General features: G+C 67.5%; 50 protein-coding genes (1 of these 50 only partly in view). 35 read left to right on the forward strand and 15 right to left on the reverse strand.

Going from position 1 to position 57,671, the window contains the following annotated elements; genetic code table 11:
* The first annotated feature begins 63 nt into the window (after positions 1 to 63).
* Positions 64 to 1,896, forward strand: coding sequence for a translational GTPase TypA (gene typA / locus O5O43_RS13415; RefSeq protein WP_271084396.1), 1,833 nt, complete (start codon positions 64 to 66; stop codon positions 1,894 to 1,896).
* 282 nt (positions 1,897 to 2,178) lie between these two features.
* Here the strand turns inward: typA and O5O43_RS13420 are convergent, their stop codons facing one another.
* Positions 2,179 to 2,919 (reverse strand): HesA/MoeB/ThiF family protein, encoded by a 741-nt coding sequence (locus O5O43_RS13420; protein WP_271084397.1) that lies wholly within the window; start codon positions 2,917 to 2,919, stop codon positions 2,179 to 2,181.
* Between the two features lie 31 nt (positions 2,920 to 2,950).
* Positions 2,951 to 3,502 (reverse strand): BLUF domain-containing protein, encoded by a 552-nt coding sequence (locus tag O5O43_RS13425; protein WP_271084398.1) that lies wholly within the window; start codon positions 3,500 to 3,502, stop codon positions 2,951 to 2,953.
* On the opposite strand from O5O43_RS13425, the gene hslV reads away from it, so the two are divergent.
* The 6 genes from hslV to ahcY all read left to right on the forward strand — a co-directional run bounded on the left by hslV (position 3,494) and on the right by ahcY (position 10,258).
* Positions 3,494 to 4,048, forward strand: a complete 555-nt coding sequence (hslV, locus tag O5O43_RS13430; RefSeq protein ID WP_271084399.1) for an ATP-dependent protease subunit HslV — start codon at positions 3,494 to 3,496, stop codon at positions 4,046 to 4,048. The genes O5O43_RS13425 and hslV overlap by 9 nt on opposite strands.
* 194 nt (positions 4,049 to 4,242) lie before the next feature.
* Positions 4,243 to 5,106 (forward strand): DUF4440 domain-containing protein, encoded by an 864-nt coding sequence (locus O5O43_RS13435; protein WP_271084400.1) that lies wholly within the window; start codon positions 4,243 to 4,245, stop codon positions 5,104 to 5,106.
* 233 nt (positions 5,107 to 5,339) lie between these two features.
* A complete protein-coding gene (gene hslU, locus O5O43_RS13440; RefSeq protein WP_271084401.1) occupies positions 5,340 to 6,644 on the forward strand; it encodes an ATP-dependent protease ATPase subunit HslU in 1,305 nt (434 codons plus the stop codon).
* Between the two features lie 75 nt (positions 6,645 to 6,719).
* A complete protein-coding gene (gene rlmN, locus O5O43_RS13445) occupies positions 6,720 to 7,877 on the forward strand; it encodes a 23S rRNA (adenine(2503)-C(2))-methyltransferase RlmN (protein ID WP_271084402.1) in 1,158 nt (385 codons plus the stop codon).
* A gap of 209 nt (positions 7,878 to 8,086) precedes the next feature.
* Positions 8,087 to 8,776 carry a hypothetical protein gene (locus tag O5O43_RS13450; protein ID WP_271084403.1) on the forward strand — a complete coding sequence of 230 codons (690 nt, stop codon included), beginning with the start codon at positions 8,087 to 8,089 and terminating at the stop codon, positions 8,774 to 8,776.
* Positions 8,777 to 8,866: 90 nt separating this feature from the next.
* The gene (gene ahcY / locus O5O43_RS13455) at positions 8,867 to 10,258 is read left to right on the forward strand and encodes an adenosylhomocysteinase (RefSeq protein ID WP_271084404.1); all 1,392 of its coding nucleotides are present in this window, start codon (positions 8,867 to 8,869) and stop codon (positions 10,256 to 10,258) included.
* Positions 10,259 to 10,360: 102 nt separating this feature from the next.
* On the opposite strand, the gene O5O43_RS13460 is transcribed toward ahcY, so the two are convergent.
* Positions 10,361 to 11,485, reverse strand: coding sequence for a hypothetical protein (locus O5O43_RS13460; protein ID WP_271084405.1), 1,125 nt, complete (start codon positions 11,483 to 11,485; stop codon positions 10,361 to 10,363).
* Positions 11,486 to 11,604: 119 nt separating this feature from the next.
* Between O5O43_RS13460 and O5O43_RS13465 the strand changes: the two genes are divergently transcribed.
* From O5O43_RS13465 to O5O43_RS13480, 4 genes are all read left to right on the forward strand, one after another.
* Positions 11,605 to 11,808 carry a twin transmembrane helix small protein gene (locus O5O43_RS13465; RefSeq protein ID WP_271084406.1) on the forward strand — a complete coding sequence of 68 codons (204 nt, stop codon included), beginning with the start codon at positions 11,605 to 11,607 and terminating at the stop codon, positions 11,806 to 11,808.
* Between the two features lie 4 nt (positions 11,809 to 11,812).
* A complete protein-coding gene (locus O5O43_RS13470; RefSeq protein WP_271084407.1) occupies positions 11,813 to 12,385 on the forward strand; it encodes a cob(I)yrinic acid a,c-diamide adenosyltransferase in 573 nt (190 codons plus the stop codon).
* A gap of 73 nt (positions 12,386 to 12,458) precedes the next feature.
* Positions 12,459 to 13,961, forward strand: coding sequence for a CoA-acylating methylmalonate-semialdehyde dehydrogenase (locus O5O43_RS13475; protein ID WP_271084408.1), 1,503 nt, complete (start codon positions 12,459 to 12,461; stop codon positions 13,959 to 13,961).
* Between the two features lie 100 nt (positions 13,962 to 14,061).
* Positions 14,062 to 14,970, forward strand: coding sequence for a hypothetical protein (locus O5O43_RS13480; protein ID WP_271084409.1), 909 nt, complete (start codon positions 14,062 to 14,064; stop codon positions 14,968 to 14,970).
* Positions 14,971 to 14,988: 18 nt separating this feature from the next.
* Here O5O43_RS13480 and O5O43_RS13485 read toward each other — a convergent pair whose 3' ends face one another.
* Together O5O43_RS13485 and secA are read right to left on the reverse strand one after the other, a co-directional pair.
* A complete protein-coding gene (locus O5O43_RS13485; protein ID WP_271084410.1) occupies positions 14,989 to 16,155 on the reverse strand; it encodes an aminotransferase class V-fold PLP-dependent enzyme in 1,167 nt (388 codons plus the stop codon).
* Between the two features lie 137 nt (positions 16,156 to 16,292).
* On the reverse strand, positions 16,293 to 19,148 hold the full coding sequence (gene secA, locus O5O43_RS13490; RefSeq protein ID WP_271084411.1) for a preprotein translocase subunit SecA: 2,856 nt from the start codon (positions 19,146 to 19,148) through the stop codon (positions 16,293 to 16,295).
* Between the two features lie 231 nt (positions 19,149 to 19,379).
* Between secA and O5O43_RS13495 the strand changes: the two genes are divergently transcribed.
* From O5O43_RS13495 to O5O43_RS13540, 10 genes are all read left to right on the forward strand, one after another.
* Entirely contained in the window at positions 19,380 to 20,387 is a 1,008-nt protein-coding gene (locus O5O43_RS13495; RefSeq protein WP_271084412.1) for a peptidylprolyl isomerase, read from the forward strand.
* Positions 20,384 to 21,781, forward strand: a complete 1,398-nt coding sequence (gene argJ, locus O5O43_RS13500; RefSeq protein WP_271084413.1) for a bifunctional glutamate N-acetyltransferase/amino-acid acetyltransferase ArgJ — start codon at positions 20,384 to 20,386, stop codon at positions 21,779 to 21,781. Before O5O43_RS13495 ends, argJ begins: the two co-directional genes overlap by 4 nt.
* Before the next feature lie 4 nt (positions 21,782 to 21,785).
* Entirely contained in the window at positions 21,786 to 22,085 is a 300-nt protein-coding gene (locus O5O43_RS13505) for a hypothetical protein (RefSeq protein WP_271084414.1), read from the forward strand.
* A gap of 77 nt (positions 22,086 to 22,162) precedes the next feature.
* On the forward strand, positions 22,163 to 23,497 hold the full coding sequence (locus O5O43_RS13510; protein WP_271084415.1) for an amidohydrolase family protein: 1,335 nt from the start codon (positions 22,163 to 22,165) through the stop codon (positions 23,495 to 23,497).
* Between the two features lie 43 nt (positions 23,498 to 23,540).
* On the forward strand, positions 23,541 to 24,533 hold the full coding sequence (gene bioB, locus O5O43_RS13515) for a biotin synthase BioB (RefSeq protein ID WP_271086439.1): 993 nt from the start codon (positions 23,541 to 23,543) through the stop codon (positions 24,531 to 24,533).
* 35 nt (positions 24,534 to 24,568) lie between these two features.
* Entirely contained in the window at positions 24,569 to 24,958 is a 390-nt protein-coding gene (locus O5O43_RS13520) for a Tat pathway signal protein (protein WP_271084416.1), read from the forward strand.
* A 36-nt stretch (positions 24,959 to 24,994) separates the two neighbouring features.
* Complete coding sequence (locus O5O43_RS13525; protein ID WP_271084417.1) at positions 24,995 to 25,630, forward strand: DUF4893 domain-containing protein; 636 nt, start codon at positions 24,995 to 24,997, stop codon at positions 25,628 to 25,630.
* A gap of 2 nt (positions 25,631 to 25,632) precedes the next feature.
* Entirely contained in the window at positions 25,633 to 26,829 is a 1,197-nt protein-coding gene (locus tag O5O43_RS13530) for an NAD(P)/FAD-dependent oxidoreductase (protein WP_271084418.1), read from the forward strand.
* A gap of 72 nt (positions 26,830 to 26,901) precedes the next feature.
* Positions 26,902 to 27,444 (forward strand): hypothetical protein, encoded by a 543-nt coding sequence (locus O5O43_RS13535; protein WP_271084419.1) that lies wholly within the window; start codon positions 26,902 to 26,904, stop codon positions 27,442 to 27,444.
* On the forward strand, positions 27,441 to 28,028 hold the full coding sequence (locus O5O43_RS13540) for an OmpA family protein (RefSeq protein WP_271084420.1): 588 nt from the start codon (positions 27,441 to 27,443) through the stop codon (positions 28,026 to 28,028). The genes O5O43_RS13535 and O5O43_RS13540 overlap by 4 nt, the downstream gene beginning before the upstream one ends.
* On the opposite strand, the gene O5O43_RS13545 is transcribed toward O5O43_RS13540, so the two are convergent.
* Complete coding sequence (locus O5O43_RS13545; protein ID WP_271084421.1) at positions 28,025 to 29,635, reverse strand: serine hydrolase; 1,611 nt, start codon at positions 29,633 to 29,635, stop codon at positions 28,025 to 28,027. The two genes, O5O43_RS13540 and O5O43_RS13545, sit on opposite strands and share 4 nt — an antisense overlap.
* 167 nt (positions 29,636 to 29,802) lie before the next feature.
* Here O5O43_RS13545 and clpB point away from each other — a divergent pair, with 167 nt between their 5' ends.
* A complete protein-coding gene (gene clpB, locus O5O43_RS13550; RefSeq protein WP_271084422.1) occupies positions 29,803 to 32,388 on the forward strand; it encodes an ATP-dependent chaperone ClpB in 2,586 nt (861 codons plus the stop codon).
* Positions 32,389 to 32,487: 99 nt separating this feature from the next.
* Positions 32,488 to 33,432, forward strand: a complete 945-nt coding sequence (locus O5O43_RS13555; protein WP_271084424.1) for a hypothetical protein — start codon at positions 32,488 to 32,490, stop codon at positions 33,430 to 33,432.
* A 12-nt stretch (positions 33,433 to 33,444) separates the two neighbouring features.
* On the opposite strand, the gene O5O43_RS13560 is transcribed toward O5O43_RS13555, so the two are convergent.
* The 3 genes from O5O43_RS13560 to dapF form a co-directional block, all read right to left on the reverse strand.
* Positions 33,445 to 33,801, reverse strand: a complete 357-nt coding sequence (locus O5O43_RS13560; RefSeq protein WP_271084425.1) for a hypothetical protein — start codon at positions 33,799 to 33,801, stop codon at positions 33,445 to 33,447.
* Positions 33,802 to 33,815: 14 nt separating this feature from the next.
* Positions 33,816 to 36,179: an NADP-dependent malic enzyme gene (locus tag O5O43_RS13565; RefSeq protein ID WP_271084426.1), complete on the reverse strand. Its 2,364-nt coding sequence runs from the start codon at positions 36,177 to 36,179 to the stop codon at positions 33,816 to 33,818.
* An 80-nt stretch (positions 36,180 to 36,259) separates the two neighbouring features.
* Positions 36,260 to 37,093, reverse strand: a complete 834-nt coding sequence (gene dapF, locus O5O43_RS13570) for a diaminopimelate epimerase (RefSeq protein ID WP_271084427.1) — start codon at positions 37,091 to 37,093, stop codon at positions 36,260 to 36,262.
* A gap of 122 nt (positions 37,094 to 37,215) precedes the next feature.
* Here dapF and O5O43_RS13575 point away from each other — a divergent pair, with 122 nt between their 5' ends.
* The 6 genes from O5O43_RS13575 to O5O43_RS13600 all read left to right on the forward strand — a co-directional run bounded on the left by O5O43_RS13575 (position 37,216) and on the right by O5O43_RS13600 (position 44,703).
* Positions 37,216 to 37,617 carry a host attachment protein gene (locus tag O5O43_RS13575; RefSeq protein ID WP_271084428.1) on the forward strand — a complete coding sequence of 134 codons (402 nt, stop codon included), beginning with the start codon at positions 37,216 to 37,218 and terminating at the stop codon, positions 37,615 to 37,617.
* Positions 37,618 to 37,679: 62 nt separating this feature from the next.
* A complete protein-coding gene (locus O5O43_RS13580; RefSeq protein WP_271084429.1) occupies positions 37,680 to 38,468 on the forward strand; it encodes a potassium channel family protein in 789 nt (262 codons plus the stop codon).
* A gap of 104 nt (positions 38,469 to 38,572) precedes the next feature.
* Positions 38,573 to 40,753 (forward strand): prolyl oligopeptidase family serine peptidase, encoded by a 2,181-nt coding sequence (locus O5O43_RS13585; protein ID WP_271084430.1) that lies wholly within the window; start codon positions 38,573 to 38,575, stop codon positions 40,751 to 40,753.
* 65 nt (positions 40,754 to 40,818) lie between these two features.
* Positions 40,819 to 42,975 (forward strand): prolyl oligopeptidase family serine peptidase, encoded by a 2,157-nt coding sequence (locus O5O43_RS13590; RefSeq protein WP_271084431.1) that lies wholly within the window; start codon positions 40,819 to 40,821, stop codon positions 42,973 to 42,975.
* A 162-nt stretch (positions 42,976 to 43,137) separates the two neighbouring features.
* Positions 43,138 to 43,884 carry a DUF1223 domain-containing protein gene (locus tag O5O43_RS13595; RefSeq protein ID WP_271084432.1) on the forward strand — a complete coding sequence of 249 codons (747 nt, stop codon included), beginning with the start codon at positions 43,138 to 43,140 and terminating at the stop codon, positions 43,882 to 43,884.
* 129 nt (positions 43,885 to 44,013) lie between these two features.
* Positions 44,014 to 44,703, forward strand: a complete 690-nt coding sequence (locus tag O5O43_RS13600) for a hypothetical protein (RefSeq protein ID WP_271084433.1) — start codon at positions 44,014 to 44,016, stop codon at positions 44,701 to 44,703.
* 54 nt (positions 44,704 to 44,757) lie between these two features.
* Here the strand turns inward: O5O43_RS13600 and O5O43_RS13605 are convergent, their stop codons facing one another.
* Entirely contained in the window at positions 44,758 to 45,834 is a 1,077-nt protein-coding gene (locus O5O43_RS13605) for a phosphotransferase family protein (protein WP_271084434.1), read from the reverse strand.
* Positions 45,831 to 47,324, reverse strand: coding sequence for a glycerol kinase GlpK (glpK, locus tag O5O43_RS13610; RefSeq protein WP_271084435.1), 1,494 nt, complete (start codon positions 47,322 to 47,324; stop codon positions 45,831 to 45,833). Before glpK ends, O5O43_RS13605 begins: the two co-directional genes overlap by 4 nt.
* 61 nt (positions 47,325 to 47,385) lie before the next feature.
* On the opposite strand from glpK, the gene O5O43_RS13615 reads away from it, so the two are divergent.
* Genes O5O43_RS13615 through O5O43_RS13625 form a run of 3 tightly spaced genes read left to right on the forward strand, consistent with a single transcriptional unit; the run spans position 47,386 to position 50,559 of the window.
* A complete protein-coding gene (locus tag O5O43_RS13615) occupies positions 47,386 to 48,390 on the forward strand; it encodes a threonine/serine dehydratase (protein WP_271084436.1) in 1,005 nt (334 codons plus the stop codon).
* Positions 48,387 to 48,842 carry a MaoC family dehydratase gene (locus O5O43_RS13620; protein ID WP_271084437.1) on the forward strand — a complete coding sequence of 152 codons (456 nt, stop codon included), beginning with the start codon at positions 48,387 to 48,389 and terminating at the stop codon, positions 48,840 to 48,842. The genes O5O43_RS13615 and O5O43_RS13620 overlap by 4 nt, the downstream gene beginning before the upstream one ends.
* A 58-nt stretch (positions 48,843 to 48,900) precedes the next feature.
* A complete protein-coding gene (locus O5O43_RS13625) occupies positions 48,901 to 50,559 on the forward strand; it encodes an MHYT domain-containing protein (RefSeq protein ID WP_271084438.1) in 1,659 nt (552 codons plus the stop codon).
* Here O5O43_RS13625 and O5O43_RS13630 read toward each other — a convergent pair.
* The 3 genes from O5O43_RS13630 to O5O43_RS13640 are packed head-to-tail and all read right to left on the reverse strand — an operon-like array spanning position 50,552 to position 53,236.
* Entirely contained in the window at positions 50,552 to 51,136 is a 585-nt protein-coding gene (locus O5O43_RS13630) for a GNAT family protein (protein WP_271084439.1), read from the reverse strand. The genes O5O43_RS13625 and O5O43_RS13630 overlap by 8 nt on opposite strands.
* Complete coding sequence (locus O5O43_RS13635) at positions 51,133 to 52,071, reverse strand: Gfo/Idh/MocA family oxidoreductase (RefSeq protein ID WP_271084440.1); 939 nt, start codon at positions 52,069 to 52,071, stop codon at positions 51,133 to 51,135. The genes O5O43_RS13630 and O5O43_RS13635 overlap by 4 nt, the downstream gene beginning before the upstream one ends.
* A 4-nt stretch (positions 52,072 to 52,075) precedes the next feature.
* Complete coding sequence (locus O5O43_RS13640) at positions 52,076 to 53,236, reverse strand: DegT/DnrJ/EryC1/StrS aminotransferase family protein (protein WP_271084441.1); 1,161 nt, start codon at positions 53,234 to 53,236, stop codon at positions 52,076 to 52,078.
* 176 nt (positions 53,237 to 53,412) lie between these two features.
* Here O5O43_RS13640 and O5O43_RS13645 point away from each other — a divergent pair, with 176 nt between their 5' ends.
* The gene (locus tag O5O43_RS13645; protein ID WP_271084442.1) at positions 53,413 to 53,934 is read left to right on the forward strand and encodes an HAD family hydrolase; all 522 of its coding nucleotides are present in this window, start codon (positions 53,413 to 53,415) and stop codon (positions 53,932 to 53,934) included.
* Positions 53,935 to 54,004: 70 nt separating this feature from the next.
* Entirely contained in the window at positions 54,005 to 54,877 is an 873-nt protein-coding gene (locus O5O43_RS13650; RefSeq protein ID WP_271084443.1) for an alpha/beta hydrolase, read from the forward strand.
* 148 nt (positions 54,878 to 55,025) lie between these two features.
* On the opposite strand, the gene O5O43_RS13655 is transcribed toward O5O43_RS13650, so the two are convergent.
* Positions 55,026 to 57,080, reverse strand: coding sequence for an NAD(+) synthase (locus tag O5O43_RS13655; protein ID WP_271084444.1), 2,055 nt, complete (start codon positions 57,078 to 57,080; stop codon positions 55,026 to 55,028).
* 120 nt (positions 57,081 to 57,200) lie between these two features.
* On the opposite strand from O5O43_RS13655, the gene ftsY reads away from it, so the two are divergent.
* On the forward strand, positions 57,201 to 57,671 hold the 5' end (the start) of the coding sequence (ftsY, locus tag O5O43_RS13660) for a signal recognition particle-docking protein FtsY (RefSeq protein WP_271084445.1). Its footprint extends 483 nt past the window's final position; the window shows 471 of its 954 coding nt (coding positions 1-471); its start codon is at positions 57,201 to 57,203; its stop codon lies off the right edge, out of view.

A 57,671-nucleotide genomic window follows, 5' to 3' on the forward strand; every position in this document is an offset into this window, starting at 1 on the left:
GACGCCATTCCCAGAGCGGCCCCCGAAACCCTGTCGGCCGCCTTTTCGCATTGAACGATCGATATGAACCTTCGCAACGTCGCCATCATCGCCCACGTTGACCACGGCAAGACGACCCTGGTCGACCAACTCCTGGCCCAGTCGGGCGTGTTCCGAGCCAACGAGGCGACGACCGAGCGCGCCATGGACTCCAACGATCAGGAGAAAGAGCGCGGCATCACCATCCTGGCCAAGTGCACCTCCGTGCTCTGGAACGGCAAAGCCGGCGAGACCCGCATCAACATCATCGACACCCCGGGCCACGCCGACTTCGGCGGCGAGGTCGAGCGAATCCTGGGCATGGTGGACGGCTGCGTCATCCTGGTGGACGCCGAAGAGGGCGTCATGCCCCAGACCAAGTTCGTGCTGACCAAGGCTCTGAAGATGGGCCTGCGTCCGATCCTGTGCATCAACAAGGTCGACCGCGCCCACGCCGACCCGGACCGCGTGCACAACGAGACCTTCGACCTGTTCGCCGCCATCGGCGCGACCGACGAGCAGCTGGACTTCCCGCATATCTACGCATCGGGCCGCAACGGCTGGGCGACGCTGGACCTGGACGTCCCGAACGACAACCTGGCCCCCCTGTTCGACCTGATCGTCGACCACGTGCCGCCGCCGGCCGTTCAGGCGAACAAGGACAAGCCGTTCCGCATGCTGAGCGTGCTGATCGAGAGCGATCCGTTCCTGGGCCGCATCCTGACCGGCCGCATCGAGAGCGGAAAGGCCGTTCCGGGCATGGCGATCCACGCCTTGGACCGCGAGGGCAAGGAAATCGAGCGCGGCCGGATCACCAAGGTCCTGGCCTTCCGCGGCCTGAAGCGCCAGCCGCTGGACGAGGGGTCGGAAGCGGGAGACATCGTCGCCATCGCCGGCATGTCCAAGGCGACCGTGGCCGACACCCTGTGCGCCATGGAAGTCACCGAGGCGCTGCCCGCCCAGCCGATCGACCCGCCGACCATCTCGATGACTGTCTCGGTCAACGACAGCCCGCTGGCCGGTCGCGAAGGCGACAAGGTCCAATCGCGCGTCATCCGCGACCGCCTGCTGAAGGAGGCCGAGGCCAACGTCGCCATCCGCGTCACCACGACCGAAGGCGGCGACGCCTACGAGGTCGCCGGACGGGGCGAACTGCAGCTGGGCGTTCTGATCGAGAACATGCGTCGAGAGGGCTTCGAAGTCTCGATCTCGCGTCCGCGCGTGGTGTTCCAGACCGGCGAGAACGGCGAGAAGATGGAGCCGATCGAGGACGTCATGATCGACGTCGACGACGAGTTCTCGGGCATCGTCATCGAGAAGCTGTCGGCCCGGAAGGCCGAGATGACCGACATGGGCCCGTCGGGCGCCGGCAAGACCCGCATCCAGCTGAAATGCCCGTCGCGGTCGCTGATCGGCTACCAGGGCGAGTTCCTGACCGATACGCGCGGCTCGGGCGTGCTGAACCGCGTGTTCAGCCACTACGAACCCTACAAGGGCGACATCCCCGGCCGTCTGAAGGGCGTGCTGATCTCCAACTCGGACGGCGAGACGGCGGCGTTCGCCCTGTGGAACCTGGAAGACCGCGGCGTCATGTTCGTCGGCTCCGGCGAGAAGACCTACGAGGGCATGATCATCGGCGAGAACGCCCGCTGGGACGACCTCGATGTCAACCCGATCAAGGGCAAGCAGCTGACCAACGTCCGCGCCTCCGGCAAGGACGAGGCCGTCCGCCTGACGCCGCCGCGGCAGATGTCGCTGGAACAGGCCATCGCCTACATCGCCGACGACGAACTGGTGGAAGTGACGCCGAAGTCGATCCGCCTGCGCAAGCAGATCCTGAACCCGTCGTTCCGCAAGAAGCGCACGCGTCCGGACTGAGGCGCGACCGCGCCTTCGGATTTGGAGACTAGAAAGGGGTGCACGATCGGATCGTGCGCCCCTATTCTTTTCGTCCGTTCGCCCTGACGAAAGGACCATGACGAACCGGACGAAACGGACAGATGCGCTGGCGGTCGCCCTCACCGCGAACCGTGACCGGGAAGCATAGGGCGCCGGCGAACCAAGGCGCGAAAATCAACGCCTCACTTACGCCTGCCTGACGAGAGCGGGATCAGACTGTCGAACAGAAAATATGTTCGACGTGATTTGCTCTCTTGTCCGTCAGTGGCGGCCGCACACGGGGCAGGCCGGATCGGCCGTGACGGCGACGACCCGGCTGGTCGCGTCGAGGCCGTTGTAAAGCATCAGTCGCCCGGTCAGGGGTTCGCCCGCCCCGGCGATCAGCTTGATCGCCTCCAGCGCCGCCATGGAGCCGATCACCCCCGCCAGAGCACCGACCACGCCGACGCGCGCGCAGGTCTCGGCGTCGGGCGGGACATCGGGGACGAGGCATTGGTAGCAGGGTCGCCCGGCGAAGACCCCGACCTGGCCGGTCCAACGACCGAGGGCGCCTGAGACCAGCGGGACGCCCGCCGAGACGCAGGCGGCGTTGACGATGTGGCGGGTCTGGAAGTCGTCCGTGCCGTCCAGCACGACATCGGCGCCGGCGATGACCGAGGCGGCGTTGTCCGTCGTCAGGAGGGGGTTCAGCGCCTCGACCTGCACATGAGGATTGATCGCCTTCAGGCGGTCGAACGCGGCCTCGACCTTCGGTCGATGGACGTCGGCGGAAGCGAACAGTATCTGGCGCTGAAGGTTGGACAGGGAGACGACGTCGCCATCGATGATCCTGAGCGTCCCGATCCCCGCCGCGGCCAGATAGAGGGCTGCAGGAGACCCGACCCCGCCCGCACCCACGATGACGGCGGTCGCGGCCTTCAGCCTCTGCTGGCCCGGGCCCCCGACCTCGGAAAGGACCAGGTGGCGGGCGTAGCGTTCAACCTCGTCTGGGGAAAAGCTCATCCGCCCCAGATAGGGGCGGTCAAGCCCTGCGTCACGCTGCGTATTTGAGCTCGACGATGCGCTCGGCGTGGTTGGCGGTGACCTCGGCCAGATCGGCCAGGTGAACAGCGGCCAACATGCCGCGCGGGTCATCGCAGAGCAGCATGGGCTCCGAGAACGACCGCTGGTCGATCGGCTTGTCGACCAGAACCCTGATGTTTCTCAGGCGACGATCTTCCGACAGGCGACGCAGCAGACGATCAAGATCCGCGCGACGCCCCTCCAGGCCGTGCAGACACCAGCCATCCAGGAACATCACCGCGCTAGTGATGTCGTCACGGCGATTGTTGCGCTCGGACACACCCAGAATCTGCGCGATCGAAAGGGTCGAAACGCCGGTCGAGCCAACAGTCTCTGCGGCGATGATGACGCGGTATAGCAAAGTTTTGTCTCGATTTTCGAAGAGCAAGGGTCCAACCTTGTCCATGTAACGGGTTACATGGGTGGGAATATGGCTACGCTCGGACGCTGTTTTTGCAAAGCTTTCGAGACACCGGCGCTTGCCTCGCCGCATTTCGGTCGCCATCTGCGCGGGATGACCCAAACCCAGAGCTCATTCCCCGACTGGCACGGCACCACCATTCTGGCGGTGCGCAAGGATGGCCGCACCGTGATCGCCGGCGACGGCCAGGTCTCCATGGGGCCGACCATCGTCAAGGGCGCGGCGCGCAAGGTGCGGACGCTGGCGGGGGGCAAGGTGCTGGCCGGCTTCGCGGGAGCGACGGCCGACGCCTTCACCCTGATCGAGCGGCTGGAGGCCAAGCTGGAGCAGTATCCGGACCAGCTGGCGCGCGCCTGCGTCGACCTGGCCAAGGACTGGCGGACGGACCGCTATCTGCGGCGGCTGGAGGCCATGCTGCTGGTGGCCGACAAGGACGCCATCTTCACCGTCACGGGCGTCGGGGACGTGCTGGAGCCGGAATATGGGGTCGCGGCCGTGGGATCGGGCGGCAACTATGCGCTGGCCGCCGCCCGCGCCCTGATCGACAACACGGAGCTGGATGCGGAGACCGTCGCACGACGGGCCATGGCCATCGCGGCGGACATATGCGTCTACACCAACGGCAATCTGACGGTGGAGCGGCTCTAGCCGACAGCGCGCGACGTCCTGGCTCAGCGAGCCGCCGCGCGGCGAACGCCAGCCCACGAAGAGAAAACGCGGCGCTTTGCGCCGAGCGGCCCAAAAATGTCCAGTCAGGAACCGTCAGGCGAGAGGCACGGACCTTTTCCAGATTTAACGGGACTTCGCCGTCGATCCCGGCATGACTGGGGTCTGGAGTTCCCATGCCTCGCCTGCTGATCCTCGCCGCCCTGTTTCTGACCTTCGCCCGTCCGGCGTCGGCTCAGCCCGCCGACGCCTCGCAGGTGGTGGCGGCGGAGCGCGCCTTCGCGGCGGACGGTCTGACCATGGGCGTCGATCGATCGTTCCTGAAGTGGTCGACCGAGGACGCGGTGATGATCGCGGGCGGGGCCCCGAGGCTGGCGCACGACATTCTCGACCCGCACGCCGGCTTCGATCCGGCCGCGCCGTCGCTGGTCTGGTGGCCGAACTGGGCCGGGATCGCCAAGTCGGGCGACCTGGGCTTCACCACCGGCGGGGTCGAAGTGGGAGGCCGGCGCACGGGCCACTATTTCACGATCTGGGAGCGGCAGCCGGACGGCGGCTGGAAATGGGTCTATGACGGCGGGGTCGGGGCGACGGCGGCGAACGTGCCCGGGCCCGAGACCGAGCCGGCCCTGTTGCCGACCTCCATCCTCGACTCGCGCAGCTCCGACGCCGCCATGTCCGAGGTGCGGACGGTGGAGGCGGTGCTGGCCGCCGGCGCCCTGAGAGATCAGAAGCAGGCGCATCTGGCGCTGCTGGCGCCCGACGGCCGAGTCTATGTCGCCCCCCTCCCGCCCGCTATCGGGCGCGACGCCTTCGCCGCCGCGCTGGACGCCTGGCCGCACCGGCTGGAACTGAGCGCGCCGTTCGGCGGCGGATCGTCGGCGGCCGGCGACATGGTCTGGACCTACGGCCGCGCCCTGTGGACCGGCGACGACGCCCAGCGCGCCGGCCACTATGTCCACCTGTGGCAGAAGCGGTCGATGGGCTGGGTGCTGGTCTTCGCCCAGATCATCGACGACCCGACGCCCACGGGCGGTTGATGCTGGGAACCCTCGAAGGTTCATCACGACGAGCACAGCACGGCCACAGAGGACACGACGAGATCACTCCTGGCCCCCGCAGGCATGGACTGCGATCGGTAGAGTCCGCGGACGGCTGTCGCCGTCAACTTTTCTGACCCGTCGTGTTCGCCGTGAAGCGCCGTGATCGCGGTGATGAACCAGACTTCCGTGGCGCACTCCCAAAACCCGCACGGACGCCCTATCTCGTCCGCATGACCGACCTGTCTCCCCGTGAAATCGTTTCCGAACTCGACCGCTTCATCGTGGGCCAGCACGACGCCAAGCGCGCCGTCGCCGTGGCCCTGAGGAACCGCTGGCGTAGGAAGCGCGTGCCCGACGACCTGCGCGACGAGGTCACGCCCAAGAACATCCTGATGATCGGCCCGACCGGCGTTGGCAAGACCGAGATCGCCCGGCGTCTGGCCAAGCTGTCCGGTTCGCCCTTCCTGAAGGTCGAGGCGACCAAATTCACCGAGGTCGGCTACGTCGGCCGCGACGTCGATCAGATCATGCGCGATCTGGTCGAGGCGGCGCTGGTCATGGTCCGCGATACCCGTCGCGCCGGCGTCCGCGCCAAGGCCGAGGCGGCGGCGGAGGAACGCATCCTCGACGCACTCGTCGGGCCGGGCTCTCAGCCGGCGACCCGCGAAGCGTTTCGCAAAAAGCTTCGCGCCGGCGAGATGGACGACAAGGAGATCGAGATCCAGTTGGCCGACACCGCCTCGCCGATCCAGGGGCTCGACATGGGCGGGGCGGGCGGCAACGTCGGGCTGCTGAACCTGTCGGACATGCTGGGCAAGCTGGGCGGAGGGCGCACCAAGTCGGTCAAGACGACCGTCAAGGACGCGCTGACCCCGCTGCTGGCTGAGGAGAGCGACAAGCTGCTGGATCAGGACAGCCTGACCCGCGAGGCACTGACGCTGGCGGAGAACGAGGGCATCGTCTTCATCGACGAGATCGACAAGGTCGCCGGGCGTCAGGATCGCGGCGGCGCCGACGTGTCGCGCGAAGGGGTGCAGCGCGACCTCCTGCCCCTGATCGAGGGCACGACGGTCTCGACCAAATACGGGCCGGTGAAGTCGGACCATGTCCTGTTCATCGCCTCGGGCGCCTTTCATGTGTCGAAGCCCTCCGATCTGCTGCCCGAGCTTCAGGGTCGCCTGCCGATCCGGGTCGAGCTGAAGGCCCTGACCCGCGACGACTTCGTGCGCATCCTGACCGAGCCCGAGGCCAATCTGATCCGTCAGAACCAGGCATTGCTGGCGACGGAGGATGTGGCCCTGACCTTCACCCCGGACGCGGTCGAGGCCCTGGCGGACGCGGCGGTGGCGGCGAATGGTCAGGTGGAGAACATCGGGGCGCGGCGTCTGGTGACCGTGATCGAACGGGTGCTGGAGGAGACGTCATTCAAGGCCTCGGACCTCTCGGGCCAGACCTTGACCTTCGACGGCGATGCGGTGCGCGAAAAGGTCGGCGACCTGGCGAAGAACGCGGACCTCAGCCGGTACATTCTCTGACCGATTGGCGTCGGCCTTAAATCCATCCCGATCCGTGCTATAAGGCGCGCTCCCCTTCACTCAGGATCACCGCCCGTGAGCGTTACGCTCGACCTGTCGCGCACCTCTGCCCCGGCCCCCAAGGCACCCGTCAACCTCTCCGGTCTGACGCGCGCGGGCCTGCGTCAGGCGCTGATCGACGCAGACATCTGCCCGCCCGAGAAGGCGAAGATGCGCGCCTCCCAGGTGTGGAGCTGGATGCACCACTACGGCGTGACCGACTTCGCAGCGATGAGCAATATTGGCCGGGCGACGCAGGAGGCGATGGCCGCCGCCTTCACCCTCGCCCGCCCCGAGATCGTCGAGCGCCAGGTGTCGAAGGACGGCACCCGCAAATGGCTGATCCGCACCGCGCCGGGAATCGAGATCGAGGCCGTCTACATCCCCGACGTGGGGCGGGCCGGGGCGCTGTGCGTGTCGTCTCAGGTGGGCTGCACGCTCAACTGCACCTTCTGCCACACGGGTACGCAAAAGCTGGTCCGCAACCTGACCGCCGCCGAGATCGTGGCCCAGGTCCAGGTCGCCCGCGACGACCTGGAGGAATGGCCGTCGCCCAAGGAAGACCGCCGCCTGTCGAACATCGTCTTCATGGGCATGGGCGAGCCGCTCTACAATCTTGATGCCGTGTCCGACGCCATCGACATCATCTCGGACAACGAAGGCATCGCCCTGTCGCGCCGCCGGATCACCGTCTCGACCAGTGGCGTCGTGCCCCAGCTCCAGGCGCTTGGCGAACGTACTCAAGCCATGCTGGCGATCAGCCTGCATGCCACCAACGACCCGCTGCGCGACGTGCTGGTGCCGCTGAACAAGAAGTACAATCTCGAAGCCCTGATGGACGGCATCCGCGCCTATCCAGGCATCTCCAACGCGCGCCGGGTGACGTTCGAATATGTGATGCTGAAGGGCGTCAACGACAGCCCCGACGAGGCCCGCGCGCTTCTGAAGCTGATCGAGGGCATCCCGGCCAAGGTCAACCTGATCCCATTCAACCCCTGGCCCGGCACGGACTATCAGTGCTCGGACTGGAAGACGATCGAGCGGTTCGCCGCCATCCTGAACAAGGCCGGCTATGCCTCGCCCATCCGCACCCCGCGCGGCCGGGACATCCTGGCGGCGTGCGGCCAGTTGAAGTCCGAGAGCGAGAAGGTCCGGGCGAGCGCGCTCAGGAAGGCCGAGCAAGCGGCGGCTTAAATCCGCAAAGACGGCAGATTTCGAGGGCCGACTGGACGGCTATCTTCGACGGCCGTGAACCGCCAACCGCGCCAATTGCTTCGGTAAATACCGCCGACATCGCCAACTCATCCCATCGGCCGATATCGGGATGCGGTTCGTCCCGCCATCCACGCGCGCCGAGGACCACGGTGTGGACTCGCCCCGGAAAGACGGTTCATCTTCGAACCATGACCGCGCCGATGACATTTCCGACCTTCATCCAGGCGGTCGCGACCGAGGCCCGACGGATTCCCCGCAATGGGCTGCTTTGCATGGCCGCAGGGTCGGCGGCGTCCATCGGGTGCGAGCTGGTTCTCTGGTCCCACAGGCCCGGCCTGCAGACGACGGACTTCGGTCTGTACGGCGGCCTGGCTCTGGTTTGGGTCGGCCTGTCCTATCTCGTGCCGATGCTCATGCTGGGGCGACGGGCGTCGGCCGGCGGCTTTTTCAAGTTCGTCGCGACCTCTCTCGCCCTGCTTCTGCCCATGCTGGCTGCGATCGCCCTGCTGGTAATGGCGCTCAAGATGGGGTCGGCGTTCGGGCTGCTGGGCTTGGTCCTGCTGCTCTCTGCGGTCGTCCTCCTGCCCATGCTCGCGGGGTGGCCGCTGCTACAGGCGAACAGCGCCGGTTTCGTCAGCCCCTATTGGGCCTTCAAGGCGACCCGAGGCATGCGCTGGTCGCTGGTTGGCCTCTCGTTCGCCGTCGGCGGGATGGGAAAAACCCTTCCCGGAGCCGGAACGGCCGATGATCTCTGGGCGGCCCTGGCGCTGGCGGCCCTCGGCGCGGCCGTCAGTTTTCTCGTAGCGATGATCGGTTTCGGGATGGCGGTCGTCGCCTACAAGCAAATGGCTGCCGCCTTCCCCGATCCGATCATATAAGGACATCCTTATATGATTGTTGCCCTGCGTCCGTTCGCAGGCTATAGGCGCGCGCAATCCCTCGACCCCGAGCGCGCCCAAGGAGCCTCCATGACCGACTATATCGTCCGCGACATCTCGCTCGCCCCCTTCGGCAACAAGGAAATCGCCATCGCCGAAACGGAAATGCCGGGCCTGATGGCGCTGCGCGACGAGTTCGGCCCGCAACAGATCCTCAAGGGCGCCCGCATCGCCGGCTCGCTGCACATGACGATCCAGACGGCCGTGCTGATCCAGACGCTGGAAGCTCTGGGCGCCGACGTCCGTTGGGCCTCGTGCAACATCTTCTCGACCCAGGACCACGCCGCGGCCGCCATCGCCGCCAACGGCACGCCCGTCTTCGCCACCAAGGGCGAGACGCTGGAAGAATACTGGGACTACGCCCACAAGATCTTCGAATGGTCGGACGGCGGTTACCCCAACCTGATCCTCGACGACGGCGGCGACGCGACCCTGTTGTGCGTGCTTGGCCCGAAGGCTGAAAAAGACCTGTCGCTGATCTCGAACCCGCAGAATGAAGAAGAGGAAGCCCTCTTCAAGGTCATGAAGCGCTACATCGCCGAGAAGCCCGGCTTCTACTCGGCCATCCGCGACGCCATCGGCGGCGTGTCGGAAGAAACCACCACGGGCGTCCACCGCCTGTACGAAATGGCCAAGAAGGGCGACCTGCCGTTCCCCGCCATCAACGTCAACGACAGCGTCACCAAGTCCAAGTTCGACAACCTGTACGGCTGCCGTGAATCGCTGGTCGACGCGATCCGTCGCGGCACCGACGTCATGCTGTCGGGCAAGGTCGCCGTGGTCTGCGGCTACGGCGACGTGGGGAAGGGCTCGGCCGCCTCGCTGCGCCAGGGCGGCGCCCGCGTGAAGGTCACCGAAGTCGATCCGATCTGCGCTTTGCAGGCCGCGATGGAAGGCTATGAGGTCGTCACCGTCGAGGACGTCGCCGGCGAGGCCGACATCTTCGTCACCGCCACGGGCAACTTGGACGTCCTGACCGTCGAGCACATGCGCGCGATGAAGAACAACGCCATCGTCTGCAACATCGGCCACTTCGATTCCGAGATTCAGGTCGCCGGCCTGAAGAACTTCAAGTGGGACGAGATCAAGCCGCAGGTCCACCACGTCGAGTTCCCGGACGGCAAGAAGATCATCCTGCTGTCGGAAGGCCGTCTGGTGAACCTGGGCAACGCCACGGGCCACCCCTCGTTCGTGATGTCGGCGTCCTTCACCAACCAGACGCTGGCCCAGATCGAACTGTGGACCAACATCAAGGCCTACGAGAACCAGGTCTACACCCTGCCCAAGCACCTCGATGAGAAGGTCGCCATGCTTCACCTGGCCAAGCTGGGCGCCAAGCTGACCGTGCTCAACAAGGAACAGGCCGATTACATCGGCGTCCCGACCGCCGGCCCGTTCAAGCCGGATCATTACCGGTACTAGGAGGCGCTCACGCTCGGGTCGCGGAGCCTCGCTGCTTGAGCGCCGGGTGTTTGAAATGAGTGAGCGGCGCGCCGGTCTCCGGTGCGCCGCTTTTCGTTTGCGTCAGGCCGCCAGCGCCAGGACGTCCGGGCGTTCGCGGCCCGACAAACTGGTCTCGAAGTCGGCGAGCAGGTCGAGCAATTCCTCCGCGCCCGGCGCGGACTTGTCGCCGCCCATGCGGTAACGCCAGAAGCTGACGATGTGCTGGATGGCGCCCAGCCGCTCGCCCAGACGGGCGAACAGGATCGGGGCGTCGCGCAGGAAGTCGCGGAAGGCGGTCGGCCGTCCCTCGCGCGTCAGCCCACGGAAGGCGTCGTCATAGACCCGCAGCATGTCGGCCGTGGCCTCGCAGGTCAGGACGATGCGACGACGCACCTGTTCCTTGGCCCGGTCGATGGCGACGTGCTGGTCGGCGTCGACCCGCCCCCAGGGCTTGACCCGGCGGACGCTGTCCACGACCCAGCCGATGTCGCCCGTGATCGCCTGAAGCGCCCATTTGTAATAGAGGAAGCCCTTCCAGCAGAAGATTCCTTCCTCGTACTCGTCGGGGCGCAGCATCAGGGTCTGCCCCAGCGCGCTCATGTCGTCACCGGCCGTGTTGGACATGATCTTGGCCGTCAGACGCGCGACCGGATTTTCCGCCGCGAGGTCGATGTCCGGTCCAATGGACAGATCGACCAGGGGTGTGATCTCGTCGGCCACGAACTCCCCCATCCGCATCAGGTCGGCCTCGGAGACGTTGAAATAGCAGCCATCGGGCTGGTGGCCGTTGCGGCGCAGCTGTTCGCGCAACAGGAAGGGGTCCAGGCTCGGCAGCTCGTCGATCAGCGACAGGGTGCGCCGGTCCGGGTGATGCGGCCCGATGCCCAGCGACTGTTCCAGCATCTGGTCGAAGCCGACCTGATCGATGAAGACATAGCGGCCGCCGACACGCAGGTCCGCGCCGTCGATCGGCAGAACGATCTTGGTCGCCACGTAGCGGCGCACGCGGAACTCGTCGACCTCGTTGCGCCGCAGCCGGTGCTTGATGATCAACGAGCTATTCAGGGTCGGATTCTCGAACAGCGGCGCGTCTCGCCAGCCGTCCGTACGCCCGTGCTCGTGGGCCACCCGCAGCAGGTTGAGCACCCGCGCGGTCGACGCGGAGGTCCTCAGATTGTCCAGATTGCGGATCGCGCGGTCGGTCATTCGAACTCCTGCCGCCGGTGTCATCGCACGGCAAAGGTTAGGATCGCGCGCAGCGGCACGGTTACCAGGTGGTTGAGGGTTGGCTGGCGCGGGGCTGCGACGACGCCTAGATTGACGCCATGAACGTCTTCGACATCCTCGTCCTGATCGCCATCGGCGCGGTCGCCGTCACCCTCGGCTTCGGCATCTATTCGCTGTATCGCGGCGGCGACTATGCCCGTTCCAACTCCAACAAGCTGATGCGGCTCCGGGTCGTGCTGCAGGCGACGGCGATCGTGTTGCTGATGGCCGGCCTGTGGTGGAAATCCACGCACGGAGCCTGAGCCCGTGGTCGTCCTCAACAAGATCTACACCCGCACCGGCGACGGCGGCGACACGGGGCTGGCGTCGGGGGCGCGCGTTTCCAAGACCGATCCGCGCGTGGAGGCCTACGGGACCGTCGACGAGCTGAACGCCGTCATCGGCGTCGCCCGCTTGCACGCGGGCCAGAACGATCGCATCGACGCCATGCTGAGCCGGATCCAGAACGAACTGTTCGACCTGGGTGCCGACCTGGCGACACCGCTCGATCCGCCGCCGAAATGGGAGGCGTTGCGCATCGTCCAGTCGCAGATCGACCGGCTGGAGGCCGAAATCGACTGGATGAACGAGAGCCTGAAGGCGCTGGACAGCTTCATCCTGCCCGGTGGTTCGCCGCTGTCGGCGCACCTGCATCTGGCGCGGACGGTGGCGCGCCGGGCCGAGAGGGACGCGATCCGGCTGATGGAGACGGGGACGCCGGTGACGGTCGAGGCGATCCGCTATCTGAACCGCCTGTCCGACCATCTGTTCGTCGCCGCCCGCCGGGCAAACGCCAACGGAGCCTCGGACGTGAAGTGGGTTCCGGGGGCGACGCGCTGACACTGGCGCGGGCCGCTGCGCGCGGCTAAACCGCCGCGCACAAGAACAGTCTGATTTCCGAGGAAACGCCGCCATGCGCGACATCAACCACTTCATCGACGGCGCGTCCTTCACGGGGACCTCGGGCCGGTTCGCCGACGTGTTCAACCCGAACACCGGCGAGGTCCAGGCGCGCGTCCAACTGGCCTCGGTCGAGGAGATGGATCGCGCGGTCCAGTCGGCCCAGAACGCCTTCGAGGGCTGGTCCTCGACCAACCCGCAGCGCCGCGCCCGCGTGATGTTCGAGTTCAAACGCCTGGTCGAGGCGAACATGAACGAGCTGGCCGAGTTGCTGTCGTCGGAACACGGCAAGGTCATCGCCGACTCGAAAGGCGACATCCAGCGCGGTCTGGAGGTCATCGAGTTCGCCTGCGGCATCCCGCACGCGCTGAAGGGCGAGTATACCTGGGGCGCCGGCCCCGGCATCGACGTCTATTCGATGCGCCAGCCGCTGGGCGTGGTCGCAGGGATAACCCCGTTCAACTTCCCCGCCATGATCCCGATGTGGATGTTCGGCGTGGCCGTCGCCGTCGGCAACACCTTCATCCTCAAGCCGTCGGAGCGGGACCCGTCGGTTCCGGTGCGTCTGGCCGAGCTGATGATGGAGGCGGGGGCGCCCGCCGGCGTGCTGAACGTCGTCCACGGCGACAAGGCGGCGGTCGACGCCATCCTGACCCATCCGCTGATCCATGCGGTCAGCTTCGTCGGCTCGTCCGACATCGCCCACTATGTCTACCAGACGGGCGCGGCCAACCATAAGCGGGTCCAGGCCATGGGCGGGGCCAAGAACCACGGCATCGTCCTGCCCGACGCCGACATGGATCAGGTCATCAAGGATCTGGCGGGCGCGGCCTACGGCTCGGCAGGGGAGCGCTGCATGGCCCTGCCCGTCGTGGTGCCGGTCGGAAAGAAGACCGCCGACGAACTGCGCGAACGGATGGTGGCCGAGATCGACACCCTGCGCGTCGGCGTCTCCACCGACGCGGGCGCCCACTACGGCCCCGTCGTCACGGCCCAGCACAAGGCCCGCGTCGAGGGCTGGATCGATCAGGGCGTCAAGGACGGCGCCGAACTGGTCGTCGACGGTCGCGGCTTCACCCTGCAGGGCCACGAGAAGGGCTATTTCGTCGGCCCGTCGCTGTTCGACCACGTCACGCCGGACATGGAGAGCTACAAGGAAGAGATCTTCGGCCCCGTGCTGCAGATCGTCCGCGCCGCCTCGTTCGAAGAGGCCCTGTCTCTGCCGTCGAAGCACCAGTACGGCAACGGCGTCGCCATCTTCACCCAGAACGGCCGCGCGGCCCGCGACTTCGCCGCCCGCGTCAACGTCGGCATGGTCGGCATCAATGTGCCGATCCCGGTGCCGGTCGCCTATCACACCTTCGGCGGCTGGAAGCGCTCGGCCTTCGGCGACACCAATCAGCACGGCATGGAGGGCGTGAAGTTCTGGACCAAGGTCAAGACGGTCACTGCACGCTGGCCGGACAGCGATTTGGAGCACGCCGACAGCTCCTTCGTCATCCCGACCATGGGGTGAGGCCCGGCCGGTCGGGTTCGCCCAACCGGTGTTCGAGGCGACGCATTTCGGTGTTAAGCGTTACACTGGCCGATATGCTGAAGCTGGAGCGCCTCCCCGCATGCGTCGCTTTCTGATCTGGTCCGCCCTGGCGGTCGTCATCGGCCTGGCCCTGGCCGGGACCGGCTACTGGGCCTACTGGAATTTCTACGCCCGGTTCCAGCCGGTCACGATCTCGCGGAATCAGGCCGAGATCCAGCGTCTGCTGGACGAGGCGTCGTGGGTGTCAGGCGGCGGCGGCGGCGAGCCGCTCTACGTCATCGGTTATCGCGACAGCGCCTCGACCCAGCGCTATGAGCGCGAGGAGGCCGAGAAGCTGCGCGCCGGGGGTGTGGAACTCCGGTCCATCGTCTTCGCCCGCGCCGACCGCGAAGGTCAGGTCCAGTCGACCCCGGCCGAGCGGGCCACAGTCGCCGAGCTGTGGCTGAGCCGCGACTGGAGCCTCTATCAGCGCTGGACCGCGACGCCGTCGAGGAACTGGACGGCGGCCGGCATTCCCGCCGCCGACGGCAACCTGGCCCGGTCGGCCGTAGTCGAAGCGAGCCGTCAATTCACGACACGGCTGAACGACCTGCTGCGCGATGCGGGCGCGCCGATCGGCTATCCGCTGGTGATATGGCGCGACCGGGACGGGTTCATGAAGGTCTGCGCCTGCGCCGACAGCCGGTCCTGGGCCTTCATCCGCGACGACTTCTCGGCCCCGGATACAGTGGCCCCGTCCAGTGTCGGAGAGGCCGGTCCGGCCATTCCGCCCACGGCCCCGATCCCCGGCGACGGCACGCCCGAAAGCCTGCCCTATCCGAACCTGGGCCCGATCCCGCCCGCCGGACAGGCCGTGCCGCCGGCGCAGCCCGGAACGATGCCGGCGCCGTCCGGCGCGACCCAGCCGCGTCCGACCACGCCGCGCACGCCGAGCCGACCGACTGCGCCGCCCCAGCCCACGCAGCAGGAAGACACGACCTTCTTCTGAAACCGTCAGGCCGCTCGGTCAGAACAGCCGCTTGCAGACGGCGATCAGCCGTTCGACGTCCTCATCGGACTGATAGAGGCCGAAGCCGAAGCGCAGGGTGTCGTCGCGCACGTCGGTGACAATCTGCGCGTCCAGGAGCCGCGCCTTCCAGTGCTGGGCGTCGGCGTGTCGCAGAGCGAGGAAGCGGGCATGCGGACCCTCGGCGTCGCCGATCGGGTTCAGCACCTCGGCGGCGTTCAAGGCGCCGCAATCCCCGGCCGCCAAGGCCTGTTCGAACCGGGTCCTCAGTCGATCCGCATGAGCCGAGACGTCGGCCGTCGTCAGCCCCTCTTCATCCAGCATCCGGCGCACGGCGTTGAAGCGGTAGAGGCCGGATGAATCGAACGTCGCGCCCCAGAACCGGCCGCCGTCCTCGCGATACTGAACCCCGTCCGGCGGGCCCGTCAGATTGCCGAACTCGGCGAACCAGCCGGTGACGACCGGACGCTCGCAGAAGCCCGGCGGGGCGTGGAGGAAGCAGGCGCCCTCGCCCGTCATCGCGTATTTGTAGCCGCCCGCCATATAGAAGATCCGGTCCGCCACGCCCGACAGGTCGGTCGGGGTGGCCATAAAGCCGTGATAGCCGTCGACGACCACCCACGGCCCCTCCGGCTTGGCCAGCGCCGCCAGATCGTCGATGCAGTCGATCGCCTGGCCTGTCTTGAAGAAGACCTGGCTGACCAGAACGAGGTCATGGCCGCCCGCCTTCCCGGCCGCCGTGAAACGGGCGTCGAAGGTCTCGAACGGCTCCAGCGGCACACGGGTGACGACGATCTCGCCGCTTTCTTCCCAGCGGTCGGCCTGACGGCGGAAGGAGTGGAACTCGCCGTCCGTGGTCAGGATGCGGACGGGCTTGGTCTCCCAGCCCGAGACGAGGCGGATCAGGAAGTCGTGGGTGTTGGGCGCGAAGACGACCGTGTCCGGGTCCGGCAGGCCCAGTTCCCTGGCGACATGCTTCTGCGCCTCGGGGATGACCTCGCCGAAGACCAGATCCCATTTCCGGTCGGCGAAATGGTTCGCCTCGACCCAGGCCCGCACCTGGCCGTCGAACGAGGCGTCTGGCCACAGATGATGGCTGTGCGCCGCGAAATGCAGCCGCTCGGGATCGAGTTCGAGCGCGCGGGAGAAAAGGGGTTTGAAACTCATCGCCTCTCTTCCCCCATCACCCCGCCCCGCTCAAGCGGTCACAGACGCGCTCATGCAGAGAGGCGCCGCGCGCCGAGCGTTCGCGCGCCACGAAAGAGCGCAAGCAGTGAGCGACCGCGTCGCGAGCGGTAGCGCTCTTAAACCAGCGCCCCGTGGCAGTGCTTGAACTTGCGGCCCGAGTTGCAGGGGCAGTCGGCGTTGCGGGGCGTGCGCTCCCATCCTGCCGGCAGCAGGTCGACGGGCAGGCGCGAACGGTCGTCGCCGGTCACCTGGCCCTCGGGGTTCTGCGACATCGGATCGGCCATCTCGTTGACGCCGGTGCCGGGGTTCAGGTGGATTTCCTGGAACTCGGGCATGTCCATCGGCGGCGGCGCCTCGAAGCGGAACTCCACCGTCATCAGCCAGCGCGTCACATTGTGGCGCAGCTCGTGCAGCAGGGTTTCGAACAGGGAGAAGGCCTCGGTCTTGTACTCGTTCAGCGGATCGCGCTGGCCGTAGCCGCGCAGACCGATGACGCCGCGCAGATGGTCGAGGTGCACCAAGTGCTCGCGCCACTGCATGTCGATCATCTGCATCAGGAACTGCTTTTCCAGTCCCCGGGTCTGGGTCTCGCCAAGCTGCTCCAGACGGTCGGCGGCGCGGGCGTCGGCGGCGGCCTGGATCCGCTCCTCGACCTCCTCGTTCGACACGCCCTCCTCGGCGGCCCAGTCATGCAGCGGCAGGTCGAGACCGAGGGTGGATTTCACCTTCTCGTCCAGGCCGTCGATGTCCCACTGTTCGGCATAGGCCTTGGGCGGCATGAAGCGGTCGACCAGGTCGGTGACCACGTCGCGCCGGAACTCGCCGACCAGTTCGGACAGGTCGTCGGAATCCATGAACTCCTGGCGCTGTTCGAAGACCGCCTTGCGCTGGTCGTTCACGACGTCGTCGTACTTCAGCAGGTTCTTGCGGATGTCGTAGTTGCGGGTCTCGACGCGCTTCTGGGCGGTCTCGACGGCGCGGTTCAGCCACGGGTGCGAGATGGCCTCGCCCTCCGCCACGCCGAAGCTACGCATGATGGCGTCCAGACGATCGCCGGCGAAGATGCGCAGCAGATCGTCCTCGCAGGACAGATAGAATTTCGACGTGCCGGGGTCGCCTTGGCGGCCCGTCCGGCCGCGCAACTGGTTGTCGATGCGGCGGCTTTCGTGACGCTCGGTGCCCAGGACGAAGAGACCGCCGGCGGCCAGAGCGATGGCCTTCTTTTCGGCGATGTCAGCCTTGAACTCGGCTTCCTTGGCGGCTTCGTCCTCGGGCGTGACAGCGACGGCCATGTTGCGCTGCTCCAGGCGCCACTTGTCCATCCGCATCTCGAGGTTGCCGCCCAGCTGGATGTCGGTGCCGCGGCCGGCCATGTTGGTGGCGATGGTCACCGCGCCGGGCAGGCCGGCGTCGGCCACGATGAAGGCCTCCTGCTCGTGCTGGCGGGCGTTCAGGACGTTGTGCGGGATGCCCTTGAACTTGGTCTCGTACTTGATGTCGTAGGCGGCGTCGCCGAGCTTCTGGGCTTCCTTGTCCTTGCCCTCGAACTCCTTCTTGAGGGTCCGCGAGACCTCGACCTTGTGCTCGTAGTTGTTCAGCAGGTCCGACAGCTGCTCGGACTTCTCGATGGAGACGGTGCCGACCAGGATCGGCTGTCCGCGCTCGCGGCAGTCGGCGATCTGCTTGGCGATGGCCAGGTTCTTCTCGGCGTAGGTCCGGTAGACCTCGTCGTCATAATCGATGCGCTGGACCGGGCGGTTGGTCGGCACTTCCAGGACGTCCATCTTGTAGATGTCGAGGAATTCCTGGGCCTCGGTCGCGGCCGTGCCGGTCATGCCGGACAGCTTCTCGTAGAGGCGGAAATAATTCTGGATCGTCACCGAGGCCAGGGTCTGGTTCTCAGGCTGGATCTTGACGTTCTCCTTGGCCTCGATGGCCTGGTGGAGACCCTCGGACAGGCGACGGCCGGTCATCATGCGGCCGGTGAATTCGTCGATCAGCACGACCTCGTCGGCCTTGATGATGTAGTCCTTGTCCTTGGTGTAGAGGGTGTTGGCGCGCAGCGCCTGGTTCACGTGGTGGACCAGGGAGATATTGGCGGCGTCGTACAGACCCGTGGTGTCCTCGGCGAAGTAGCCGCCGGCTTCCAGCAACTGCTCGACCTTCTCGGAGCCTTCCTCGGTCAGCAGCGCCTGGCGCTGCTTCTCGTCGAGGTCGAAGGTCGAGGTGTCCTTGATCAGCTCCTTGATGATGCCGTCGACGATCTTGTAGAGCTCGGACCGGTCCTCGGTCGGGCCCGAGATGATCAGGGGCGTGCGCGCCTCGTCGATCAGGATGGAGTCGACCTCGTCGACGATGGCGAAATGGTGCGGGCGCTGAACCATCTCGCGCCGGTCGTAGACCAGATTGTCGCGCAGATAGTCGAAGCCGAACTCGTTGTTGGTGCCGTAGGTGATGTCGGCGGCGTAGGAGGCCTGACGCTGGCCCGAGGACAGGCCGTTGACGATCACGCCGACTTCAAGACCCAGGAAGCGATAGACGCGCCCCATCCACTCGGCGTCGCGGCGGGCCAGGTAGTCGTTCACGGTGATGACGTGGACGCCCTTTCCCGACAGGGCGTTGAGGTAAACCGGCGCCACGGCGACCAGGGTCTTGCCTTCACCCGTCCGCATCTCGGCGATGCCGCCATCGTGCAGGATCATGCCGCCGGTCAGCTGGACGTCATACTGGCGCTGGCCAAGGACACGCTTGGAGGCTTCGCGCGCGACGGCGAAGGCCTCGTTCATGATCTTGTCGAGCGTTTCGCCCGCCTCAAGACGATCCTTGAAGGTCTGGGTCGTCATCCGCAGTTCGTCGTCGGACAGGGCGGCGTACTGGGGCTCCAGGGCGTTGATCTTTTGAACCCGGCCCATGAAGTCCTTGACCTTGCGGTCATTGGAGGAGCCGAAGAGTTTCTTGGCGAAGCCGAGCATGGGCGATCCGGTAGCGATCGAGCGGTCTAGAGCTCTGGGGTCTGCCCTCGAGGGGCGGCGGTGAACGCCGCGAGAGAGGCTGCCGGACGAGGCGGCGAAACACGCCGCGCAACGAAGCGAAAACCCCTCGACTTGGGCGCAGGCGGGACTTAAGCACCGACCATACCCCTGTCAACGCGAGGGGCTTTGCAGCCCGGCGTTTGGACCCCTTCAAGCGGGACGGAGCGTCCGATGCGACATTCACGCAACCTTTTGGCGCGCAACCCCCTGCTCCCCCTCGGCGTCGCCCTTGTGCTGACATTGGCGGCGTGCGGACGCGGCGGCGGCTCGGACACCGCCCCGGAGCCGGGCGACCGGGCCGTGGCCAAGGTGCAGGACCAGACCATCTGGGCCTCCGACGTCAAACGTGAAGCCGTGGCGCAGGGGCTGGTGGGTGAGGGCGAGCCTCTGGACGTCACCTCTGACCTGTTCCGGCGGGTGCTCGACGAGGTCATCGACCAGAAGCTGCTGGCCCGCGAAGCCGAGCGGCGGGGTCTGGACAACTCTGCCCTGGCCCAGCGGCGGCTTGAGGCGACCCGCGAGCGGATTCTGGGCGACATGCTGGTGGAGAACGTCGTCAACGGGGCGATCTCGGATCAGGCCGTCCAGACCCTGTATCAGGAGCAGCTTCGCCTCGCGCGGACGTCGGAGGAGATCCGCGTCCGTCTGATCCTGTCGCGGACGAAGCCCGAGGCGGACGCTGTGATCGGCATTCTGGCGCAAGGCGCCAGCTTCGAGGCCGTGGCCCAGGAACGGTCGATCGACGAGGCGACCCGCTTCTCGGGCGGCGACCTCGGCTATTCGACGGCGGACGTCATGCCTCAGGCCTATGCCAATGCGCTGCGGGACGCTCCGGCCGGTTCTACCGTGGGTCCGTTCCAGACCGAGGGCGGCTGGGCCGTGCTGCGGGTCGAGGATCGCCGCCGCGAGAGCCCGCCGACCCTGGATCAGGCCCGGCCCCAGATCGTCCGCTACCTGACCTACGAAGGCGTGCGTCAGCTGCTGGAGGAGCTGCGCGGCAAGGCCAAGGTCGACGTGCTTCTGGCTCCCGAGGGCAATGCGCCGCAGGAGCCGGCCTCCGCCCGTCCCGCCCCCAGTCCGACCCCGACGGCGCCGACCACCACGGCTCCGGCCCCGGCCGCGCCCGCGGTCGCGACACCGGCCCCCGCCTCCACGCCTGCGAAAGCCGCCGCCCAGTGAGCAACGACAAGAAATCCGGCTCGGCCGGCAAGGCGATCGAACACGCGATCGAAAAGGCCTTCGACCCGCTGACCAGCGCCATCAAGCGTGCGACCCAGCCTCAGCCCCCGGCTCCGACGCCCGCCGCACCCGGCAAGCCGGGTCTCGAGGTCTCGCCCCTGGCCGTGCCCTTCCCGACCATTCCGCCCATCGGCGGGGTCGAGATCACCACCGCCCGCGCGGGCTTCTACAAGCACGAGCGCGACGACCTGACGGTCTTCCGATTCGCGCGCGGCACGACCTGCGCCGGGGTCTTCACGCGCCACAAGGTCGGGTCGGCGCCGGTGGATTGGTGCCGGCGTCATCTGGACGCGCCGGGCGGCGGGCTCGACGTTCGGGCCCTGGTGGTCAACGCCGGTTGCGCCAACGCCTTCACCGGCAAGGCGGGCGCCGACGCCGCGCGACGGACGGCCTCCGAAGTCGCCAAACGGTTCGGCTGCCGCCAGCGCGACGTCATGCTGGCCTCCACCGGGGTGATCGGCGTCCTGCTCGACGACAAGAAGATCGCGGCCAAGCTGCACGAAGTCGAGACGAAGCTCGATTCCGAGGTCCCGCCGACCGAGCAATGGGCCGCCGCCGGGCGCGGCATCATGACGACGGACACCTTCCCCAAGGGCTCCTACGCCGAGACCACGATCGACGGGTTCAAAGTCCGGATCGCCGGGATCGCCAAGGGCTCGGGCATGATCGCGCCGGACATGGCGACCATGCTGGGCTTCATCGTCACCGACGCCAACATCCACCCGACGGTGCTGCGCGCCATTCTGGGCCTGCATGTTCGCACGACCTTCAACTCGGTCACGGTGGACGGCGACACCTCGACCAATGACACCTGCCTGCTCTTCGCCACGGGAGCATCCGGCGCGCCGCGCATCGGCAGGGTCGGCGACCGTCGCCTGAAGGAGTTCTCGGCCGCGCTCGACAAGGTGATGCTGGATCTGGCCCACCAGCTGGTCCGCGACGGGGAGGGCGCGTCGAAATTCGTGCGCATCACCGTGGACGGCGCCTCCAGCCCGGCCTCGGCCCGCAAGCTCGCCAAGTCGATCGCCGACAGCCCCCTGGTCAAGACCGCCATCGCCGGCGAGGACGCCAACTGGGGCCGGATCGTCATGGCCGTCGGCAAGACCGAGGAGCCGGTCGACCGCGACCACCTGGCCATCAAGTTCGGCCCCCACGTCGCCGCCGTCGAGGGCGCCATCTCGCCCCACTACGACGAGGCGAAGATGAGCGCCTATATGAAGAAGTCCGAGATCGAGATCACCGTCGACGTCGGCTCGGGCCGGGCCTCCGCGACGGTCTGGACCTGCGATCTGACCAAGGGCTACATCGAGATCAACGGGGATTACCGGAGCTAGAGCGGTGATCGAGTCCTCACTAAGGAACGCCTATCCCGAGCTGTTCTCCTTCATAGACAGAGGGGAATGCGGAATCGGCTATTCACCGAAGGTCCGCGAATTTCATCTCAAGGTGCGACGGGGCAGCGCGGCGGTTCAGTTGCTTTCCTTCTGCCCATTCACCGGGCGCAAGTTGCCTTCATCACTGAGGACTCCGTTTTTCGACGAGCTCGACAGGATCGGGCTGAACGACGGTCTGACGGACGTCGATCGCGCCCCAATGCAGTTCCAGTCGGAGCGTTGGTGGCTTGATCGAGGCCTGTGACCTTCGGGCTGCCGCGAGCCCATTCCCCTACGCCCACGCCCGTGCCTAAACTCCCTCCAAAATCGGGGAGTGAGCTTATGAAGGCTGTGATCGCGGGGGCCGTCTTCGCCCTGCTGACCGGGACCGTCGCCAGCGCCCAGGACGGGACCACGGCGCCCGCCGCCGGCGCCGTCACTCTGGTCCAGGCGGGCCATCTGCTGGATCGCCCGGGACAAGCCCCACGCGGCGCCTCCACCGTCGTCATCCGCGACGGCAAGGTCGAAGCGGTGCGAGACGGGTTCGTCGGACCTGACGCCTTCCCCGGCGCGTCCATCGTCGATCTGCGCGACCGTTTCGTCCTGCCCGGCCTGATCGACAGCCATGTGCATCTGACCTCCGACCGCGCCGGGCAGGCGGGGCTGCTGGCCGATTTCACCGACAGCCTGCCGGCCCGCGCCTATGAGGCGGCCGGCAATGCCCGCGACACCCTGATGGCAGGCTTCACCACCGTGCGAAATCTGGGCGACGAGGGCGGGGTGACCCTGGCGCTGCGCGACGCCACCGCCCGTCACGAGATCGCCGGGCCTCGCATCATCGACGCGGGACGGTCCATCTCGACGACCTCGGGCCATATGGACGCGCGCCTGAGCCTCGCCGACGACATTCGCGAACTGATGGGCGATCAGGAGAACGTCTGTAACGGGCTCGAGAGCTGCCGCGAGGCCGTGCGCATCCAGGTCGGACGCGGCGCCGACGTCATCAAGATCGCCACGACCGGAGGGGTGAACAGCCGTATCGGCGCGGGTCTGGGCGCCCAGATGTTCGAGGACGAGGCCCGCGCCCTGATCGAGACGGCGCACCTGTACGGCAAGAAGGTCGCCGTTCACGCCCACGGCGCCGACGGCATCGACCTGGCGCTGCGTCTAGGCGCGGACTCGATCGAGCACGGCACCATCTTCGACGACGACACCATCCGCCTGTTCCGCGAGTCGGGCGCCTATTACGTTCCGACGCTGTCGACGGTGAATGGCTATCGCACGCGTCTAGCGGCGGATCCCCACGCCTATCCGCCCGAGGTCCTGCCCAAGATCCTGTGGCGGATCGAGATCACCGGCCGGTCGCTGCAGGCCGCGGTCCCGGCGGGGGTGAAGATCGCCTTCGGCACCGACGCGGGCGTCTCCCTGCACGGCCGCAACGCCGACGAGTTCGAGCTGATGGTCCAGTACGGCATGACCCCCATGGCCGCCATCCAGGCCGCCACCGTCAACGCCGCCGACCTGCTGGGCCTGTCGGCCGAAGTCGGCTCGCTCGAGCCCGGCAAGCGCGCCGATCTGATCGCGGTCGAGGGCGATCCGCTGACGGACGTGACGGTGCTCAAGGCGGTGGAGTTCGTAATGCGTGACGGGCGGATTTATCGGAACGATGAAAGCTGAGGCGGTCCTTGCGTCCGCCAGCGGACTGGGCCACCACGCCACCATGACCGATCTGTCCCTGCCCCGTCACGACTGGACCTTGCCCGAGGTGGAGGCCCTGTTCGCTCGTCCGTTCATGGAACTGGTGTTCGAGGCCGCGACCGTTCACCGCCGCTGGTTCGATCCGTCCGAGGTGCAGAAGTCCCAGCTCCTGTCGATCAAGACCGGCGGCTGCGCCGAGAACTGCGGCTACTGCTCGCAGTCCGCCAGTTTCGACACAGGGCTCAAGGCCGAGAAGCTGATGGACACGACCGCCGTCCTCGCCGAGGCCATGGCGGCCAAGGCGGGCGGGGCGAGCCGCTTCTGCATGGGCGCCGCGTGGCGCGAGCTGAAAGACCGTGACACGCCCAAACTCGCCGCCATGATTTCGGGGGTGAAGGCGCTGGGGCTGGAGACCTGCGCGACGCTGGGCATGCTGACCGCCGATCAGGCGAAACAGCTGAAGGCGGCCGGACTCGACTACTACAACCATAACCTCGACACCGGGCCGGAATACTACGCCGAGGTGGTCACGACCCGGACCTATCAGGATCGTCTCGATACGCTGGAGCATGTCCGCGACGCCGGGATGTCGACCTGCTGCGGCGGGATCGTCGGCATGGGCGAGAGCCGGCGGGACCGGGCGGGCCTGCTGCATGCGCTCGCCACCCTGCCGGTCCATCCCGACAGTCTGCCGGTGAATGCGCTGGTGCCCGTCACCGGCACGCCCCTGGGCGAACGGGTCCTCAAGAGCGGCGAGATCGATCCGATCGAGTTCGTCCGCACCGTCGCCGTCGCCCGGATCGTCTGTCCGAAGGCCATGGTCCGCCTGTCGGCCGGGCGCGAGACCATGAGCCCGGAGATGCAGGCGCTGTGCTTCCTCGCCGGAGCCAACTCCATCTTCGTCGGGGGCAAGCTCCTGACCACGCCCAATCCGGAACAGGACGAGGACGCGAAGCTGTTCGCCCTGCTGGACCTGAAACCGATGGAGCCCACTCGGGTCGAGGCGGCGGCGTAACCCGGCCTTAAGCGACCCTGTGGCACACAGGGCGCATGAAACGTCGCGCCTTTCTCGCCGCCCCGCTGGCGCTCGCCGCAACCCCCGCCCTGGCCTCGGGCGGCGGAGGCGGCGGATCGACCGGCGGCTATGTCCGCTATCCCACGATCACGGCCACCACGATCCGCTCGGACGGTCGTCGCGGGGTGATGACGGTCGAGACCGGGGTCGACACGCCGGACGCCGCGGCGAAGCTCCGCGCCGAACAGTCGCAGCCGCGCATGCGGGCGGTGTTCAACATTCTGGTCCAGCGCGAGGCCAACACCCTTCTGCCCGGCGGCGTGCCCAACGTGGAGCGGCTGCACGGCCAGCTGCAGGCGGCGGTGAACATCATCATGGGCCAGCGGACCAGCCATCTGCTGATCGGTACGGTGATGATCGTCTAGCTTGACGACGGGCGAGGCGTAGGCCCCTTTGCGGCCATGCGCCTTCTCGCCCTTTCGACCCTTCTGCTTGTCGCGGCCTGTGCGAGCACGCCTCCGCCCCCGCCTCCGCCGCCATCGGGACCGGGCGCGCCCGTGCTGCGGGACTGGCGCAGCATCGTCACGGCCACGGACCGAGACCGCTATATCCGTCGCGACGCCGCCTGGCGACTGGCGCTCGAGCAAGCGCGACGCCAGCCCGGCTCCGGCGATCTGCGCTCATTGGGCGATCTGATCGACCAGGACGCCGCCCGGAGCACCGTCACGCCGCCGGTGGGCGAGTATCGCTGCCGCACCGTCAAGCTGGGGTCGCAGGGCGGAGAGACGGGCCTGGGCTACGTCGTCTACGACTGGTTCCTGTGCCGGATCGAACAGACGCCGCGCGGCCTGAAATTCTCCAAGACCACCGGCTCACAACGCCCGTCCGGCCTGCTGTTCCCGGAAGACTCTCGCCAGATGGTCATGCTGGGCTCCGTCGCCCTGGCCGCCGAGCCGCCCGCCAACTCCTATGGCCAGCGTCCCGACCGGGACATCGTCGCCGTGCTGGAGCGGATCGGCGCCGCGCGCTGGCGGCTGGTGATCCCCTGGCCGCAGAACGAGTCCAACCTCGACCTGATCGAACTGGTCCCCAACTAGCCGTGCCTCGATCCGTCGGCATCGTCGGCGCGGGCCCCACCGGCCTCGCGCTGGCCCTGATGCTGGTCCGTCAGGGACGCCGCGTGGTCGTTCACGAACGCTTCGATGAGCCGCGGCCCATCGGCGCGGGCTTCATGCTGCAGCCCACCGGGCTCAGCGTGCTCGACCACCTGGGCCTGAGCGAACGGGTCAAGGCGCTGGGCCAGCCGCTTGAACATATCTTCGGCCGCGAGGCCCGCCGCCGGCGCGTCGTGCTCGACGTCCGGTATTCAGACCTGAAGTCGCCGCGCCCCGACGGGGTCAACGCCTTGGGCGTGCACCGCGCCGCCATCTTTCAGGTGCTGTACGAGGCCTGTCTGGCCGAGGGCGTCGCCTTCGAGACCTCGCGCGAAATCGACTCGGCCTCCGACGGTCGCCTGACCGACGCGCAGGGCGTCGACGGCCCCGCCTTCGACCTGATCGTCGACGCCTCGGGCGCCCGTTCGCCCATCGCGCGCGATCTGCTGGCGAAACAACGGGGGCGGCGTCACGAACTCGAATGGGGCGCCCTGTGGACCACCGTCCCGTGGCCGGGCCAGCCGTTCGACGAAGGGGCGCTGGAACAGGTCTATCGCGGGGCCTCGCGCATGGTCGGCGTCCTGCCCGTCGGCGCCCGGCCGGGCAGCCCCGACCGACTGGCGACCTTCTTCTGGAGCCTGAAGCCCCGCGATCACGACGACTGGCTGCGCGCCGGGATGGAGCGGTGGAAGGCCGAGGTGCGCGGCCTGTGGCCCGAGGTGGCGGGCCTGCTGGAGACCCTGCCCGATGCCGAGGCCCTGACGCTTGCCCGCTACGGCCACCACACCCTGCCCCTGCCGATCGCCGACCATTTGGCCGTCGTCGGCGACGCCGCTCATTCGACCAGCCCCCAGCTGGGTCAGGGGGTGAACATGGGTCTGTTGGACGCCTTCGTCCTCGCCGAGACCCTGGCGACCCATGCCGAGCTCGACGAAGCCCTGACCGCGTACGCCCGCATCCGCCGCTGGCATGTGCGGCTGTATCAGGCCCTGTCGATGGGATTCACGCCCTTCTATCAGGCGGACGGACAGGCCCTGCCCTGGGTCCGCGACCATGTGCTGGGCAAGCTGGCGCGCCTGCCCTTCGCTGCGCGAATCCTGGCCGCTACCGTGTCGGGGGTGCTGCTGGATCCGAGGGGATAGACGCGGATTGGAGGAACCCTGTTCGGGGCGGCGACGCTTAGGGCTCGACCGCTTCGCTTCAGGAGACCGCCGATGCCCTCCCGCTTCGCCCCTCGCCTCGCCCTTCTCGCCGCCGCCTCGACGCTGACCCTCGCCGCCTGCGGCCAGCCCGCGTCGGAGCCTGCGGACGCGACCGCCCCGGCCGAGAGCACGGTCACGCGAACGGATCCGACACCGCCGCCCGTCCCTGCGCCCGCCGCGCTCCAAACCCAGGCCGGCAGCGACGGCATCTCGGTCGCCTTGACCCGCGTTCAGGTCACGGGCGACGTCCTGACCGTGCAATTGTCCTATTCCAAGGCAACCGAGAATTCCGCGACCCAGCGCTTCTCGGTCGAGGAGATCGCCGTGATCGACGACGCCACCTCCCAGCGCTACGGCGTGCTGAAGGACGCGGCCGGACGCTGGCAGGCCGCGCCGCTTCAGGCCGCTGGCAACGACAATCTGATGATCGTCGTGCGCAACGACGCTCCGACGGTCGTCTGGTTCAAATTCCCGGCCCCGCCGCCGACCTCGCCGACCGTCTCGATCAACATCCCGAACGTCGGACCGTTCGACGGCGTGCCGGTGACGCGATGAGAATCGTCCCGGCGCTTCTGGCGACGAGCGCGCTCGCCGCCTGTTCGCCGCCGGCCGATGATCCGAAGACCCCGCCTCCCGCGACCCCATCAGCCCAGGTCGCGCCCCAGACGGGCACGGTCGGCGGCCTGTCCGCCTCGGGCGCGGGACTGACGGGCGAGGTCAGCGGCCTGTCCGGAGACATCACCGCCTTCCGCGTCGAGGAGACGGCGACCCAGACCATCGTCGAGATCGCCGCCGACGTCCTGTTCGCCTTCGACAAGTCGGACCTGTCGACCCAGGCGCCGGCCCAACTGCGACGCGCCGCCGACCTGATCCGCCAAGGCGGGTCTGGCCCGGTGCAGGTCGTCGGCTACACCGACAGCCACGGCGAGGACGCCTACAACCTCGCCCTGTCTCAGAGGCGGGCCGCGTCCGTCGTCGCCTGGCTCCGCACGACCGACGGCATCCCCGCCGACCGCCTCGTCGCGGAGGGCCGGGGCGAGGCCGATCCCGTGGCCCCGAACGAAGGCGCGGACGGCAACGACTATCCCGAAGGCCGGGCGATGAACCGGCGGGTGACCATCACGATCCCGAAGGCCTAGACCTTGGTCAGCTTCAGGTCCTGGTAGTCGTAGCTGAAGTCGATGTCGGGGCTGACGCCCTTGACCCGCGCGCGGACCGGCCGTCCGCCCTCCATCTCGAAGGTGAAGAACGCGTCCTCCTCACGGTTGTCGGGGAAGCGGGTGCGCAGGGTGTCGCCGTCGTAGGGCTCCAGCGGTCCCTGCAGGGCGGGGTTGTGGGTGAAGCTCAGCCACAGGGTCGCGTCGCGCGCCTCGATGGCGATGTCGCCGTACCAGGGGTCGCGCCAGGTGCCGACGAAGGCCGAGAGCGGCACGGACGGCGGGGCGCCGACGGCCTGTTTGGCGTCGATCTCGGCGGCGGCCTTCAGCGAGGCCTCGATCCCGTCGGCTTCCAGTTTCCTGGAATCGGCGATCCAGTCGAAGCCTTGCTTGCCCATGAGGATGTCCACCAGGCCGCTGCGCAGGGTCCGCAGCAGGAAGTTTTCCTCGGCGTTGGAGAAGACCGACACCCCGGCCTTGCGGCCCGGGATCATGACGGTGAAGGAGTTGCCGCCGGGCGAGCCGCCGCCGTGGCTGACGATCCGCTCGCCGCGATAGTCCTGGACCTGATGGCCCATGGCGTAGGTCGAGGCGATGGCGCGTCCGGGCAGTTCAGCCGTCGGTCCCGGCGTGCCGGAGATGATGATGTTGGGACGCCACATCTCGGTCGCACGCGCCTCGGTGAACAGGCGGGTCCCGTCAGGCATGGCGCCGTTGCCGAGCCTGAGGATCATCCATTTGGCCCAGTCGGTCGGCGAGGCGCAGATGCCGCCGGCCGCCGCCGCCGAATCCCAGTTCCAGACGCCGACGATGCTGTCGGAAATCTTCGTCATCGGTCCTTGGTAGCGCAGGGGCGGCCCGACCCGCGCGTGGGGCAGGGCGGACTTGGCCGGGTCCGCGAGGCTCGCCATCGGCACGCTGTCGGCCATGCCGAGGCGGTCGAAGATGCGGGTCTGGACGAAGGCTTCCCACGTCATGCCCGATACGGCTTCGAGCACGGCGCCGGCCACCACGAACATCAGGTTGCAGTAGTGGTAGTTGGCGCGGAAGCCGTCCTCGATCGGCACGAACGGGACCTGGGCCAGGACCTCGGCGCGGGACCGGTTCGAGTTCGGCCAGAACAGCAGGTCCCCGGCGCCGAGGCCGAAGCCGGCGCGGTGGCTCAGCGTATCGCGCACCGTGATGTGGTCGCCGATGTACGGGTCCGACAGGGTGAAGTCGGGCAGATAGGTCTTCACCGGCTCGTCCCACTTCACCATGCCCTCGTCGACCAGCATCGCGAGGCCGGCGGCGGTGACGTTCTTGGTGTTGGAGGCGATGGCGAACAGGGTGTGTTCGTCCGCCCGGTCCGGCCGGCCCATCTCCCTGACGCCATAACCGCGCGCCAGGACCGTCTGGCCGTCCCTGACCACGGCGACGCCCAGGGCCGGCTGGTCCGGCCAGGCCGCCATGGCCGTCTTCACATAGGCGTCGATCGCCTCGGCCAGGGCCGCGTCGTCGTTGGCCGCCTGGCTCCACGAGATCGAGGGAACGGCGGCCGCTCCGGCCGAGGCGAACAGGGCGGAACGGCGGGTCAGGCGAAGCGACATGGAGGATCTCCGGAACAAGTTCGCCGACGCTAGCGCGCCGCCGGACCGGAGGCCAGCGGCGCCCCTTGTGTGCCGCTGGGGCCACACCCAGATCAATCGCAACCGAACGGCGCGTTGCTTGCTTCAGAGGACGCAGCGTTCGGAATCCGCTTTCAAAGGGATACGCCTTGAACCTCGACCTTTATTCCGACCGCGCCAAACAGGCGGTCCAGTCCGCCCAGTCGCTGGCCCTCGCCAGAAAGCACCAGCAGTTCGCCCCCGAGCATCTGCTGAAGGTGCTGCTGGAGGAGCGCGACGGTCTGGCGCGCAACCTGATCACCGCCGCCGGGGGCGACCCCGGCAAGGCCGCCGACGCCGCCGAGGCCCTGTTGAAGAAGCGGCCCCAGGTCGAAAGCGCGTCGAGCCAGCTCTATCTCGACGGCGCCACCGCCCGCGTCTTCGCCGGAGCCGAACAGGCCGCCAAGACCGCCGGCGACGCCTTCGTCACAACCGAGCGCATCCTCGCCGCCATCGCACGCGAAGGCGGCCCGGCCGGCGACGCCCTGAAGTCCGCCGGCGTCACGGCCGACAAGCTCGACGCCGCCGTCTCGGACATCCGCAAGGGCAAGACCGCCGACAGCGCCGCCGCCGAGGACGGCTACGACGCCCTGAAACGCTACGCCCGCGATCTGACCCAGGCGGCGCGCGACCAGAAGATCGACCCCGTCATCGGCCGCGACGAGGAAATCCGCCGCACCATCCAGGTCCTGGCCCGGCGCACCAAGAACAACCCCGTCCTGATCGGCGAGCCCGGCGTCGGCAAGACCGCCATCGTCGAGGGTCTGGCCCTGCGCATCGTCAACGGCGACGGGCCCGAGAGCCTGAAGGACAAGACGGTGATGGCCCTCGACATGGGCTCCCTGATCGCCGGCGCGAAATACCGGGGCGAGTTCGAGGAGCGGCTGAAGGCCGTGCTCGGCGAGGTCACGGCCGCCGAGGGCCAGATCATCCTCTTCATCGACGAGATGCACACCCTGGTCGGCGCCGGAAAGGGCGACGGCGCCATGGACGCGTCCAACCTGCTGAAACCCGCCCTGGCGCGCGGCGAGCTGCACTGCGTCGGCGCCACCACCCTGGACGAATACAGGAAGCACGTCGAGAAGGACCCGGCCCTCGCCCGGCGCTTCCAGCCGGTCTTCGTCGAGGAGCCGACGGTGGAGGACACCGTCTCCATCCTGCGCGGCCTGAAGGAGAAGTACGAGGTCCACCACGGGGTCCGCATCTCCGACAGCGCCATCGTCGCCGCCGCCACCCTGTCGAACCGCTACATCACCGACCGCTTCCTGCCCGACAAGGCGATCGACCTGATCGACGAGGCCGGGTCGCGCGTCCGCATGGCCGTCGATTCCAAGCCCGAACAGCTGGATGAGATCGACCGCCGCCTGGTCCAGCTCAAGATCGAGCGCGAGGCCCTGAAGAAGGAAACCGACTCGGCCTCGGTCCAGCGTCTGGAAACGCTGGAGGACACCATCAGCGATCTGGAGATCGAGTCCGCCGACCTGACCGCCCGCTGGAAGGCCGAGAAGGACAAGGTCGGTCAGGGCGCCCAGCTGCGCGAGACGCTGGATCGTCTGCGCGCCGAACTGGCCAGCGCCCAGAGGAACGGCGACCTCGGCCGCGCGTCCGAGATCGCCTATGGCCAGATCCCCCAGATCGAGAAGCAACTGTCGGAGGCCGAGGCCGCCGAACAGACGGCCTCGGCCCTGACGCCCGAGGTCGTCGACGCCCAGCAGATCGCCGCCGTCGTCTCCCGCTGGACCGGCGTCCCGGTCGACAAGATGCTGGAGGGCGAGCGTGAGAAACTGCTGTCGATGGAGGACGCCCTGCGCGGCCGCGTCGTCGGTCAGGACGCGGCGCTGGAAGCGGTCGCCGACGCCGTCCGCCGGGCGCGCGCGGGCCTCAACGACCCCAACCGCCCGCTGGGCAGCTTCCTGTTCCTCGGCCCCACCGGCGTCGGCAAGACCGAGCTGACCAAGGCGCTGGCCGCCTTCCTGTTCGACGACGACCAGGCCATCACCCGCATCGACATGTCCGAATACATGGAGAAGCACAGCGTGTCCCGTCTCATCGGCGCCCCTCCGGGCTACGTCGGCTATGACGAGGGCGGCGCCCTGACCGAGGCGGTGCGTCGTCGCCCCTATCAGGTCATCCTGTTCGACGAGGTCGAAAAGGCCCACCCCGACGTCTTCAACGTCCTGCTCCAGGTGCTGGACGACGGCCGCCTGACCGACGGTCAGGGCCGGGTCGTCGACTTCAAGAACACGCTGATCATCATGACCTCCAACCTGGGCTCGGAGGCGCTTGCGAACCAGGGCGAGGGCGAGGATGTCGAGGCTGTGCGCCCCTTCGTCATGGAGGCCGTCCGCGCTCACTTCCGGCCCGAGTTCCTGAACCGCATCGACGAGATCATCCTGTTCCGCCGCCTGGGCCGCGACCAGATGGCCGGCATCGTCCGCATCCAGCTTCAGCGGCTGGAAAAGCTGATGGCCGACCGGAGGCTGACCCTCTCCATCGACGACAGCGCCTTGGCCTGGCTCGCCGACAAGGGCTACGACCCCGTCTACGGCGCCCGCCCCCTGAAGCGCGTCATCCAGAAGGACCTCGTCGACCCGATGGCGAAGAAGCTGCTCGCCGGTGAGATCGCCGATGGGAGCGTGATCGCGGTGTCGGCGGGGGTGGACGGGCTGGAGATCGGGAAGGCGCGGGTGCATTAGGGGGCCGATCACCCACCCTTCCCGCCATCAAGCTGAAGAGCAAGTAGGTCGGTTGCATTAAGCAGCTTATGGTTGACGCATGATCTAGCGATCGTAAGCTTGGCTATGGATTTGCTCCAAACGATCAGAAGCGACATCGCTCAAATTCCCGACGGTGAGCACACGACCGGATTGAAGTCAGTGCTGCACCATGTTGAGGCGGCATACCGACATCTAGAGCGCGGACAGAAGGAGGGGGATGATTCCGCATTCAACGACGCCATCTACCGCACAAACCAAGCATTTGAGGGCAGCGTCAAAGAGGCATATCGCGTCTTCACCGAGCAAGATCCTGCAGGAAAAACTCCGGCTCAGATTGAGAAATACCTAGAGCAAAATTCGATATTTAAAGATCGCGTCCTTTCTCAGCTAAAAGACTATAGGACCAACTGGCGAAATCCCTCAACACACGACTATAATTTATTCTTTGATCAAGACGAAGCGTTCCTTGCTATTGTCTCTGTGTCAGCATTTGCGAAGCTTCTGGTTCGTCAGATTGCCGAGCACATCTCCTATACAGAATCGATCGCGATATCTCAAGCTATAGGCGATTTCGAGATTCCTGCAGCGGGTGATCTGTCTGACAAGGCGCAGAAAATAATAGAGGAATTCTTTGCCAGCCCCGTAAACATGCCTTCGGCCATGGTAAGCGAAGCGTCGCTCCAAGGGGCTCTCTCTGCTTACATCACGACCGCTCTGCCTAATTCCCAAGTTGATACAGAAGTTGCGTTGGGTTCTTCAAGAAACAGGGCCGACATCGTTGTGACGCTTGAGTCTGAAAAACTAATTATAGAATTAAAGCGCTGGAGAAACGATTCAGCTTGGATAGACAGTGGAGCTACTCAAGTTATGAATTATCTTCAGGCTGGAGGAATAAATAACGGTATAGTTTTATTCTATGAACCTTCGGCAAAAGAATACCATATCGCCGGCGGCTATATGAGCGGAGAGCAGCACGTAATGATGCTCACCCCATCGAACAGGTTTATTCCGAGAGACGAATAGACGATTGTCGCCCTAATCCCCCAGCACCGGCATCACCTCCACCCCGTCGCAGACGAAGATCGACATGTGCGGATGCCCGTCGAACAGCCGCACCGCCGCCTCGTGGCTCTCGGCCTTCACCACCATGAAGACGGTCAGCAGGTTGACGATGTCCTCGACCGCCCCGTCCGCGCCGATCCGCTTCGTCGGGCCCAGAGGCCCGCCGACGTAGAGGATGTCGTCCTTGTGCGCCTCTTCCCAGGCCTTGACGGCGGCGACGCCGCGCGCGGCGGTCTCGTCCTGCTGTTCCGGGGTCATCGCGCGCCAGGCCGCCCACCGGGGGCCGGTCTTGTCCGAGGTGAAGACGGCGAGATAGCGGGTCACGGCCATGGCGGTCCTTGCGGTCAGGGCTTCGTCGCGGTCTCCGCCATCGACCGTTCGGCGGCGGCCGAGGGATGAGGGGCGACGTCCTCGTCGACGGGCTCGAACTCGACCGTGACGCCCTCCTCATAGGCGGCGAAGGTGGCGGCGGTGATGATCTCGGAGACCGAGGCGCCCAGGGACACGATCTGCACCGACTTCTCCAGACCGACAAGAAGCGGGCCGATCACCGTCGCCTCGCCCAGGGCCTGGACCAGTTGGGTCGAGATGGCGGCGGAGTGGAGCGCCGGCATGACCAGGACATTGGCCTCGCGGCTCAGGCGCATGAACGGGTAGTTGGCCCTGAGCGCCGGATCCAGCGCTAGCTCGGGCGGCATCTCGCCCTCGTATTCGAAATCGACGCCCTTGTGGTCGAGGATGCGGATGGCCTCGCGCACCTTGTCGCCGCGCTCGCCCGGCGGGTTGCCGAAGCTCGAATAGGACAGGAAGGCGACGCGCGGGGTGCGGCCCAGCTTCCGGACCGTCGCCGCCGCCTGGATGGCGATATCGGCCAGTTCCTGGGCGTCCGGCAGTTCGTGGATCGAGGTGTCGGCGACGAAGATCGTGCGGCCCTTGGCCAGGACAATGGACAGGCCGATCAGGCTGTCGCCCTCGACGTCCAGCACGCGCCGGACCTCCTTCAGCACCATGTTGAAGTTGCGGGTCGTGCCCGTGACCATGGCGTCGGCCTGACCGCGCGCCAGCATGGAGGCGGCGAAATAGTTGCGGTCCTGGTTGATCATCCGCTGCACGTCGCGGCGCAGATAGCCCCGGCGCTGCAGCTTCTCATAGAGCCAGTCGGTGTATTCGACGTTCCGGTCCGACACCCGGGCGTTGACGATCTCGATGCCCATGGCGTCGAAGTCGAGACCCGCCTCGGCGGCGTTCTTCTTCACCAGGTCCTCGCGGCCGATCAGGATCGGCGTGCCCAGCTCGGCCTGTTTGAAGCCCCAAGCGGCGCGGATGACGGTCGGCTCCTCGCCCTCGGCGAAGACCACCCGCTTGTTCGGGGCGGCGCGCACGGCCGAGGAGATCTTCTGCATCAGGGCGGCGGAAGGATCGACGCGTTCGCGCAAGGAGGCGCGGTACTCGTCCATGTCGTCGATGCTGACGCGGGCCACGCCGGTGTCCATCGCGGCCTTCGCCACGAAGGGCGGGATGTACCAGATCAGGCGCGGGTCGAACGGGGTCGGGATGATGTAGTCGCGGCCGAACTTCAGCTTGCGCCCCGAATAGGCGGCGGCGACCTCGTCCGGCACGTCCTCGCGCGCCAGTTGGGCCAGGGCCTCGGCGCAGGCGATCTTCATCTCGTGATTGATGCGGCGGGCGCGCACGTCGAGCGCGCCCCGGAACAGATAGGGGAAGGCCAGGACGTTGTTGACCTGGTTCACATAGTCCGAGCGGCCGGTGGCGATGATGGCGTCGGTGCGCACCGACAGCACGTCTTCCGGCGTGATCTCCGGGTCGGGGTTGGCCATGGCGAAGATGATCGGATTGGGGGCCATGGAGGCCACCATCTCCTTGGTGATCGCGCCCTTGGCGGCGAGGCCCAGGACGACGTCGGCGCCGACCATGGCCTCGGCCAGAGTCCGGTGCGGGGTGTCGGTGGCGTGAGCGGCCTTCCACTGGTCCATGCCCGTGGGCCGGCCCTTGTAGACGACGCCGTCGCGGTCGACGATCACGGTGTTCTCGGCCCGGACGCCCATGGCCTTCATCAGGGCAATCGACGACAGGCCCGCCGCGCCCGCGCCGGCCAGGACGACCTTGACGTCCTCCAGCTTGCGCCCCGTCAGGTAGCAGGCGTTGATCAGGCCGGCCGTCGAGATGATGGCCGTGCCGTGCTGGTCGTCGTGGAAGACCGGAATGTCCAGCAGGTCCTGGAGCTCGCTTTCGATCACGAAGCATTCGGGGGACTTGATGTCCTCCAGATTGATGCCGCCCCAGGTGTCGCCGATGTTCTTGACGACGGTGATGAACTCGTCCGGGTCGGTCGTCTTCACCTCGATGTCGAAGCTGTCGACGTCGGCGAACCGTTTGAACAGGACCGACTTGCCCTCCATCACCGGCTTGGATGCCATGTGACCGAGGTTGCCGAGACCCAGGATCGCCGTGCCGTTCGAGATGACGGCGACCAGATTGCCCTTTGACGTGTAGTCATAGGCCTTGTCGGGATCCTTGCCGATCGCGATCACCGGAATGGCCACGCCCGGCGAATAGGCCAGCGACAGGTCGCGCTGGGTCGCCATGGGCTTGGTCGGCGCCATCGAGATCTTGCCCGGCGTCGGGTGCTGGTGGAAATCCAGCGCGTCCTGGTCGGAGAAGGTCTGTTTGTCGGTCAGGTCGGGCATGGGTCGCTTTCGGGCGCTTCTGGCCTCGTTGGTCTAGCGGCGGGCCTCCGTCGGGACAACCATGCTTCCCTCTGCTGCAGTCAGAGGTCCAGCACGCCCGTCCGCTCGACCTCGACCGGGCCGGTCATGAAGACGTGGCCCGAGGCCTCGTCCCAGTCGATCACCAGTTCCCCGCCGTCGACCACGACCGTCGCCTTGCGTCCCGTCAGCCCCCGACGAGCGCAGGCGACCAGGGCCGCGCAGGCGCCGGTGCCGCAGGCCTTCGTGAGGCCCGCCCCCCGCTCGAACACCCGCAGGCGGATGCGGTCCGGGCCCAGCACATGGGCGAAGCCGACGTTGACGCCTTCGGGGAACAGCGGGTGATGCTCGATCAGCGAGCCAGTACCGACCACGAAGCTGTCGTCCAGCCGGTCGGTGAAGAAGACCACATGCGGGTTGCCCATGGAAACGGCGCCCGGCGTATGCACCACGGGATCGTCGATCGGTCCGACCTGCAGCTCGATGCCGCGCGTGTCCATTTCCTCGGCCAGGGGGATTTCGCGCCAGTCCAGTTTCGGCGGTCCCATGTCGACCGTGATCCGGTTGGGGCCTGCATTCTGTGCGACCGTCCGCCCGCCCAGGGTGTCGATCGTCACTCTATCCGCACCGCTGGCCTGCATCAGCATCCAGCCGACGCAACGAAGGGCGTTGCCGCAGGTCTCGACGGTCCCCCCGTCGGCGTTCCACACCCGCATGAAGGCGTCGGCCGTATCCGAAGGCTCGATGGCGATCAGCTGGTCGAACCCCTGGCCGGTCTTCCGATCGCCGAGCGCGCGCACGGCGTCGTGCGTCGGCGCGAAGGGCCGGTCGAGCGCGTTGACGACGACGAAGTCGTTGCCGGCGCCGTTCATCTTGACGAAGGGGCGGGGGGTCATGACCGTCATATAGTCACGTCGGCCGCCGCGCCAAAATGAGGGCCTCAGGGTCGCAGCCACGCAACGCCTGCTGCCCGCGCTCGTTAGCCTGTCCCCTTAAACTGACGACGAGGCCTACCCCGATGAATCTTCCCAATGGCGCGATGGTGGCCGTGGTGGACGGCGAGAAGCTGGCCCTGTTCAAGAATACCGGCAGCGCCGCAGACGTCTCTCTCACCGCACAGCCGGTCCCCGAAATCGAGGAGCGGGCGTCCGGTTCGGCTGGTCGCATCTCAAGCGAAGCGAACCCCGACAACGACACCCAGGCCGAGGACGGCTTTGCGATGGGAGTCGCCGAGGTGCTCAACAAATGGGTGCTGAACGGCAAGGTCGACAAGCTGCTGGTCATCGCCGCGCCCAAGACGCTCGGCGAGCTTCGCAAACACTGGCACAAGGAGTTGTCGTCGCGTTTGGTCGGTGAAATCTCCAAGGACCTGACCGGCCACTCGACCGACCAGATCGCCGCCGCCATCGGCAAGGCCTGATTGTGGACGGCCCCCGGCGCGCGCTGCGTGACGGGGGCCGCGCGACGCGCTAGTTCGTGGGCATGCCGTCGTCGCCCGTCCGCCATCGTCATTCGCTTCGGGCGCGCTTTCGCTTTCTCTATCACGGCAACACGACCACGGCCGTCCGCTTTCGGCTGGCGGTCATCGCCATCGACCTGGCCATCATCGCCTTCTTCGTCGCCGCGCCGATCCTGAAGGACTACGGTCGGACCTTCTTCGTCTTGGACTACTGTATCGCGGCCCTCCTGGCGGCCGACCTGATCGCGCGGATCACGGCCTTCTCGGACTGGAAGGACTGGTTCCGACGACCGATCAACTGGATCGACCTGATCGTCCTGGCCTCGCTGCTCCTGCCTGCCTGGGCCATCAACCTCGGCTTCCTCAGGATCCTGCGCCTGTGGACCCTGCTGAACTCCGACCTGTTCTGGCGGACCGTGGGTCGCAAGTTCGACGATACGCGGGTCGAGGAAGTCACCCGCGCCGTCGGCAATCTGGTCACCTTCGTCTTCGTGGTGACAGGCTTTGTCTACACCGTCTTCCGGGGCCGGCATGACGGCATCACCGGGTATGTCGACGCGCTTTATTTTACAGTCGCGACCCTGACCACGACAGGGTTCGGCGACATCACCCTGCCGGGCGTCTGGGGTCGATTGCTGTCCATCGCCGTCATGCTGGTGGGCATCACCCTGTTCGTGCGGCTAGGCCAGAGCCTGCTGAAGCCGCGGAAGGTCAACTTCGCCTGCCCGACCTGCGCCCTGCAGAAGCACGACCCCGATGCCGTCCACTGCAAGGCCTGCGGGACCGTCCTGGCCATCCCCGACGACGGTTGAGCCGCCCCCGCCCCGCCCCATGTGACAAAACGGTAAGGTTCCCCGCCTTGCCGCCATCCCCCTCGCGACTAAGGTGCGCCGTCCCTGTTTCGGAGCGTCCCCGCATGCGTCGTCCGCTGAGCCTCACGGCCGCCCTCCTCGCCTCCACGATTCTCGGAGCCCCCGCCCTGGCCCAAACCGCGCACACCCCGCCCAACCCGCCCCTCGTCGAAGGCGGCTTCGCCACCACCGACGCGACCGACCCCTACCTGTGGCTGGAAGAGGTCGACGGCGAGCGCGCCATGGCCTGGGTCAACGAGCACAACACCCGCTCCCTAGGCGTGCTTCAGGGCGATCCTCGCTACGAGGGCCTGCACGAACAGGCCCTGGCCATCGTCCAGGCGCGCGACCGCATCCCCTCGCCCGGCTTCACCCATGACGGCCACATCGACAACTTCTGGCAGGACGCCAGCCATGTGCGCGGCATCTGGCGTCGCACGACGCTGGACAGCTACCGCACCGACAATCCCGAGTGGCAGACCATCCTCGACATCGACGCCCTGTCGACGGCCGAGGGCAAGAACTGGGTCTACAAGGGCGCGTCCTGCCTGCCGCCGGACGAGCGCCTGTGCCTGATCTCCCTGTCGGACGGCGGCAAGGACGCCGTCGTGGTCCGCGAGTACGACACCGTCGCCCGCGCCTTCGTGCAGGGCGGTTTCGAACTGCCGGAATCCAAGGGCGGCGCGACCTGGGTCGATGCCGATACCCTTCTGATCTCGCGCGACTTCGGTCCGGGCACCCTGACCTCCTCGGGCTATCCGATGATCGTCAAACGGCTGAAGCGCGGCCAGTCGATCGATCAGGCCGAGACCCTCTTCACCGGCCAGCCGTCGGACGTCTCGGTCAGCGGCAGTACCCTGCGCGACGCCGACGGCTTGATTCAGGCGGTGCTCATCAATCGGGGCGTCAGCTTCTACGAGAGCGAAACCCATCTGCTGACGCCGACCGGTACGACCGTGCAGTTGCCCTTGCCGGCCAAGTCGGACATTGACGCCCTTGTCCAGGGTCAGCTGGTTGTGACGATCAAGCAGGATTGGACGGCCCCGTCGGGCCAGGCCTTCCAGACCGGCGATGTGGTGGCTTGGCCGCTGACCGATTGGCTGATCGACCCGGCAACCCAAGCGCAGTTGATCATTCGCCCGGGTGCCCGCGAGTCGGTCGAGAGCATCACCGCCACCCGCAACAAGCTGGTCGTGGCCCTGTACGAGAACGTGCGCGGCGCGGCCTATGTCTATACGCCGAACCCGTCCGGCGAGTGGGCCCGCGCTCGTCTGGACCTGCCCGAGAACTCGACCGTCGGTCTCGGCTCGGCCTCGGAGCAGGACGACCGCATCTTCGTCAGCGTCGCCGGCTATCTGTCGCCCTCGACCCTGTCGCTGGTCGACGCCGCGACCGGCCAGTTGGCCCAGGTCAAGACGATCCCGCCCAAGTTCGACGCCTCGGGCATGACTGTCGAACAGCACGAGGCCCGCTCGGCCGACGGCACCATGATCCCCTATTTCGTGGTGCATAAGACGGACATGCCGCTCGACGGCTCCAACGCCACGCTTCTGTACGGCTACGGCGGCTTCCAGGTGTCGCAACTGCCCGGCTATTCGCCCACGGTCGGCAAGCTCTGGCTGGAGCGCGGCGGCGTCTATGTCGTCGCCAATGTGCGGGGCGGCGGTGAGTTCGGCCCCAATTGGCACGAGGCGGCCCTGCAGCAGAACCGGCAGCGCGCGCATGAGGACTTCCAGGCCGTGGCCTCGGACCTGATCGCCCGCAACATCACCTCCCAGCCCCACCTCGGCGTCATGGGCGGGTCGCAGGGCGGCCTGTTCATGGGGGCGATGCTGACCCAGCGTCCGGACCTGATCAACGCGGCGGTCATCCAGGTGCCCCTTTTCGACATGTTCCGCTTCCACCGCCTGCTCGCTGGCGCATCGTGGCGGGCGGAGTACGGCGACCCGGACATCCCGGAACAGCGCGCCTGGATCGGCGAATACTCGCCCTATCAGAACCTGCGCGCGGGCCAGCCCTATCCTGAGGTCTTCATCCACACCTCGACCAAGGACGACCGCGTCCACCCGGGCCACGCCCGCAAGGCGGCGGCACGGCTGGAGGAACTGGGCTATCCGGTCCTGTTCTACGAGAACACCGACGGCGGCCACGCGGCCGGCGCCAACCTGCGCGAAACGGCCCGCCGCATCGCGCTGGAATACACTTATCTGACCCGCCGCCTCATGGATGTCCCGGCGGAGGAGTAGGTTCCGGCTATCCCGTGTCCCCGCGAAAGCGGGACACAGTGTTCTCGCGAAGTAAGGTCGTTTCCATGCTGCGTTCCCTCATGCTCGGCGTCGCCGCCGTCGCCATCTCCGCCCCCGCCTTCGCCCAGTCAGCGCCGCCCCACTTCCCCGCCGACCTGACCCCGGCCGGCGTGCGCGCCGCCGACGATCATCTGGCGCTGGAGGAGGTGGAGGGTGCGGAGGCCATGGCCTTCGTCCGCGCCGAGAACGAGCGGTCGTTGGCGGCCCTGACCGGCGACCGCCGCTACGAGACCTTCCGGTCCGAGGCCTTCGACATCCTGTCGTCCACCGCCCGCATCCCCGGCCCCAGCTTCCTCGGATCGGGCATCGGAAACTTCTGGCAGGACGCGGCCAATCCGAAGGGCGTCTGGCGCCGCACGACGCTGGACAGCTACCGCACCGATGCGCCGGAGTGGGAGACCCTCATCGACATCGACGCCCTGTCGCGCGCCGAGGGCAAGGATTGGGTCTGGAAGGGCGCCGACTGCCTGCCGCCCGATGAGGCGCGCTGCCTGATCTCCCTGTCTGAGGGCGGCAAGGACGCCGTCGTTGTTCGTGAGTTCGACACCACCACCAAGTCGTTCGTCGACGGCGGCTTCGTCCTGCCCGAGGGCAAGCACCGGCTGGAGTGGTTCGACGTCGACACCCTCTTGGTCGCCACCGATTTCGGCCCCGGCACGATGACCGAGAGCGGCTATCCCTTCATCGTCAAGCGCCTGAAGCGCGGCCAGGCCCTGGCCGATGCGACCGAACTCTATCGCGGCGACATCTCCGACGGCGGCTATGGCGTCAGCCCCTCGGTCTTCCGTGACGGCTCGGGCGCGGTCCTGGCCACCATCGTCAACCGTCCGCTCGACACCTATCGCTCCGAGACCTGGCGTCTGAACGGCGGGGTAGTGACGCGGCTGAACGTGCCCGAGAAGGTGTCGGTCCATGGCGTCATGCAGGGGCGGCTGGTGTTCACGGCCGAACAGGCCTGGCGCTGGAACACCCAGGAGATCGCCCCCGGGACCCTGATGGCCGTCGAACTGCCCCTGCTGGAGCCCGGCCATGACACGGTGATCTCCAACGCCGCGACCACGGTCTTGCGGCCGACCGATCGCCAGTCGATCGACGGGGTCGCCGTCTTCGACGACCGTATCGTCGTCAATGTCCTCGACAACGTTCGCGGCAGTCTCGCGGTCTTCAACAATCGGGGCGAGTTCGGCTGGCCCCGCACCGACATCGCCGTGCCCGAGAATGTCGCCGTGAGCCTGGGCGACCGCAGCCGGGGCTCGGGCCGTCTCTTCTATTCGGTCCAAGGCTTCCTGACCCCCCCGACCTTGTCGCTGGCCAACATCGAGACCGCCGCCAGCGAGGCGATCAAGGCCGGCCCCGCCCTGTTCGACGCCTCGACCCATGTCGTCGAACAGTTCGAGGCCACGTCCACCGACGGAACGAAGATCCCCTACTTCCTCGTCCGCCCGAAGAACGCGCCCATGGACGGATCGACCCCGACCATCATGTTCGGCTACGGCGGCTTCCAGGTCTCCTATCCGCCCGCCTACAAACCCGAGATGGGCAAGCTGTGGCTCGAGAACGGCGGCGCATACGTCGTCGCCAACATCCGGGGGGGCGGCGAGTTCGGCCCGGCCTGGCACCAGGCGGCCCTGCGTGAGAACCGCCAACGCGCCTTCGACGACTTCGCCTCGGTCGCCCGCGATCTGGAACAGCGCGGCGTCACCTCGCCGCGTCGCCTCGGCATCTATGGCCGCTCCAACGGCGGGGTCCTGACCTCGGTCTCCATCACCCAGCATCCGGAACTCTACAACGCAGCCGTGATCGAAAGCCCCCTCATCGACATGCTGCGCTATCAGGACCTGCCGGCCGGGGCGTCGTGGATTGGCGAGTACGGCGACCCGCGCATCCCCGACGACGCCGCCTTCATCAGCCGCTACTCGGCCTATCAGCTGCTGCGTCCGGAGGCGGAGTATCCGCGCCTCTACATCACCACCAACACCCGCGACGACCGCGTCCACCCCGGCCATGCCCGCAAGTTCGCCGCGCGCCTGGCCGATCAGGGCCACGACCACCTCTATTACGAGGAGACTTCGGGCGGTCACTCCAACGACGCCGACCCGGTCGCCAACGCGCGGCGGTGGGCGCGGCATTATGTGTACCTCTCGCAGCAGCTGATGGACTGAGGCATCGGACACGTCGCCGCCACACGTGGGGAGGCGGCTCGGAGGCGAAGCCGGAGAGACGGGGGGTCTTGCCGCACGAAGAACCCCTCCGTAACGGCCCCAATCGGCCTTCACGCGAATATGAGAGGCGGCGTCGCGCCGACCCCGCTACGAGTCCTGCTCATGAATCTTCGGGGCATCATCATCGCGGGCGTGGCCGCCCTCGGCCTGTTCGGCGCGGTCGGTTCGACCGCCCAGCCGGCCGGCCCGCGCCCTGTCCGCCTGTCGGCCACGACGGATGAGCCGGTGGTGGTCGAGCTCTTCACCGCCCAGGGCTGTTCCGGCTGTCCCGCCGCCAACGAGGTCGTCGAGGGCCTGGCCGAGGAGCCCGGCATCATCGCCCTGACCTACGCCGTCGACTATTGGGATTACCTCGGCTGGCCCGACACCTTCGCCAAGCCCGAGTTCGCCCAGCGTCAGCGCGCCTATCAGACGGCCATGCGCCTCAGGAATGTCTACACGCCCCAGGTCATCATCGACGGCCGTCGCCAGCTTTCGGGCGCGGAAGGGTCGGCCATTCAGGTCGCCGTCGACGAGGAGGCCGCCCGCCGCATCTTCCCGCCCCAGGTCCAGTTTCGCGAGAGCGGCGACGCCGTCGGCGTCGGCTCCGGTCGCGCCCCTTCGGGCGGCGCCGACGTCTGGGCCGTTTCCTATCGCCCGGGAACCCAGACCGTGACCGTGGCCGGGGGCGACAATCGCGGCCGCGCCGTGCGCCACGTCAACGTGGTCCGGAGCCTGACCCGGCTCGGCGAATGGACGGGCCGGCCGATCCTGCTGGACCTGCCCCAGGCCGCCGATCCCGCCGACAAGGTGGTGGTGATGGTCCAGTCACGCGCCGACCGCCGCATCCTCAGCGCCGCCACGCGCTAGACCGTCTCAAGACTGAGACGCGCCGACCCTTGGCGCCCCAGTCAGTTTCGGTCACTGTCCGCGCGGATTTGATCGTCGCTAATGGCGATCCGTCGCCCTGTTCGGGTGACGCTCTTTGGGGGAGCGAGGATGGTTGAGCGCGCGGTTCGGGTCGTCGGGGGACGGACCCCCAAGGCCGCCGCGCTCGCCGTCGCCGTCCTGGCCATAGGCCTGACGGCTGCGCCGGCTGGATCGCAGACCCGGCCGGCGCCTCCGCCTCCCAATCCCGACATGGAAGCCCGCGCCATCACCCAGATGGTCACCGCCGCCGAGGTCGCCGCCTGGGCGCGCGAGCGGCGCGACGCCCGCGCCATGCTGGTCGCCGCCCGCATGCTGGGCGACATCCGCACCCGGCGCGAGAACGGCGACGAACCCTTCCTGACCACGGCCGCCCTGCTGGACGAGGCCGAGAGCTTCGCCGGCGGCGACCGCGACCTCTTGGACCAGATCTCCATGGAGCGGTCCCCGGACAAGGGTGTTCGCGCCTCGCCCTTCGGCGCCGGTCCCATCGTCGTTGTGCGCCGCCTGCGCGCGCGCGAGACCTACAGCTTCACCATCGAGGCGCGCCGCAGCGAGGTTCTGCGCGTGGCCGCCATTGGCGACGGGGACACCAATATCGACCTCGCCCTGCGCGACCAGAACGGCGCCGTCATCTGCGCCGACGGCTCGCGCGACCACTACCCGGTCTGCACCGTCGCCCGCCCCCGGAGCGGGCCCATCCGCGTCGAGATCGTCAACCGCGGCGAGGTCTGGTCGCGGGTGCAGATCCTTACAAACTAAGGGCGCTGACGCGCGCCGGCTCGTGGCTTGAGTGCGGTTGTGCGCGAGCGGGGACTAAGCCCCCGCCTTGGTCCCGAACATCATGGCCGCCCTGGCCAGCGGAACGACCTGTTTCGCCGTCTCCACCGCATGGGCCGAGGCCGCCGTGCCGTCGCGCACCCGTCCAGCGATGCCCTGACAGATCGCGGCCAGCCGGAACAGGTTGTAGGCCATCAGCCAGTCGAGGTTCTCCGGCTCCTTCCGACCCGTGCGGGCCGCATAGCGTTCGACGGTCTCCTCAATGGTGGGAATGCCCAGGGCCTTCAGGTCCAGCCCGGCCAGACCGTTCCGCACCGTCGGGGGCAGGACCCAACCGATCAGCAGATAGGAGAAGTCCGCCATGGGGTCGCCCAGGGTCGACAGTTCCCAGTCCAGCACGGCCCGAACCTTGGGCCGGTCCGGCGCCATGATCATGTTGTCGAGGCGGAAGTCGCCGTGGACGATGCTGGTCGGTCCCTCGGCCGGCAGGCTCTGGGGCAGGAAGGCGATCAGCCGGTCCATCTCCGGAATGGGGTCGATCTCGGAGGCCTTGTACTGCTTGGTCCAGCGTCCGACCTGACGCGCGAAATAGTTGCCCGGCTTGCCGTACTGCGCCAGGCCGATGGCCGCCGGATCGAACCGGTGCAGATCGGCCAGGGCATCCGTCTGGGCCTCGAAGATGGCGCGGCGTTCGGCCGGCTCCATCCCCGGCAGCCTCAGGTCCCACAGGACCCGGCCATCGACCTTGTCCATAACGTAGAACATCGAGCCGATGACGGCATCGTCCGTGCACAGAGCATAGGGCTTTGCAACCGGATAGCCCTGTTTCGATAGGGCCGAGATCACCGTGAACTCCCGGTCCACCGCATGGGCCGAGGGCAGCAACACGCCCGGCGGCTTGCGACGCAACACATAGGCGGCCTTCGGCGTCGTCAGCTCATAGGTCGGGTTCGACTGACCGCCCTTGAATTGGCGGATCGTCAGCGGCCCGGCATAGCCTTCGACGTTCGCCGCCAACCAGGCGTCGAGCGCGCCCTCGTCGAGCCGGTAGCGGGGATCGACCTCCCGGGTTCCGGAGAAGGCGGCCTGCGGATCGTTCGAGCTGTCGGTCATTGCGCGGCGACAATGGCGGCCTTCACCGCACGGCGCCAGCCCCCCAGCAGAGCTTCCCGCTGCTCGCCCGACATCCTCGGCTTCCACACCGCCGGCGCTTCCTCGTTCCTCGGCTCCAGATCGTCGATCAGCCCGACGCCCAGGGCAGCCAGACGCGCCGCGCCCAAGGCCGTCATCTCCTGGAAGGCCGGCCGCTCGACCGTGACCTCGCAGATGTCGGCGACGAACTGCATGGCGAAGGCGTTGGCCGTCACGCCCCCATCCACCTTGAGCACGCTGAACCGGGGCGCGCCGTCCTTGGCGAGCGCATCCAGCAGGTCCCGCGTCTGATAGGCCAGGGCCTCCAGCGCCGCCCGGACGAAGTGGGCGGGCTTGGTATCGCGCGTCAGGCCGATCACCGCGCCCCGCGCATCCGGCTCCCACCAAGGCGCCCCCAGACCCGTGAAGCCGGGAACCAGATAGACGCCGCCGTTGTCCTTCAGCCCCTGCGCCACGGCTTCCGACTGCCGGCTGTCGGAGATCATCCCGACCCCGTCCCTCAACCACTGGATCGCCGACCCGGCCGAGAAGATCGACCCCTCCAGCGCATAGGCGACCGTTTCGCCGACCTGATAGCCGAGCGTGCCCAGCAACCGGCTCGACGACGCCACCGGCTCGGCCCCCACGTTGGCCACCAGAAACGCCCCGGTGCCGTAGGTGATCTTGGCGTCCCCGGACTTCAGCGCCCCGTGCCCGACGAGGGCCGCCTGCTGGTCCCCCGCCGACCCCGCGATGGGAAGCCCCCGCCCGAACAGGCTCGGATCGCTCTCGCCCGAGACCTCAGCACAGCCGACGATCCGGGGCAGGGCGGCCTTCGGAACCCTGAACAACTCACACAGATCGTCGCGCCATTCGCGCGCCTTCAGGTCCATCAGCGACGTCCGACTGCCGTTCGTCGCGTCGGTCACATGGCTGGCCCCGTTCGTCAGCTTCCAGACCAGCCAGCTGTCGATGGTCCCCAGCTTCACCTCGCCGCGCTCCGCCCGCTCCCGCGCCCCCGGAACCTTGTCGAGCAGCCAGGCGAATTTCGTCGCCGAGAAATAGGGATCGAGGATCAGGCCCGTCGCCGCCTGCACCATCGCCTCATGCCCCTCGGCCGCCAGCCGGGAGGACACGTCGGCCGTGCGCCGGTCCTGCCAGACGATGGCCTTGTGCAGCGGCTCGCCGGTGGCGGCGTCCCAGATCACCGAGGTCTCCCTCTGGTTGGTGATGCCGATGGCGGAGAACCGGCCGACGCCGCCGGCCGTCCGGATCACCTCGCGACAGGTCTGGACCGTCGCTGTCCAGATCTCGGCGGCGTCGTGTTCGACCCAGCCCGAATGGGGAAAATGCTGTTCCAGCTCGATCTGGCTGACCGCCAGAGGATGCAGCCCCCGATCCTCCCTCAGCTCGAAGGCGATGGCCCGCGTCGAGGTCGTGCCCTGGTCGATGGCGAGGATGCAGGTCGTCATGAGCGCTTCCATTGTTTTCGCCATCTTACGCGGACGAACGGGATCGGGTTAAGTGCCTGCCATGGCTTCCCGCATCGCTTCCTACGAAGGCGTCCTCGACGCCGCCCGCCAGATCGCCCCGGCGGCGGTCCGCACCCCCCTGATTGAAAGCCCGGCCCTGAACGAACGGGTCGGCGGCCGGGTCCTGCTCAAGGCCGAGACGATGCAGGTCGCGGGCGCATTCAAATTCCGGGGCGCCTACAACCGGATCAGCCGCTTTACCGCCGACGAGCTGAAGGCGGGCGTCGTCGCCTTCTCGTCCGGCAACCATGCGCAGGGCGTAGCGGCGGCGGCGAAACTGATGGGCACGCGCGCCGTCATCGTCATGCCGGCCGACAGTCCCGCCATCAAGATCGCCGGGGTGAAGTCGTTCGGCGGCGAGGTCCGCCTCTACAACCGCTGGACCGAGAGCCGCGAGGAGATCGGCGCGGCGGTGGCGAAAGAGCGCGGCTCCGTCCTCGTCCCCCCGTTCGACGATCCGTATGTCATTGAGGGCCAGGGGACGTCCGCGCTGGAGCTTCTGGACCAGGCCAACGCGCCGATCGACCAGCTCCTCTGCCCCTGCTCCGGCGGCGGCCTGATGGCCGGGGTCGACCTCGTCTTCGAGGCGCGCAGCCCTCAGACGAGGATGTGGGCCGTGGAGCCCGAGGCCTATGACGACACGGCCCGGTCGCTGGCCGCCGGCGAACGGATGACCCATCCGTCCGGTCCGCCTTCGATCTGCGACGCGCTCCAGACCCCCATCCCGGGCGTCCTGACCTTCCCGATCAACCAGCGGGTCCTGTCCGGCGCGCTGTCGATCACGGACATGCAGGCCGCCGAGGCTGTCGCCTACGCCTTCCGCACCCTTAAGCTGGTGGTCGAGCCGGGCGGCGCCGCCGGACTCGCGGCGCTTCTGGCTGGCAAGCTCGACACCCGGGGAAAGACCACCGCCGTCATCCTGTCTGGGGGCAATATCGACCCCGGCCTGTTCGCCGAGATCATCGAAGGCCGGTTCGCCCCGGCCGCCCAAGGAGCCGCCGCATGACCAAGCCCGCAGACCTGCAATCGCTGATCGGAACCGAGATCGGCGTCTCGAGGTGGATCCTGGTCGATCAGGCCCGGATCGACGCCTTCGCCGAGATCACCGAGGACCGCCAGTTCATCCACATCGATCCGGTGGCGGCGAAACAGACCCCCTTCGGCGGCACGATCGCCCATGGCTTCCTGACCCTCAGCCTCGCCTCGGCCATGAGCTACGACGCCGTGGCTCCGCTGGACGGGGTGGCGATGGGCGTCAACTACGGCTTCGACAAGGTTCGCTTCCTCGCCCCCGTCCCAGCCGGCTCGAACATCCGCGGGCGCTTCAAGCTGCTGTCGGCCGACGACAAGGGCGGGGGCCGCTGGCTTCTCAAGCACGAACTGACCGTCGAGATCGAGGGCTCCGACAAGCCCGCCCTGATCGCCGAATGGCTGGGCATGCAGATGGTCGGCGGGTGACGCTGGACGGCCGATCGTTCTCTGTGAATAGTTTGTCCTCCTCCTGACGAGACTCGCCTTGCATCACCACGGCACGGTCTTTCTGCTTCTGGCTTATGCGGTCGCGGTCCTCGCGGGCTGGACGGCGCTCGACCTGTTCCAGCGGCTGAAGGGACGCGAGGGGCGGGATCGCGCACCCTGGCTCGGGGCGGCGGCGCTCGCCATGGGCGGCGGGATCTGGTCGATGCATTTCATCGCCATGCTCGGCTTCGATCCGGGCGCACCCGTGAGCTATGATCCCGGCCTGACCCTACTGTCGTTCCTGCTCGCGGTGGCAGGGACGGCCGGGGCCTTCTTCGCCGCCTCTCGAGAGCGTCTCGGCCGGGGCCGCATCCCGGTTGCGGGCGCCGCCATGGGTTTGGCCATCGCGGCGATGCACTATGTCGGCATGGCGGCGATGCGCACGACGGCAGCGGTGGGCTGGCGCGTCGATCTGGTCGTCGCCTCGGTGCTAATCGCCATCGCCGCCTCGGTCGCCGCCCTGTGGGCCTCGCGGCAAGAGACCTCCATCCCCTGGCGCGCCGCCGCCGCCGCCAGTCTCGGTATTGCGGTCGTCGGCATGCACTACACCGGCATGGCCGCGCTCGACCTGGCGCCGGTCACCCATGCCATGGCCGAGGGCGGCGCCCCGCCCCTGGCCCTGGCCGTCAGCATCGCCGCCGTCACCGCGGTCATCCTGTTCATGGCCCTGGCCGCCTCCATGGCGGACGAGCGTTCACGGCTGGTGTCGACACTGGCGGCGGCCGGCGTCGGCTATTGGGAGGTCAACCTCAAGGATCGCAGCTTCACCCTGTCGCCCCGTGCCCGGGAGTTGATCGCCATGCCCAAGGATCGACCGGACGGCGACGTCATGAACCCCGTCTGGGTCGAGAACGACGACCATCTGGCCCGCCGCCGCGCCGCTCTGGAGGCCGCCATCGCGGGCGAAGCGGAGTACGACGTCGAATACCCGATCGCCGGAACCGACCGCTGGGTCCAGTCGCGCGGCAGCCTGGTCCGTTCCCGCTCCGGCCGTCCGCTCAAACTGGCGGGCGTGGTCTCCGACATCACCGACCGGCACCGTGCGTTCGAAGCCCTGGAGACCAGCGAGCGCCGCCAGAAGTTGCTCATCAACGAGCTGAACCACCGGGTGAAGAACACCCTCGCCACCCTCCAGTCGATCGCGACGCTCACCGCGCGCCGGGCGTCCTCCGTGGAGGAGTTCTCCGCCCTGTTCGAGGCCCGCCTGATGGCGCTGTCCGAAACCCACAACCTCCTGACCGCCTCGGGTTGGGAGCAGGCGACGCTCGTGGATCTGCTCACCAAGGAGTTGCGGCCCTACGCGCCCGACCAGTTCCGCCTGACCGGCCCCGACGTGCTGTTCGACGCGTCCCAGGCCCTGGCTATGGGGATGATCGCCCACGAACTGGCCACCAACGCCGCCAAGCATGGCGCGCTCAGCACCCCCGACGGCTGCGTGACCGTGTCCTGGTCGGACGCCGATGCCGACGGGAGCCACACCCTCGAGTGGCTCGAGGCCGACGGCCCGCCCGTCTCCGCGCCCAGCCGGACCGGCTTTGGGTCCCGGCTCATCGCGACCAGCCTCAAAGGCGACCTTAAGGGCGAGGCCGACCTCGACTACGCCCCGGATGGTTTGCGAGCGCGACTGGTCTTTCGGCCTCGAAAGACCGTCAGCTGAACGCCGCCAGCCGGTCGTCCAGCCCTGCGCGCACCACCGGCCATTCCTCGGCCAGGATGGAGAAGATCACCGAGCTTCTCACCCGCCCGGTCCAGGTGATCTTGTCGTCGCGCATCACGCCCTCGCGCATCGCGCCCAGTTTCGTCATCGCCGCCTGGCTGCGCTGGTTCAGCTGGTCGACTTGAAACACCACGCGGTGGGCGCCGCTGGAAAAGGCGTGGTCCAACAACAGCCGCTTGGCCGCCGGATTGACCACGCCGCCGCGCGCCGACGGCCGGTAGTAGGTGGTGCCGATCTCGACCGACCGGTTCTCCGGCTGGATGAAGATATAGGTCGAACAGCCGACCAACTCGCCGTCCCGGATCACCGCGAACGGAACCCGCGTCCCCGCCGCCTGCTGCGCCCGCAGGTTGGCCCAGCCGCCATCGAACTGCTCGCCGCCCAGAGAGGCGTAGTAGAGCGTCGGCCACAGCTCCGGATCCTCGTCGCAGACCGCACGCAACGCCTCGCGGTGCCGTTCCTCGATCGGCTCCAGCCGGACGAAGTCGTTTTCGAGAACCTCGGAGGTGAGGTTCATTCCCCCAGACACCTCAGGGCGACCTCGAGGTTGCGCATACCGTCTTCACCCGTGACCGCCGGCGTCTCGCCGGTGCGGATGGCGTGGGCGAAGGCTTCGAGCTCCTTCTTCAGCGGCTCGTTCGGCCAGCTCATGACGCCGCGCGTGGAGTAGGAGCCGTCTGGCTGCTGGCCGAAATATTCGGTGACCTGACGCGTCATCAGGTCGGCGACCACGAATTTCGAACCCGTGGCGACCTGAAGCGTGCGGGTCTTGTAGGGCGTCACCCAGTTGGTGGTGATGTGGGCGATCACTCCGTTTTCCAGCCGGAACTGAAGCAAGGCCGTATCCTCGCGATCCGCCTTGGTCCGGGCCAGCTGCGGCTGAACCTCGGCGATTTCGGAGCCCGTCAGGTGGCGGATGATGTCGATGTCGTGCACAGCCAGGTCGATGACCACGCCCACCTCGCCCATGCGCGGCGGGAAGGGGCCGACGCGGGTGATCTGGATGGAGATGACGTCCTCGCCCTCGATGGCGCGCTTGACCGCCTCCACCGCCGGATTGAAACGCTCGACCTGACCGACCATCAAGACGCGGTCGTTGGCCTTGGCGGCGTCGATCATTCGCTGGGCGTCGGCCACGGTCGCGGCGATGGGCTTCTCGACCAGCACATGGACCCCGGCCTCCAGAAGCGCGACGCCCAGGTCGGCGTGGTGGCGGTTCGGGGTGGCGATCACGGCGGCTTCCAGCCCGCCCGCGACGAAGTTTGCGGCGGTCGTCACCGGCGACGCGCCATAGGCGGCGGCGACCCCCTTGGCCACCACGGTGTCAGGATCGAACACCAGGGCGAGGTCGATCTCGCGCATTTCCGACAGGACGCGGGCGTGGTTGCGGCCCATGACGCCGGCGCCGGCGACGCCGGTGCGGATCGGGTCGTGCAGGTGGGTCGGGTTCATGGGCTTACCCCTTGTAGCTGGCGACAGCGGAGACGATCCGGTCCTGGGTCGCCTCGTCCAGATCGGAGTGCATCGGCAGGCTGATGACCGTCTTCATCTTGGCCTCGGTTACCGGCAGACCCTGCGGCCCGCGCGGATGCATGCCATAGGCCGGCTGCAGGTGCAGCGGGATCGGATAGTAGACCGCCGACGGCACGCCCTGTTCACGCAGATGGGCGCCCAGGCCGTCCCGGTCCGGATGCTCGATCGTATACTGCGCCCAGTTGGAGACATTGCCGGCCGGCGTCTGCGGCACGGACGTCACGTGCGGCGCCAGAAGTTCGTTGTAGCGAGCCGCGATCCGGTTCCGCCAAACGATCTCCTCGGGGAAGACCTTCAGCTTCTCGATCAGAACGGCGGCCTGGACCGTGTCCAGACGCGAGTTCATCCCGACCCGCATGTTCAGATATTTGGTCTCGTGCTCGAAGGTCCGGCCGACCAGATCCTGACTGACGGCCTTGCCGTGCACCCGGAAGCTGTCGATCAGCTCGGCCAGGGCGTCGTCATTGGTCAGCACCGCCCCGCCGTCGCCGTAGCAGCCCAGCGGCTTGGCCGGGAAGAAGCTGGTCGTGGTCGCATCGGCCCACTTCAGCGGATGCTCGCCGTCGATGGTGCAGCCGAACCCCTGCGCCGAATCCGAGATCAGCTTCAGCCCGTGCCTGTCGCAGATCGCCTTGATGGCCGGATAGTCGGCCGGCTGGCCGAACAGGTCGACGGCGATCACGACCTTCGGCTTCAGTTTGCCTTCGGCCAGCGTCGCCTCGATGGCCGCTTCCAGATGGCCGGGGTCCATGTTGTAGGTCGCGGCGTCGATGTCGATGAAGACCGGCGTCGCCCCGGTCCACGGCACGATCTCGGCCGTGGCGCAGAAAGTGAAGCTCGGCACGAAGACCGCGTCGCCCGCGCCCACGCCCCAGGCCTTCAGAGGCAGGACCAGGGCGTCCGTCCCGTTGCCGCAACCCAGCGCATGTTTCGCCTCGCCGAACGCCGCCAGCGCCTGTTCGAACTCGCGCACCGGCGGACCCATGACATAGGCCCCGCTCTCGACAGCGGCCATCATGGCGGCCTCGATCTTGCCGCCCAGACGGCGGCGCTGGGCCTGCAGGTCGATGAAGGCGATGCTCATGGGGGAACCTTTCTCGAATCAGGGCGGCGCACATCCCGGATCAGGGGCGGCCTTCGAAGGTGGCCGCCGTCTAACCCGAGCGACCCTGCAAAGCCAAACCGAACAGGGTCACTTCGCGTTGCGCCTTGCAACGCAGGCTTCTATCCCATCGTCGTCCGAATCCGGAGCCCGCCGTCTTGAACACCGCCTCGACCTCGCACCCGGCCGTCTTCCTGGACCGTGACGGCGTCCTGATCCCCGACAGCGGCTATCCGCACAGGGAGGGGGATCTGGTCCTGATCCCCGGCGCTGCCGAGGCCGTTCGGCGCCTGAATACGCTGGGCTATCTGGTCGTCATCGTCACCAACCAGTCCGGCGTGGCGCGGGGCTACTTCACCGAAGACCAGATGAACGCCTTCAACGACGCCCTGGTCAGGAAGCTCGCCGCCAAGGGCGCCCGCATCGGCGCGGTCTACGCCTGCCCGTTTCACAAGGACGCCGGGGATCCGAAATATTTCCACCCCGACCATCCGGACCGGAAGCCCAACCCCGGCATGATCCTGCGCGCCGTCGCCGACCACGACATCGATCCGGCCCGCTCCTTCCTGATCGGCGACCGACAGTCGGACCTGGAGGCCGCGCGCCGGGCCGGCATGCCGGGCTTCCTGTTCGAGGGCGGGAACTTGGATCATTTCGTCCGCGACCTGCTCGGCGGCTGATCGCAATTCCCCGCACGATGAAATAAGATCGAGGCCGACGCGGGGGCGTCCTGATCACGGAGTTTGCTGCATGGCCGACTATTCCGAGCGTCGCTGGACCTCCCACGACGGCCTCAGCCTGTTTGCCCGCGACTATCCGGGCGCAGACGGTCCGGCCCAGCTGCCGGTCATCGCCATCCACGGCCTGACGCGGAACAGCGCCGACTTCGACGCCATCGCGCCCCTGATCGCCCGCAGCGGCCGCCGGGTCCTGGCGCTGGACGTCCGGGGCCGCGGCAAGTCCGACCGCGCCACCGACCCCATGACCTATCAGCCGCCGGTCTATGCGAAGGACGTGCTGGGCCTGCTGGAGGCCGCCGGCATCGAGCGCGCCGTCTTCCTCGGCACCTCCATGGGCGGGCTGATCACCATGGCGGTCACCGCGCTGAAGAGCCGGGTGGTCGCCGCCGCGATCCTCAACGATATCGGCCCCCAGGTCTCGCCGGAAGGTTTGGCCCGCATCGCCTCATACTCCGGCCAGCCGGTGGACACGCCGACCTGGGCCGCCGCGGCCGCCTATGCCAAGCGAATCAACGAAGTCGCCCTACCGCACTACACCGACGCCGACTGGGACGCCTTCGCCCGCCGCATCTTCAAGGAGGGCACGGAGGGCGCGCCGATCCTGAACTACGATCCCGACATCTCGGTCCCGATCAAGGCCGCCGGCGCCAAGGCCCTGGTCCCCAACCTCTGGCCGTATTTCCGCCGACTGGCGCGCAAAAGCCCAACCCTTCTCATCCGGGGCGGAACCTCGGACCTTCTCGGCGCCGACATCGCCGCTCGTATGCAGAAGGCCGCGCCCGAGATGCGCTATGCCGAAATCCCGAACGTCGGCCACGCCCCCATGCTGGACGAGCCGGAAAGCAAGGCGGCGATCTTCGAGTTCCTGAAGGACGTGCCCTGATCTCCCTCTCCCGATGGGAGAGGGCTTGAGCGCACGGCGGCGATAGCCGTCGTTCTGGCGCGAAAGGGTGAGGGTCGTGCCTTACCGGGGAGACCCGACCCTCATCCGTCCGCTTCGCGGCCACCTTCTCCCAACGGGAGAAGGAAGGTCAGGCGTCCGGCACGTTCGCGTCCAGCTCATCCAACCAGACCCGCGCATTCCCGTCCGACGGCGCCCGCCAGTCGCCGCGCGGCGACAGCGACCCGCCGGTGACCACCTTGGGCCCATTGGGCAGGGCCGAGCGCTTGAACTGGCTGGTCTGGAAGAAGCGCATGAGGAACTTCCGCAGCCAGAACTTGATCGTCGCCAGGTCGTAGGCGACCCGATCGGCTTGCGGATGATGCGCCGGCCACTCCCCCCTCGACGCATCGCCCCACGCCTGATGGCACAGATAGGCGACCTTCGACGGGCTCATGCCGAAGCGGGTGATGTGGAACAGGAAGAAATCGTTCAGCGCGTAGGGACCGACCGTCCCCTCCGTCGACTGGATCTTCCCGTCCGCCCCCACCGGCACCAGCTCGGGCGAAATCTCCGTGTCCAGGATGGCGTGCAGCGTCGACGCCGCCGAGGCCATGTCGTCGCGTCCCGCCACCCAGCGGATCAGGTGCCGGATCAGGGTCTTCGCCACCCCGCCGTTGACGTTGTAGTGGCTCATATGGTCGCCGACGCCGTAGGTGGCCCAGCCCAGCGCCAGCTCCGACAGGTCCCCGGTCCCCAGCACGAAGGCCCCGTTCTGGTTGGCCAGCCGGAACAGATAGTCGGTCCTCAGACCCGCCTGCACATTCTCGAAAGTGATGTCGTGGACGGGCTGTCCGTCCGCATACGGGTGTTTGATGTCGGCCAGCATCCGCTCGGCGGCGGGACGGATGTCGATCTCCTCGCCCGTGACGCCCAGAGCCTGCATCAGGGCCCAGGCGTTGGACTTCGTCCCGTCCGAGGTCGCGAACCCCGGCATGGTGAAGGCGAGGATGTTCGTCCTCGGCAGCTCCAACTGATCGAAGGCGCGGCACGCCACCAGCAGGGCCTGGGTCGAATCCAGTCCGCCCGAAATCCCGACGCAGAGCTTTTTCGCCCCCGTCGCCGTCATCCGGCGCATCAGCCCCTGCACCTGGATGTTGAAGGCCTCGAAACAGTCCTGATCGAGCCTGCGCGGATCATCCGGCACGAAGGGGAAACGGTCGAGGGGGCGAAGGAGGGGGCCCTCGAAGGCCTCCTCACGCGCGGTGAAACTCGACCAGGAGAAGGACCGGTCGCCGCGCTCCAGCCTGACGCAATCGGCGAAGGTTCCGTTGCGCAGCCGGTCCATGCCGATCCGGTCCACGTCGATGTCGGCAACGGTCAGATGGGACTCCAGCGCGAACCGCTCGCCCGACGCAAGGGGCGCGCCCAGCTCATGGATGGTCGCCTGCCCGTCCCAGGCCAGGTCGGTGGTGCTTTCGCCCCAACCGGACGCGGTGAAGACATAGGCCGCCATGGCCCGCGCCGACTGGCTCGCGCAGAGCATGGCGCGCTCGTCCGCCTTGCCAATGACGATGTTGGACGCCGACAGGTTTAGAAGGATGCGGCCGCCCGCCAGGGCCTGATGCGTGGACGGCGGCAGCGGCGACCAGAAGTCCTCGCAGATCTCAACGCCAAAGCTGAAGCCCGGCCGGTTGCCGGCCTCGAACACCTGGCGTGGCGACACCTCGACGTGCCGCTCCATCAGATAGATGGTCGCGTGGTCGTCCAGATCGGCGCCCGAGGCGAACCAGCGCTTCTCGTAGTATTCACGGTAGTTCGGCAGATAGGTCTTGGGCACGATCCCGATGACCTCGCCCGTCGCGATTACGAAGGCGCAGTTGTAGAGGGCGTCGTTGAAACGGAGCGGCGCACCCACGACGGCGACCACGCCCGTCTCTTCCGTCACGGCGGCGACCATGGCGATCTGCCGCTCGACCTCGTCCAGCAGGGCGGTCTGCATATGCAGGTCGTCGATGGCGTAACCGGTCAGGCTCAGCTCGGGGAAGACGATCAGGTCCACGCCCTGTTCGCCCGCCTGTTTGATCAGGGCGACATGCGCCTCCGCGTTCGCCTTGGGGTCGGCGATGTTCACCACTGGCGTCGCCGCCGCAGCCCGGACGAAGCCATGGGTGCGCGGGGAGTGGAAGGCGTGGGTCTTGGCCAAGGCGCGGTCCTCAGGTGGTTATGCTCATATAGAGCCAAACTCATCGGCGCCCAAACTACACGCCACAGGATGACGAAAGGAAAAGGTGACGCCCCTCCGCCGCCCCGCTAAAGCCGTCTCATGACCGACGCGCCCAAGAAGGGCTGGTTCCAGCGCCTGAGCGCGGGACTGGCCCGATCCAGCCAGCAGATGACCGAACAGGTCGTCTCCGCCTTCGTGAAAGAGCCCCTCTCGGAGGCGGCTCTGGATCAACTCGAAGAGCATCTGCTGGAGAGCGATCTCGGCCCCGCCGCCACCGACCGGATCGTCGAACGCTTCCGCGCACTGCGCTTCGGCGCCAACCCCTCCGAACGCGAGGTGAAGGAGGCCCTGGCCGAGGCCGTGGCCGCCGAACTCCTGCCGCGTCAGGCCAGCTTCGACCCGCTGGGTCCTGACGGCGTCGGCGGCGGGATCAAACCCTACGTCGTCCTGTTCGTGGGGGTGAACGGCTCGGGCAAGACCACGACGCTGGGCAAGATCGCCGCCGACCTGACCGGCAAGGGCGCCAAGGTGATGATCGTCGCCGGCGACACCTTCCGCGCCGCCGCCCGC

It is taken from the genome of Brevundimonas sp. NIBR11 (assembly GCF_027912535.1).
Lineage (GTDB): Bacteria > Pseudomonadota > Alphaproteobacteria > Caulobacterales > Caulobacteraceae > Brevundimonas.

Excerpts from the sequence above, each read along its gene's own strand:
- typA (WP_271084396.1), top strand. The coding sequence starts at position 64 with ATGAACCTTCGCAACGTCGCCATCATCGCCCACGTTGACCACGGCAAG.
- O5O43_RS13420 (WP_271084397.1), bottom strand. The coding sequence starts at position 2,919 with ATGAGCTTTTCCCCAGACGAGGTTGAACGCTACGCCCGCCACCTGGTC.
- hslV (WP_271084399.1), top strand. The coding sequence starts at position 3,494 with ATGACCCAAACCCAGAGCTCATTCCCCGACTGGCACGGCACCACCATT.
- O5O43_RS13435 (WP_271084400.1), top strand. The coding sequence starts at position 4,243 with ATGCCTCGCCTGCTGATCCTCGCCGCCCTGTTTCTGACCTTCGCCCGT.
- hslU (WP_271084401.1), top strand. The coding sequence starts at position 5,340 with ATGACCGACCTGTCTCCCCGTGAAATCGTTTCCGAACTCGACCGCTTC.
- O5O43_RS13450 (WP_271084403.1), top strand. The coding sequence starts at position 8,087 with ATGACCGCGCCGATGACATTTCCGACCTTCATCCAGGCGGTCGCGACC.
- ahcY (WP_271084404.1), top strand. The coding sequence starts at position 8,867 with ATGACCGACTATATCGTCCGCGACATCTCGCTCGCCCCCTTCGGCAAC.
- O5O43_RS13460 (WP_271084405.1), bottom strand. The coding sequence starts at position 11,485 with ATGACCGACCGCGCGATCCGCAATCTGGACAATCTGAGGACCTCCGCG.
- O5O43_RS13465 (WP_271084406.1), top strand. The coding sequence starts at position 11,605 with ATGAACGTCTTCGACATCCTCGTCCTGATCGCCATCGGCGCGGTCGCC.
- O5O43_RS13475 (WP_271084408.1), top strand. The coding sequence starts at position 12,459 with ATGCGCGACATCAACCACTTCATCGACGGCGCGTCCTTCACGGGGACC.
- O5O43_RS13480 (WP_271084409.1), top strand. The coding sequence starts at position 14,062 with ATGCGTCGCTTTCTGATCTGGTCCGCCCTGGCGGTCGTCATCGGCCTG.
- O5O43_RS13485 (WP_271084410.1), bottom strand. The coding sequence starts at position 16,155 with ATGAGTTTCAAACCCCTTTTCTCCCGCGCGCTCGAACTCGATCCCGAG.
- secA (WP_271084411.1), bottom strand. The coding sequence starts at position 19,148 with ATGCTCGGCTTCGCCAAGAAACTCTTCGGCTCCTCCAATGACCGCAAG.
- O5O43_RS13495 (WP_271084412.1), top strand. The coding sequence starts at position 19,380 with ATGCGACATTCACGCAACCTTTTGGCGCGCAACCCCCTGCTCCCCCTC.
- O5O43_RS13510 (WP_271084415.1), top strand. The coding sequence starts at position 22,163 with ATGAAGGCTGTGATCGCGGGGGCCGTCTTCGCCCTGCTGACCGGGACC.
- bioB (WP_271086439.1), top strand. The coding sequence starts at position 23,541 with ATGACCGATCTGTCCCTGCCCCGTCACGACTGGACCTTGCCCGAGGTG.
- O5O43_RS13520 (WP_271084416.1), top strand. The coding sequence starts at position 24,569 with ATGAAACGTCGCGCCTTTCTCGCCGCCCCGCTGGCGCTCGCCGCAACC.
- O5O43_RS13525 (WP_271084417.1), top strand. The coding sequence starts at position 24,995 with ATGCGCCTTCTCGCCCTTTCGACCCTTCTGCTTGTCGCGGCCTGTGCG.
- O5O43_RS13535 (WP_271084419.1), top strand. The coding sequence starts at position 26,902 with ATGCCCTCCCGCTTCGCCCCTCGCCTCGCCCTTCTCGCCGCCGCCTCG.
- O5O43_RS13540 (WP_271084420.1), top strand. The coding sequence starts at position 27,441 with ATGAGAATCGTCCCGGCGCTTCTGGCGACGAGCGCGCTCGCCGCCTGT.
- O5O43_RS13545 (WP_271084421.1), bottom strand. The coding sequence starts at position 29,635 with ATGTCGCTTCGCCTGACCCGCCGTTCCGCCCTGTTCGCCTCGGCCGGA.
- O5O43_RS13560 (WP_271084425.1), bottom strand. The coding sequence starts at position 33,801 with ATGGCCGTGACCCGCTATCTCGCCGTCTTCACCTCGGACAAGACCGGC.
- O5O43_RS13565 (WP_271084426.1), bottom strand. The coding sequence starts at position 36,179 with ATGCCCGACCTGACCGACAAACAGACCTTCTCCGACCAGGACGCGCTG.
- dapF (WP_271084427.1), bottom strand. The coding sequence starts at position 37,093 with ATGACCCCCCGCCCCTTCGTCAAGATGAACGGCGCCGGCAACGACTTC.
- O5O43_RS13575 (WP_271084428.1), top strand. The coding sequence starts at position 37,216 with ATGAATCTTCCCAATGGCGCGATGGTGGCCGTGGTGGACGGCGAGAAG.
- O5O43_RS13580 (WP_271084429.1), top strand. The coding sequence starts at position 37,680 with ATGCCGTCGTCGCCCGTCCGCCATCGTCATTCGCTTCGGGCGCGCTTT.
- O5O43_RS13585 (WP_271084430.1), top strand. The coding sequence starts at position 38,573 with ATGCGTCGTCCGCTGAGCCTCACGGCCGCCCTCCTCGCCTCCACGATT.
- O5O43_RS13590 (WP_271084431.1), top strand. The coding sequence starts at position 40,819 with ATGCTGCGTTCCCTCATGCTCGGCGTCGCCGCCGTCGCCATCTCCGCC.
- O5O43_RS13595 (WP_271084432.1), top strand. The coding sequence starts at position 43,138 with ATGAATCTTCGGGGCATCATCATCGCGGGCGTGGCCGCCCTCGGCCTG.
- O5O43_RS13600 (WP_271084433.1), top strand. The coding sequence starts at position 44,014 with ATGGTTGAGCGCGCGGTTCGGGTCGTCGGGGGACGGACCCCCAAGGCC.
- O5O43_RS13605 (WP_271084434.1), bottom strand. The coding sequence starts at position 45,834 with ATGACCGACAGCTCGAACGATCCGCAGGCCGCCTTCTCCGGAACCCGG.
- glpK (WP_271084435.1), bottom strand. The coding sequence starts at position 47,324 with ATGACGACCTGCATCCTCGCCATCGACCAGGGCACGACCTCGACGCGG.
- O5O43_RS13615 (WP_271084436.1), top strand. The coding sequence starts at position 47,386 with ATGGCTTCCCGCATCGCTTCCTACGAAGGCGTCCTCGACGCCGCCCGC.
- O5O43_RS13620 (WP_271084437.1), top strand. The coding sequence starts at position 48,387 with ATGACCAAGCCCGCAGACCTGCAATCGCTGATCGGAACCGAGATCGGC.
- O5O43_RS13630 (WP_271084439.1), bottom strand. The coding sequence starts at position 51,136 with ATGAACCTCACCTCCGAGGTTCTCGAAAACGACTTCGTCCGGCTGGAG.
- O5O43_RS13635 (WP_271084440.1), bottom strand. The coding sequence starts at position 52,071 with ATGAACCCGACCCACCTGCACGACCCGATCCGCACCGGCGTCGCCGGC.
- O5O43_RS13640 (WP_271084441.1), bottom strand. The coding sequence starts at position 53,236 with ATGAGCATCGCCTTCATCGACCTGCAGGCCCAGCGCCGCCGTCTGGGC.
- O5O43_RS13650 (WP_271084443.1), top strand. The coding sequence starts at position 54,005 with ATGGCCGACTATTCCGAGCGTCGCTGGACCTCCCACGACGGCCTCAGC.